Source organism: Oryzibacillus soli (assembly GCF_051594765.1).
Classification (GTDB): domain Bacteria; phylum Bacillota; class Bacilli; order Paenibacillales; family NBRC-103111; genus Paenibacillus_AR.
Window position 1 is genome coordinate 115,344 of record NZ_JBPPGJ010000015.1, and the last position, 56,510, is coordinate 171,853.

The 56,510-nt window shown below is 59.4% G+C and carries 53 protein-coding genes and 1 tRNA gene (2 of these 54 cut by a window edge); 14 read left to right on the forward strand and 40 right to left on the reverse strand.

Annotated features, from left to right (window positions below):
• Window positions 1-88: the 5' end (the start) of a VOC family protein gene (locus tag ACSEXW_RS20040; protein ID WP_438447952.1), read on the reverse strand. Its footprint begins 323 nt before the window's first position; the window shows 88 of its 411 coding nt (coding positions 1-88); the start codon lies at window positions 86-88; its stop codon lies beyond the left edge, outside the window.
• A gap of 158 nt (window positions 89-246) precedes the next feature.
• Here ACSEXW_RS20040 and ACSEXW_RS20045 point away from each other — a divergent pair, with 158 nt between their 5' ends.
• Window positions 247-1,134 carry an ATP-binding cassette domain-containing protein gene (locus ACSEXW_RS20045; RefSeq protein WP_438447953.1) on the forward strand — a complete coding sequence of 296 codons (888 nt, stop codon included), beginning with the start codon at window positions 247-249 and terminating at the stop codon, window positions 1,132-1,134.
• Window positions 1,131-1,916 carry an ABC transporter permease gene (locus tag ACSEXW_RS20050; protein WP_438447954.1) on the forward strand — a complete coding sequence of 262 codons (786 nt, stop codon included), beginning with the start codon at window positions 1,131-1,133 and terminating at the stop codon, window positions 1,914-1,916. The genes ACSEXW_RS20045 and ACSEXW_RS20050 overlap by 4 nt, the downstream gene beginning before the upstream one ends.
• Before the next feature lie 73 nt (window positions 1,917-1,989).
• On the opposite strand, the gene ACSEXW_RS20055 is transcribed toward ACSEXW_RS20050, so the two are convergent.
• The 6 genes from ACSEXW_RS20055 to ACSEXW_RS20080 all read right to left on the reverse strand — a co-directional run bounded on the left by ACSEXW_RS20055 (window position 1,990) and on the right by ACSEXW_RS20080 (window position 8,035).
• Window positions 1,990-2,784: a TetR/AcrR family transcriptional regulator gene (locus tag ACSEXW_RS20055; RefSeq protein ID WP_438447955.1), complete on the reverse strand. Its 795-nt coding sequence runs from the start codon at window positions 2,782-2,784 to the stop codon at window positions 1,990-1,992.
• A gap of 101 nt (window positions 2,785-2,885) precedes the next feature.
• Window positions 2,886-3,302, reverse strand: coding sequence for a pyridoxamine 5'-phosphate oxidase family protein (locus tag ACSEXW_RS20060; protein ID WP_438447956.1), 417 nt, complete (start codon window positions 3,300-3,302; stop codon window positions 2,886-2,888).
• A gap of 120 nt (window positions 3,303-3,422) precedes the next feature.
• Window positions 3,423-3,782, reverse strand: coding sequence for a winged helix-turn-helix transcriptional regulator (locus ACSEXW_RS20065; protein ID WP_438447957.1), 360 nt, complete (start codon window positions 3,780-3,782; stop codon window positions 3,423-3,425).
• 14 nt (window positions 3,783-3,796) lie between these two features.
• Window positions 3,797-4,705, reverse strand: a complete 909-nt coding sequence (locus ACSEXW_RS20070; protein ID WP_438447958.1) for an NAD(P)-dependent alcohol dehydrogenase — start codon at window positions 4,703-4,705, stop codon at window positions 3,797-3,799.
• Window positions 4,706-4,820: 115 nt separating this feature from the next.
• Complete coding sequence (locus ACSEXW_RS20075) at window positions 4,821-7,463, reverse strand: winged helix-turn-helix domain-containing protein (RefSeq protein WP_438447959.1); 2,643 nt, start codon at window positions 7,461-7,463, stop codon at window positions 4,821-4,823.
• On the reverse strand, window positions 7,460-8,035 hold the full coding sequence (locus ACSEXW_RS20080; RefSeq protein ID WP_438447960.1) for a TetR/AcrR family transcriptional regulator: 576 nt from the start codon (window positions 8,033-8,035) through the stop codon (window positions 7,460-7,462). Before ACSEXW_RS20080 ends, ACSEXW_RS20075 begins: the two co-directional genes overlap by 4 nt.
• A 176-nt stretch (window positions 8,036-8,211) precedes the next feature.
• Here ACSEXW_RS20080 and ACSEXW_RS20085 point away from each other — a divergent pair, with 176 nt between their 5' ends.
• Complete coding sequence (locus ACSEXW_RS20085; RefSeq protein WP_438447961.1) at window positions 8,212-9,387, forward strand: MFS transporter; 1,176 nt, start codon at window positions 8,212-8,214, stop codon at window positions 9,385-9,387.
• A gap of 55 nt (window positions 9,388-9,442) precedes the next feature.
• Here ACSEXW_RS20085 and ACSEXW_RS20090 read toward each other — a convergent pair whose 3' ends face one another.
• Window positions 9,443-10,258 carry an ABC transporter permease gene (locus tag ACSEXW_RS20090; protein WP_438447962.1) on the reverse strand — a complete coding sequence of 272 codons (816 nt, stop codon included), beginning with the start codon at window positions 10,256-10,258 and terminating at the stop codon, window positions 9,443-9,445.
• Window positions 10,255-11,271: an ATP-binding cassette domain-containing protein gene (locus tag ACSEXW_RS20095; RefSeq protein WP_438447963.1), complete on the reverse strand. Its 1,017-nt coding sequence runs from the start codon at window positions 11,269-11,271 to the stop codon at window positions 10,255-10,257. Before ACSEXW_RS20095 ends, ACSEXW_RS20090 begins: the two co-directional genes overlap by 4 nt.
• A 331-nt stretch (window positions 11,272-11,602) precedes the next feature.
• On the opposite strand from ACSEXW_RS20095, the gene ACSEXW_RS20100 reads away from it, so the two are divergent.
• On the forward strand, window positions 11,603-12,265 hold the full coding sequence (locus ACSEXW_RS20100) for a transcriptional regulator (RefSeq protein ID WP_438447964.1): 663 nt from the start codon (window positions 11,603-11,605) through the stop codon (window positions 12,263-12,265).
• Window positions 12,266-13,438: 1,173 nt separating this feature from the next.
• A complete protein-coding gene (locus ACSEXW_RS20105; RefSeq protein WP_438447965.1) occupies window positions 13,439-13,840 on the forward strand; it encodes a VOC family protein in 402 nt (133 codons plus the stop codon).
• Between the two features lie 80 nt (window positions 13,841-13,920).
• Here the strand turns inward: ACSEXW_RS20105 and ACSEXW_RS20110 are convergent.
• Both ACSEXW_RS20110 and nrdR read right to left on the reverse strand, forming a co-directional pair.
• Window positions 13,921-13,993, reverse strand: a tRNA-Ala gene (locus ACSEXW_RS20110).
• Window positions 13,994-14,075: 82 nt separating this feature from the next.
• Window positions 14,076-14,543 carry a transcriptional regulator NrdR gene (gene nrdR, locus ACSEXW_RS20115; RefSeq protein WP_438447966.1) on the reverse strand — a complete coding sequence of 156 codons (468 nt, stop codon included), beginning with the start codon at window positions 14,541-14,543 and terminating at the stop codon, window positions 14,076-14,078.
• 106 nt (window positions 14,544-14,649) lie between these two features.
• On the opposite strand from nrdR, the gene ACSEXW_RS20120 reads away from it, so the two are divergent.
• Window positions 14,650-14,874, forward strand: coding sequence for an alpha/beta-type small acid-soluble spore protein (locus ACSEXW_RS20120; RefSeq protein WP_438447967.1), 225 nt, complete (start codon window positions 14,650-14,652; stop codon window positions 14,872-14,874).
• 81 nt (window positions 14,875-14,955) lie between these two features.
• Here the strand turns inward: ACSEXW_RS20120 and ACSEXW_RS20125 are convergent, their stop codons facing one another.
• The 5 genes from ACSEXW_RS20125 to polA all read right to left on the reverse strand — a co-directional run bounded on the left by ACSEXW_RS20125 (window position 14,956) and on the right by polA (window position 20,565).
• Window positions 14,956-15,516, reverse strand: a complete 561-nt coding sequence (locus tag ACSEXW_RS20125) for a lytic transglycosylase domain-containing protein (RefSeq protein ID WP_438447968.1) — start codon at window positions 15,514-15,516, stop codon at window positions 14,956-14,958.
• Window positions 15,513-16,109, reverse strand: a complete 597-nt coding sequence (coaE, locus tag ACSEXW_RS20130) for a dephospho-CoA kinase (RefSeq protein ID WP_438447969.1) — start codon at window positions 16,107-16,109, stop codon at window positions 15,513-15,515. Before coaE ends, ACSEXW_RS20125 begins: the two co-directional genes overlap by 4 nt.
• A gap of 59 nt (window positions 16,110-16,168) precedes the next feature.
• Window positions 16,169-16,846: a sporulation membrane protein YtaF gene (gene ytaF, locus ACSEXW_RS20135; RefSeq protein WP_438447970.1), complete on the reverse strand. Its 678-nt coding sequence runs from the start codon at window positions 16,844-16,846 to the stop codon at window positions 16,169-16,171.
• A gap of 131 nt (window positions 16,847-16,977) precedes the next feature.
• Window positions 16,978-17,841: a DNA-formamidopyrimidine glycosylase gene (mutM, locus tag ACSEXW_RS20140; RefSeq protein ID WP_438447971.1), complete on the reverse strand. Its 864-nt coding sequence runs from the start codon at window positions 17,839-17,841 to the stop codon at window positions 16,978-16,980.
• A gap of 45 nt (window positions 17,842-17,886) precedes the next feature.
• A complete protein-coding gene (gene polA / locus ACSEXW_RS20145) occupies window positions 17,887-20,565 on the reverse strand; it encodes a DNA polymerase I (protein ID WP_438447972.1) in 2,679 nt (892 codons plus the stop codon).
• A gap of 177 nt (window positions 20,566-20,742) precedes the next feature.
• On the opposite strand from polA, the gene ACSEXW_RS20150 reads away from it, so the two are divergent.
• Entirely contained in the window at window positions 20,743-21,534 is a 792-nt protein-coding gene (locus ACSEXW_RS20150; protein ID WP_438447973.1) for an HAD family hydrolase, read from the forward strand.
• On the opposite strand, the gene ACSEXW_RS20155 is transcribed toward ACSEXW_RS20150, so the two are convergent.
• The 6 genes from ACSEXW_RS20155 to ACSEXW_RS20180 all read right to left on the reverse strand — a co-directional run bounded on the left by ACSEXW_RS20155 (window position 21,468) and on the right by ACSEXW_RS20180 (window position 28,228).
• Entirely contained in the window at window positions 21,468-23,726 is a 2,259-nt protein-coding gene (locus ACSEXW_RS20155; RefSeq protein WP_438447974.1) for a GGDEF domain-containing protein, read from the reverse strand. The two genes, ACSEXW_RS20150 and ACSEXW_RS20155, sit on opposite strands and share 67 nt — an antisense overlap.
• A gap of 126 nt (window positions 23,727-23,852) precedes the next feature.
• A complete protein-coding gene (gene phoU, locus ACSEXW_RS20160) occupies window positions 23,853-24,512 on the reverse strand; it encodes a phosphate signaling complex protein PhoU (RefSeq protein WP_438447975.1) in 660 nt (219 codons plus the stop codon).
• Between the two features lie 22 nt (window positions 24,513-24,534).
• Window positions 24,535-25,293, reverse strand: coding sequence for a phosphate ABC transporter ATP-binding protein PstB (gene pstB, locus ACSEXW_RS20165; protein WP_438447976.1), 759 nt, complete (start codon window positions 25,291-25,293; stop codon window positions 24,535-24,537).
• Window positions 25,294-26,169, reverse strand: a complete 876-nt coding sequence (gene pstA / locus ACSEXW_RS20170; protein WP_438448009.1) for a phosphate ABC transporter permease PstA — start codon at window positions 26,167-26,169, stop codon at window positions 25,294-25,296.
• Window positions 26,169-27,104 (reverse strand): phosphate ABC transporter permease subunit PstC, encoded by a 936-nt coding sequence (gene pstC, locus ACSEXW_RS20175; RefSeq protein WP_438448010.1) that lies wholly within the window; start codon window positions 27,102-27,104, stop codon window positions 26,169-26,171. The genes pstA and pstC overlap by 1 nt, the downstream gene beginning before the upstream one ends.
• Window positions 27,105-27,286: 182 nt before the next feature.
• Window positions 27,287-28,228: a phosphate ABC transporter substrate-binding protein gene (locus tag ACSEXW_RS20180; protein WP_438447977.1), complete on the reverse strand. Its 942-nt coding sequence runs from the start codon at window positions 28,226-28,228 to the stop codon at window positions 27,287-27,289.
• A gap of 256 nt (window positions 28,229-28,484) precedes the next feature.
• Here ACSEXW_RS20180 and ACSEXW_RS20185 point away from each other — a divergent pair, with 256 nt between their 5' ends.
• Complete coding sequence (locus tag ACSEXW_RS20185; protein ID WP_438447978.1) at window positions 28,485-30,263, forward strand: methyl-accepting chemotaxis protein; 1,779 nt, start codon at window positions 28,485-28,487, stop codon at window positions 30,261-30,263.
• Window positions 30,264-30,359: 96 nt separating this feature from the next.
• On the opposite strand, the gene ACSEXW_RS20190 is transcribed toward ACSEXW_RS20185, so the two are convergent.
• Together ACSEXW_RS20190 and ACSEXW_RS20195 are read right to left on the reverse strand one after the other, a co-directional pair.
• On the reverse strand, window positions 30,360-30,827 hold the full coding sequence (locus ACSEXW_RS20190) for a VOC family protein (protein WP_438447979.1): 468 nt from the start codon (window positions 30,825-30,827) through the stop codon (window positions 30,360-30,362).
• A gap of 26 nt (window positions 30,828-30,853) precedes the next feature.
• On the reverse strand, window positions 30,854-31,972 hold the full coding sequence (locus ACSEXW_RS20195) for a glycoside hydrolase family 88/105 protein (protein ID WP_438447980.1): 1,119 nt from the start codon (window positions 31,970-31,972) through the stop codon (window positions 30,854-30,856).
• A gap of 219 nt (window positions 31,973-32,191) precedes the next feature.
• Between ACSEXW_RS20195 and ACSEXW_RS20200 the strand changes: the two genes are divergently transcribed.
• Complete coding sequence (locus ACSEXW_RS20200) at window positions 32,192-33,358, forward strand: trans-sulfuration enzyme family protein (protein ID WP_438448011.1); 1,167 nt, start codon at window positions 32,192-32,194, stop codon at window positions 33,356-33,358.
• A 72-nt stretch (window positions 33,359-33,430) separates the two neighbouring features.
• Here the strand turns inward: ACSEXW_RS20200 and ACSEXW_RS20205 are convergent, their stop codons facing one another.
• Together ACSEXW_RS20205 and ACSEXW_RS20210 are read right to left on the reverse strand one after the other, a co-directional pair.
• The gene (locus tag ACSEXW_RS20205; RefSeq protein WP_438447981.1) at window positions 33,431-34,093 is read right to left on the reverse strand and encodes a class II aldolase/adducin family protein; all 663 of its coding nucleotides are present in this window, start codon (window positions 34,091-34,093) and stop codon (window positions 33,431-33,433) included.
• A gap of 28 nt (window positions 34,094-34,121) precedes the next feature.
• Window positions 34,122-35,909 carry an L-fucose isomerase gene (locus ACSEXW_RS20210; protein ID WP_438447982.1) on the reverse strand — a complete coding sequence of 596 codons (1,788 nt, stop codon included), beginning with the start codon at window positions 35,907-35,909 and terminating at the stop codon, window positions 34,122-34,124.
• A 121-nt stretch (window positions 35,910-36,030) separates the two neighbouring features.
• Here ACSEXW_RS20210 and ACSEXW_RS20215 point away from each other — a divergent pair, with 121 nt between their 5' ends.
• The 4 genes from ACSEXW_RS20215 to ACSEXW_RS20230 all read left to right on the forward strand — a co-directional run bounded on the left by ACSEXW_RS20215 (window position 36,031) and on the right by ACSEXW_RS20230 (window position 38,950).
• On the forward strand, window positions 36,031-37,065 hold the full coding sequence (locus tag ACSEXW_RS20215) for a LacI family DNA-binding transcriptional regulator (RefSeq protein ID WP_438447983.1): 1,035 nt from the start codon (window positions 36,031-36,033) through the stop codon (window positions 37,063-37,065).
• A gap of 73 nt (window positions 37,066-37,138) precedes the next feature.
• Entirely contained in the window at window positions 37,139-38,311 is a 1,173-nt protein-coding gene (locus tag ACSEXW_RS20220; RefSeq protein ID WP_438447984.1) for a MalY/PatB family protein, read from the forward strand.
• A gap of 78 nt (window positions 38,312-38,389) precedes the next feature.
• Window positions 38,390-38,590 (forward strand): heavy-metal-associated domain-containing protein, encoded by a 201-nt coding sequence (locus ACSEXW_RS20225; protein WP_438447985.1) that lies wholly within the window; start codon window positions 38,390-38,392, stop codon window positions 38,588-38,590.
• Between the two features lie 135 nt (window positions 38,591-38,725).
• Window positions 38,726-38,950: a helix-turn-helix domain-containing protein gene (locus ACSEXW_RS20230; RefSeq protein WP_438447986.1), complete on the forward strand. Its 225-nt coding sequence runs from the start codon at window positions 38,726-38,728 to the stop codon at window positions 38,948-38,950.
• A gap of 43 nt (window positions 38,951-38,993) precedes the next feature.
• On the opposite strand, the gene ACSEXW_RS20235 is transcribed toward ACSEXW_RS20230, so the two are convergent.
• A complete protein-coding gene (locus tag ACSEXW_RS20235; RefSeq protein WP_438447987.1) occupies window positions 38,994-40,007 on the reverse strand; it encodes a metallophosphoesterase family protein in 1,014 nt (337 codons plus the stop codon).
• Window positions 40,008-40,103: 96 nt separating this feature from the next.
• Window positions 40,104-41,063 (reverse strand): alpha/beta fold hydrolase, encoded by a 960-nt coding sequence (locus ACSEXW_RS20240; RefSeq protein ID WP_438447988.1) that lies wholly within the window; start codon window positions 41,061-41,063, stop codon window positions 40,104-40,106.
• A gap of 143 nt (window positions 41,064-41,206) precedes the next feature.
• Here ACSEXW_RS20240 and ACSEXW_RS20245 point away from each other — a divergent pair, with 143 nt between their 5' ends.
• Window positions 41,207-41,941: a ZIP family metal transporter gene (locus tag ACSEXW_RS20245; RefSeq protein ID WP_438447989.1), complete on the forward strand. Its 735-nt coding sequence runs from the start codon at window positions 41,207-41,209 to the stop codon at window positions 41,939-41,941.
• Window positions 41,942-41,945: 4 nt separating this feature from the next.
• Here the strand turns inward: ACSEXW_RS20245 and ACSEXW_RS20250 are convergent, their stop codons facing one another.
• The 12 genes from ACSEXW_RS20250 to ACSEXW_RS20305 form a co-directional block, all read right to left on the reverse strand.
• Complete coding sequence (locus ACSEXW_RS20250) at window positions 41,946-42,341, reverse strand: response regulator (RefSeq protein WP_438447990.1); 396 nt, start codon at window positions 42,339-42,341, stop codon at window positions 41,946-41,948.
• Complete coding sequence (locus tag ACSEXW_RS20255; RefSeq protein ID WP_438447991.1) at window positions 42,316-45,768, reverse strand: PAS domain S-box protein; 3,453 nt, start codon at window positions 45,766-45,768, stop codon at window positions 42,316-42,318. Before ACSEXW_RS20255 ends, ACSEXW_RS20250 begins: the two co-directional genes overlap by 26 nt.
• A gap of 17 nt (window positions 45,769-45,785) precedes the next feature.
• Window positions 45,786-46,259 (reverse strand): chemotaxis protein CheD, encoded by a 474-nt coding sequence (locus ACSEXW_RS20260; RefSeq protein WP_438447992.1) that lies wholly within the window; start codon window positions 46,257-46,259, stop codon window positions 45,786-45,788.
• A gap of 6 nt (window positions 46,260-46,265) precedes the next feature.
• Window positions 46,266-47,303 (reverse strand): protein-glutamate methylesterase/protein-glutamine glutaminase, encoded by a 1,038-nt coding sequence (locus ACSEXW_RS20265; protein ID WP_438447993.1) that lies wholly within the window; start codon window positions 47,301-47,303, stop codon window positions 46,266-46,268.
• 15 nt (window positions 47,304-47,318) lie between these two features.
• Window positions 47,319-48,134 (reverse strand): CheR family methyltransferase, encoded by an 816-nt coding sequence (locus tag ACSEXW_RS20270; protein WP_438447994.1) that lies wholly within the window; start codon window positions 48,132-48,134, stop codon window positions 47,319-47,321.
• Window positions 48,135-48,153: 19 nt separating this feature from the next.
• Window positions 48,154-49,887 carry a methyl-accepting chemotaxis protein gene (locus tag ACSEXW_RS20275; RefSeq protein WP_438447995.1) on the reverse strand — a complete coding sequence of 578 codons (1,734 nt, stop codon included), beginning with the start codon at window positions 49,885-49,887 and terminating at the stop codon, window positions 48,154-48,156.
• A gap of 22 nt (window positions 49,888-49,909) precedes the next feature.
• Window positions 49,910-50,410: a chemotaxis protein CheW gene (locus tag ACSEXW_RS20280; RefSeq protein ID WP_438447996.1), complete on the reverse strand. Its 501-nt coding sequence runs from the start codon at window positions 50,408-50,410 to the stop codon at window positions 49,910-49,912.
• A gap of 28 nt (window positions 50,411-50,438) precedes the next feature.
• Window positions 50,439-52,574 (reverse strand): chemotaxis protein CheW, encoded by a 2,136-nt coding sequence (locus ACSEXW_RS20285; RefSeq protein ID WP_438447997.1) that lies wholly within the window; start codon window positions 52,572-52,574, stop codon window positions 50,439-50,441.
• Between the two features lie 26 nt (window positions 52,575-52,600).
• Window positions 52,601-53,188: a TetR/AcrR family transcriptional regulator gene (locus ACSEXW_RS20290; RefSeq protein ID WP_438447998.1), complete on the reverse strand. Its 588-nt coding sequence runs from the start codon at window positions 53,186-53,188 to the stop codon at window positions 52,601-52,603.
• Window positions 53,189-53,396: 208 nt separating this feature from the next.
• Window positions 53,397-54,887, reverse strand: coding sequence for an L-arabinose isomerase (gene araA, locus ACSEXW_RS20295; RefSeq protein ID WP_438447999.1), 1,491 nt, complete (start codon window positions 54,885-54,887; stop codon window positions 53,397-53,399).
• Between the two features lie 72 nt (window positions 54,888-54,959).
• On the reverse strand, window positions 54,960-55,652 hold the full coding sequence (araD, locus tag ACSEXW_RS20300) for an L-ribulose-5-phosphate 4-epimerase (protein WP_438448000.1): 693 nt from the start codon (window positions 55,650-55,652) through the stop codon (window positions 54,960-54,962).
• 201 nt (window positions 55,653-55,853) lie between these two features.
• Window positions 55,854-56,510, reverse strand: partial view of a GntR family transcriptional regulator gene (locus tag ACSEXW_RS20305; RefSeq protein WP_438448001.1) — the 3' portion only. The gene runs 438 nt beyond the window's last position; only the last 657 of its 1,095 coding nucleotides appear in the window; its start codon lies off the right edge, out of view; its stop codon occupies window positions 55,854-55,856.

The following is a 56,510-nucleotide window of genomic DNA, read 5'->3' on the forward strand; positions in this document are numbered from 1 at the left end:
GGTGTATAAGGAAGCCTATCCCCTTGTAGAATGCCTTGGACCGGGCCATATCCTTCACAGGCAGATTAATCCATAACTCCTTGGACATCGTCCTCACGCTCCTTTTCCTCTATTATGGACCCATTTGGAGCACAAGATTTCTTTGGAATGACTGTTTCGTGGAAAAAAACCTCAAAATCAATCCTTGCCCCTATTCTGTATATGATATATACTGTTTACATATTAAGCAGTTTGGAGGCATTCGTCATGATCCCTGCTATTGAGTGTAATCGCTTGGGCAAGAGCTTCGGCAGCCAAACGGTTCTCGACGGAATCGACTTAACCGTTCCCCAAGGCACCGTCTATGCCCTGCTGGGTCCTAACGGGGCCGGCAAAACCACCCTGATCCATATTCTCTCCACCTTAATCCGGCCGGATCAAGGCACCGCCCGTATAGCTGGATATGATACGGTCGGCCGGAAGGAGGACGTCAAGCGCTCCATCAGCCTGACGGGACAATTCGCCGCCGTCGACGGTATTCTGACCGGCGAAGAGAATCTGCGCATGATCTGCCGGCTGTCCGGGCTGTCGGCCAAGGAGTCGCAGAAGCGCACCGCCGAGCTCTTGGAGCGCTTCGAGCTGCAGGCAGCCGCCCGCAAGCGGGTATCCGCCTATTCGGGCGGCATGCGCCGTCGGCTGGACCTGGCCATCAGTCTGGTGGTCCGGCGTCCCGTTCTGTTCCTCGACGAACCGACGACCGGACTGGACACCCAGAGCCGCAGAGCCCTCTGGGAGATTATTCTGGAGCTGGCCCAGGAGGGAAGCACCGTATTCCTGACCACCCAATATCTGGAGGAAGCGGACCGGCTTGCTGACCGGATCGCCGTCCTGGCCGGCGGGCGTATCGTCGCGGAAGGCACCGCCGATGAACTGAAGTCCCGCGTGGACGGTGTGGTGGTGAATCTGAACAACCGGCAGGGAGACGAGGCATTCCGCCCGATGCCCACGGACGGCACGCTCCGCTCGGTCTGCCGAGTTCTGCAGGAAGCCTCCGCCTATGCCGACCCGGACGCCCTAGTCAGCATCAACCGGCCCAGCATGGATGACGTGTTTATGGCCCTGACCGGCGGGAACGGAAAGGGAGGAAGCCTATGAAGATCCACACGACGCCCCAGCCCCCAACGTTCTGGACGACGAGCTCGGTCTTCATCGGACGCAGCCTTCGTCACAGCCTTCGTGACTCCGAAGCATTGGCCATGTCGATCATGCTGCCGGTGATGCTCATGCTCCTGTTCACCTATGTATTCGGAGGCGCCATCGATCCCTCCGGGCGCTATGTCCACTATGTCGTACCCGGCATCATCCTTCTCTGTGCAGGCTTCGGCTCCGCCAGCACGGCCGTCAGCGTATCCAACGATATGACGAACGGCATCATCGACCGGTTCCGGACCATGCCCGTGCACAGCATCGGGGTGGTGACGGGACATGTAGTCTCCAGTGTGATCCGGAATATGATCGCCACCGGTGTCGTCATCGGCGTGGCGGTGCTGCTCGGGTTCCGCTCCTCTGCGGGCCCTGCCGCATGGGCAGGCGCCATCGGCATGATCCTGCTCTTCATCCTCGCCATCACCTGGCTTTATGCCGCCATCGGCTTGGCTGCCGGAAGCTCGAACGCCGCCAACGGCTACGGCTTCATTCTGCTCTTCCTGCCCTACCTCTCCAGTGCCTTCGTGCCTACCAGCACCATGCCGGGTTGGCTGCAGGGCGCAGCCGAGCACCAGCCCATCACGCCGGCCATCGAAACCATACGCGGACTTCTGACCGGTACCCCGGTACACAACAGCGCCTGGCTGGCGGCAGGCTGGTGCAGCCTCATTCTGCTTATCGCCCTCCTGTGGAGCCTATGGCTCTTCCAACGGAAAGCCGGACGTCGTTAACCACGGCGCACACCAAACCCAAAACGGCCCGGAGTGTATACTCCGGGCCGTTTTGGGTTTGGTGCCTCTCCGGTTATCGCTTGCCCCTGTTGCAGATGTAATGCTCGATGCCGTCCAGAATCCGATCCAGACCGAAATCGAAATCGTCGCCCACTCCGTTCTCCTCCGCATCCTCTCCCGTATAGGCGCCCGATTGAATGAGCGGATACAGGTCCGGGTACTCCTCCGGTTTGACCAGCAGACGCAGGGCGTCATTGTAGCTGATCCCGCTGAAGGCTTCGGGGCTGGATCCGGACCGAAGGGCCAGCTCGAAGTCCCGTTGGATGATCCCGACCGAACGGGCATAGCTGCTGAGCAGGAGGAGCATGGACATCTTCTCGTAGGAGTTCAAGGGAAGCGGACGCATGATCCGGAGAGCCCAATCTACGATGCGCAGCTGATTGGGGGTCGTCGGCGCCCCGAACAAGGGAATATCTCCGAACCAGGGATGCTTCTTGAATACGCCTACTGTGTACGCCACATACTCGCGCATGCCCTGGCGCCACTCTTCTTCCTCCGTTCCCGCCGGGATATCCGAAGCGCTGACGGCATCCTGCATAAGCAGCAGCAGATCCTCCTTGCTGGGGATATACCGGTACAGCGACATGGCCGTGTAACCCAAGGCCGCTGCTACCCGACCCATCGACACCGCTGCCAATCCGTCCTGGTCGGCGATGGCGACTGCCGTGTCAATGATCTGTGGAATGCTGAGCTCCCGTTTCGGCCCCCGCTGCGGCTGTTTCCCCAAGCCCCAGCTTAAGGCGATGCCGGGCTTCAGCCGGGATAATGCTTCTGCTTCTTTCTTCTCATCCTCTAGCATGCTGTTCATGGCTCCCGGTATAGTGTATTTGATATACAGTATACCACAGCAGGAGACGGGACGCGTTTACTCCGGCATGCAGCAGCCGGCAACCACCGCTTCCGCCCCTCTTAGATGTCGAAGCTCTCGGAGGATAAGCTGCTGTAGAAGCGGCCCGACTCCGCCGTAAACTTCAGCACGCAATAGTCCGGATCCGTCACGCCAAGGGAGTAATACTGCGTATCGCCCTCCCTCCAGATCAGCTCCTTGGACGCCGCATCCTCCAGCACCTCCATGGTGCCGAGGAGCATGACGCCGATGAAGCGCTGCTGGTCGCAGAAGTAGACGCTGGCCCGGGGATTGACGCGGAATTGCTGCACCCGCATGGATGACGTATTAGTCGTAAAATAACAGGTTCGCAGCCCCTCGCGTACCCGGGGAGCCAAGACGGCTTTAATGTTCGGATACCCGGCCGAGTCCACAGAGCCGACAAAAGCCGTGCTCTGCACCCCGATCAGACGCTCCGCCCGTTCCTTCACATTAGACATGGGAATCACACCCCTTCCAGAATCTCTCAATCTGGAACAAGTATACCCAAGCCCGATCTGCCCGTACAGTACCCACTTTTTCGTGGGTATGGCGGGCTAGGAGCTGGGGAAGGGGTGCTGCTACCCGATAAACCCCTTGACCCGCAGGAAATCCTCCATGCCCTGCTCCCGCATCAGCTCTACCCCGATGCTCTGCATGATGGTGACCGCCTCCAGCAGCCGGCAGCCCCGCTCCGTCAGTCCGTATTCCACCTTCAAGGGATACCCCTCGGACGTGCTCTTCCATACCATGCCATATTCGCCCAGCTCCTTCAGCTGCTCCAGGAGCATCTTCTGGGAAATCCCCTCAATATCCCTCTCCAGCTGAGAAAGCGAGGCTGCTCCCTTGCCCAGCTGCCACAGAAGAATGGGCTTCCACTTGCCGCGGGTAATATCATGGGTAAGCTCCAGCGGACACGTATACGACTCCCTGATCTTCAACGAACGCACCTCATCTACACCGTAATGACCACATTGCCTCTCTTATGTCCTTCCTCTACATACCGGTGGGCCTCCGGAATCCGCTCCAGCGGATAGCTGCGTCCGATGACCGCCCTAAGCTTACCCGCCTCCATCAGCTCCCGGAGCTGCGTCAGATCCTCGGGCAGCACCTTGGCGATACCTTGGCCGACCACGGAGACATAAGTCCCGTTGGGTGCCAATGCCGGTTTACAGCGGGCTTTGGAGGTTTTGCCCACGGCATCGAAGATCAGATCGTAACGCTCTTGGCCCGAAGCGTAATCGCCCTTGGTATAATCCATCACCCGGTCTGCCCCCAGCGACTTCACGAAATCCTGGTTGGCCGGCCCGCAGACCGCGGTTACCTCCGCACCGAAGATCTTAGCCAGCTGAACCGCCGAGGTCCCAACCGCTCCGGACGCCCCGTAGACGAGCACCTTCTGCCCCTCCCTGAGCCTCCCTTTCCGGTAAAAATGCAGGGCCGTCGTCCCGCCGAACAGCACGGCCGCCGCTTCCTCATAAGTGGCTTGGGCCGGCATGGCGGCCACCAAGCCATTCTCAGGCAGGCAGACATATTCCGCATAGCCTCCAAAATTCATCCCGGTCATGGCATAGACCCGGTCCCCTGCGCGGAACCGCTTCACATTGCGGCCGACCGCTTCAACCACCCCGGCCAGCTCCACGCCGAGAATCGGCTTTCGGGGCCTCCGCAGCCCCAGTACCAAACGCATTGGAATCCACATCAAGAGCGGACTGTTGAAGCTGCGGACTCGGCAGTCCCCGGACGTCACAGTCGTCGCATGGATGCGCACCAGGATCTCATGATCCTTCGGTGCGGGCTTTGCCACCTCTTGAAGCTGAAGCACCTCGGGCGGTCCGTAATTCGTGCATACCATCGCTCTCATATGTGGCCTCCTTTATCCCTTGTTTACCATTCAGTGTATCCGCTCCCGGTCCGGGACGGTAGATACTAAAGTAGGGTTAGGAACCGGTTCTGATGCGGCTCTTCCGGGGATCGGGTTACGGCAGCAGCCCCAGCTCGCGGGCCCGGGCCACGGCTTCCGTCCGTCTCCCCGCCTGAAGCTTCCCGAAGATGTTGCGGTTATAGCCCTTGACCGAGCTCAAGGCCAGATGAAGCCGGTCGCAGATCTCCTGGTTCGAGAGGCCGTCGGCAATCAGCCGGAGAATTTCCAGCTCCCGGGGGCTGAGCGGCTCAACAAGGGACCGGGCCGAAGACACATCCTTGGCGGCCGATGAACTTTTCATAACCTGCAGCAGCCTGCCGGTATAAGCCGGCATGAAGCCGCCGGCAGCGGCGGCGGACAGCAGCTCCGCCATGGGCGGTCCCTCATCGGCGAACAGCCGGATGAAGCCGCCGGGCTCCGCCTTGGCCAGAGCCCTACGGAGCACCCGCACCGCGTCCGGGGTTGCTCCCTCCTGCAGCAGGGCCAGCGCCAGCAGAATCACGGCCTTCAGGACCTCATCCTCCCATTCTTTCGCCTCCGCGTGCTCCAGGTAGGGCCGCAAAATCGCCAGAGACGAGGACGTTTCCCCTAGGGCCAGCCGGACCCGGGCTGAGATCAGAGGCAGATCATGCCTCGCCGCCAGCCGTTCTGCATCCGTCCGATTGCCCTCATGAAGACACAGCTGCACCTGAGCGGCAGCGACAAGGGGGAGCTGGCGTTCCGCATACTGCCGGCGGGCAAGATGCTCCGCCTCCCCCAATAACGAGGCGGCGGCCGACGGCTCTCCGCCGGCCAGCTTCAACCGGGCCAAGATGAGGTCGCCTGCGACCACCCGGTCCGTCAGCTCCAGCTGCCGGGCCAGCCGGAGGCTCTCGAGCCCATGCTCCAGGGCGGACTCCGGCTCGTTCCACTCATAACGGATCCTTGCCAGCCCCAGATGGGCTTCGCAAGCCGCCGGCAGCGGCGGGTCGCCGGCCAGCTCCAGGACAGCCCGGTAGGTTTCGGCAGCGTGGTGGAGCTGGTTATCCCCCTCCTGAAGCATGGCGAGGCCCAGTGTCGCCATCACTTCGATGATCCGGTGACCGAGGGTCCTGCTGGAGGAGACGGCTTCCTTATACGCCTGAGCGGCCGCCGCACGATCCCCCAACAGCTGACGGGCATAACCCAAAGCCCAGGTGGTCGCCGTGCGCACCGGCACATTGTGGGGGTGAAGATAGGCCAAGGCCCGGTTCGCCTCCGCAAGGATCACGTTGGCATCGTGCCTGCTGACGGCAAGCGTGGCCCGGATGGAGGCGATATGCCCCAGAAGATCGCGCTCCGCCTCCTTGACCATGCTGTCCGCCTGCGCTTCAATGGCTCTCTCCGCCGCTTGAAGCTTCGACTCCACTCCTGAGGTCTGGCCGGCCAACAGCAGACCGGAGGCATAGATCACCCATAGGGAAGGTCTTGCATCCAGCTCCGGCACAGAGAGCGATTCCAGCCACTGCAGGACGGGCATAACCGCCCCCCGGAAAATCAAGGGCATTCCCTTTCCTTCCGCCAGGCTGGCGGCCCGCTCCGTGCTCTTGGCCGCAACTGCATGCTGGAATGCCTCCAGCTCCATACCGTTCCGCTCCAGCCACAGGCTGGCCCGAAGATGAAGCTCAGTCGGGTCGGACTGCTGCTGCAGCCGTGCCCTCAGCATATCGGCGAAGAGATGATGATAGCGGTACCAGCGCCGTTCCTGATCCAAGGGAATGACGAACAGGTTAGCTACCTCGAGGGCTTCCAGAATCATCTGTCCGCTTCGGCTGGAGGAGGATGGACTAACCTCCCAGCCAGGACCGTTCACAACGTCGCATAGCTCGCCGCACATCCGGTCGAGAATCGAAGTCTGCAGCAGGAAGGTTTGTATTTCGGGCGGCTGGTGCTGAAGCACCTCCTCGACCAGATAATCCAGCAGATAGACATGGCTGCCGCCGAAGGAATCGAGCAAGCCGGCTGCATCCGGATTCGACTGAAGAGAGAGGGCAGCCAGCTGCAGGCCCGCTGCCCATCCCTCCGTACGCGACCAGAGGGAACGGACCTGCTCTTGGGCCAGCTTCAGCCCCATCGTTCGGCGGAAGAACCCTTCGGCCTCGGAGAGCGAGAACCGAAGCTCCGGCACCCGGAGCTCTGCAAGCTGGTTGCGTACCCGAAGCCGGGCCAGAGGCAGAGGGGGATCCTCCCTCGTCACGAGGACCAGGCTCAGCTGAGGCGGCTGGTGCTCCATGAGATACGACATCGCTTGGTGAACCGCCTCAGAGCGGACCAGATGGTAATCGTCCAGCACGAGGATGAAGGGCTTCGCCAGCGAGACGGCTTCATTGATCCAGGCGGCCAGGACCGATTCCACCGAAGGCGGCTGAGGGGAAGAGAGCAGCGGCAGCAAGCCGTCCCTGCGGTTTTGCCTTAGGGATTGAAGGGCAGCGTGAAGATACGTCAGGAAGCGGTAGGGATCATTGTCCGCCGGATCGAGTGAGATCCAGGCGGCCTCCTTGCCGCACCCGGCCAGCCATTCGCTGACCAGCGTCGTCTTGCCGCTTCCGGCCGGCGCCGAGACCAGGGTTAGCTTCCGGCCGATCCCTTCGTTAAGCCGATCGCTTAACCGCTCGCGCGGCACCAGGCCGGACCGCAGCGCAGGGATGAACAATTTGGTCGCTACTAGAGGATCCATCATGTCCGTATGCCGTCAAAAGCCATATGGACCAGACGTTCCACATAGTCCCCATCGATCCTTGCGCCCGTGATCAGCAGCCGGTAGAAGATCGGCCCATAGATCAGATCGATGCAGGTATCCGCCTCGACGCCCGCTTTGAGCTGGCCCCGCTGGATGCCCCGCTCCAAGAGACGCCGCGCCTCCTGCCGCCTGGGCTGGAAGTACCGTTCCCGGTATGCCTCCGCCAAGCCGGAGTCAAACTGGCCTTCGCCCACCAGCTGCGCCAATATGCTTCCCTCCCGGCCGGTCAGGAAGCGGGCCAAATTCGAAGCGTGCTGGATGACATCGTCGTATACCGCCCCCGTATCCGGAACCGGGAGCCTTTCGGATGCCGCCGAGAGGTAGCCGTCCATTACGACGGCAGCCTTGTTAGGCCACCATTTATAGATCGTAGCCTTGCTTACTTTGGCGCGGTCTGCGATTTTCTCCACTGTCACTGCGCCGAAGCCGTGCTCCAGCAGCAGCTCGTAGGAAGCTTCAAGAATGGAACGCTGGGTTTGTTCGCTGCGCGGACGCCCTCTTTTGCCTTGCATGCTCATGCCCTCCTGCTGAAAAATCAATACGATACGTTCAGTATATCGAATAGAAGAAGGAAACAAAAGGGTTTTTGCCTATTTACAAAACCGAACGTTCAGTATATTATAAAGTCATTCATTTATTGAACGATACGTTCAGTATTTATTTTCAGTGAATCGGAGGATGATGTTGTATGAAAAGCTGGCTGATGCTCCTGTTGTCCGTCTCCTGCGGCCTTATCGTCGCCAATCTGTATTACGCCCAGCCTCTGGTCGGTCCGATCAGCGCCGATACCGGCCTTCCAGCAAGCGCCGCGGGACTGATCGTCACCTTGACCCAGATCGGATATGCCGGAGGCCTGCTGTTTATCGTTCCCTTAAGCGACAAGCTGGAAAACAGGCGGCTTATCTCGATCGTTCTGCTTGCAGCCGTCGCCGCTCTGCTGGCGGCTGCCTGGGCGCCGCGTGCGGTGTACGTGCTGGCCGCAGCCTTGCTTCTTGGCACCGGCTCGGTGGCAGCGCAGATTCTGGTACCCTACGCCACCCACCTGGCTTCCGAGGAGCAGCGAGGCCGTGTGGTGGGGAACGTCATGAGCGGCCTGCTGCTCGGCATCATGTTCGCCCGCCCGGTTGCCAGCTTTGTGGCGGATTCCTGGGGCTGGCGGAGCGTCTTCACAACATCGGCTGTGATTCTCACACTGTTGACCCTTCTTCTCTCCCGGGCGCTTCCCCCGCGCCGTCCTAAACCGCTGGTTCCTTACCGGAAGCTGCTGGGCTCCCTGCTGCCGCTGCTTCGGCACACTCCGGCTCTTCGCCGCCGCGCCATCTACCAAGCCTGCCTGTTCGGCGCCTTCAGCCTCTTCTGGACGGTGGTCCCTCTGCGGCTGACGGACGAATTCGGCCTGTCCCAGAGCGGCGTCGCCTGGTTCGCATTGGCCGGTGTCGGCGGCGCGGCGGCCGCTCCCATTGCGGGGAGGCTGGCGGACAAAGGCTGGAGCCGCATATTGACCGGCGCCGCCATGGGTACGGCAGTCCTGAGCTTAGCGGTCAGCCTCCTGATCCGGGGGCATTCCACTGCGGAGCTCCTTCTTCTTGCCGCTTCTGCCATTACTCTGGATATGGCGGTCTCCGGCAATCTGGTCCTGGGCCAACGTGTGATCTTCTCCCTGGGCAGTGAAACAAGAGGAAGATTGAACGGCCTCTTCATGTCTATCTTTTTCTTGGGCGGGGCTGCCGGCTCCTCACTTGGGGGATGGGCGTACGCAGCGGGCGGCTGGACGGCAGCTATGGGCGTTGGCGCCGTGCTCCCCTTAATCGCGCTGCTGTATTACTTCACCGAGCATACAAAGCCCCTAGAGCAGCCGGCGTGACAAAAGGACGCGGACTTTGAAGAGTCCGCGCCCTCTTTTATTATACGACTGAAGGTTAGGTCCGCCGCATATACGCCTGCACCGTCAGCGGTGCGAAGATGGCCACGATCACGGCCGCACCGATCAGGGAGATCACGGCATCCATCCCCATGGTTCCGGAATTGGCCAGCTCCCTTACGGCTGAGACCAAGTGGGAGATCGGGTTCAGCTTCACGAACCACTGGAGCCAGCCCGGCATGGTATCGACGGGGACGAAGGCGTTGGAGAGGAAGGTCAAGGGAAACAGCACAATCATGGAGATCCCTTGGACACTGGACGCCGTACGCGCAATTACCCCGAAGAAGGCAAAAATCCAACTGATGGCCCAAGAGCATCCGACTACCAGAACCCCGGCAATAACCACGTACCCTAAGCCTCCGTCTGGCCGGTAGCCCATGAGGTACCCCATGGCCAAGGTGAGGATCGTTGCGATGGCATACCGGATCGTATCTGCCAGCAGAGCTCCTGCCAGCGGTGCGATTCGTGCAATCGGAAGAGATTTGAACCGGTCGAAGACCCCCTTATCCATGTCCTCGCGGAGCTGGACCCCGGTTACGATGGACGTGGTGATGACGGTCTGGACCAGGATGCCCGGGATGATGACCGGCAGGTAGCTGGCTACGTCCCCGGATATGGCGCCGCCGAAGATATACGTGAACATCAAGGTGAAGAGGATCGGCTGCAGCGTAACATCGAAAAGCTGCTCGGGGGTGCGCCGGATTTTGAGAAGACCCCGGTAGGCCATGGTCAGAGAGTTTCGGACCGACTGGACGAAACTCGTATGGTTTTTGAGCGGACGGATGTGCGCTTGCTTAGCGGCTGCTTGGCTCATACGATCGCCTCCTTCGCGGCGGTGTCTGATGTTTCGTTCGAGGGGACGCCATGGCCCGTGATGGCCAGGAAGACTTCGTCCAGTGAGGGCTTCTGCACGCTGATCTCTGCCAGATGGATGCCTCCGGTACGGAGGGCCAGCAGCAGGTCGGTGACGCGGTCGGCGTCCGCCATCGGCGCTGTTAATTTGGCGGCTTCGGCCGATACGCTGGAGCGGACCTGAAGCACCTGCTCCACAATACGGCGGGCTTTATCGGTGTCTTGGGGATTCTGGACCCGAAGGTGGAGCGAGGAGGTTCCGACGGAAGCCTTCAGCTCATCCACGGTTCCCTCGGCCACGACGTGCCCGCGGTCGATCACCGCGATCCGGTCCGCCAGCTGATCCGCCTCGTCCAGGTATTGGGTGGTGAGCAGCACGGTGGAACCCGTCTTGACCAGACGCCGGATCGTGTCCCACATCTGGGAGCGGGTCCTCGGATCCAGACCCGTGGTCGGCTCGTCGAGGAAGATCAGAGGCGGCTGCGCGATCAGGCTGGCGGCCAGATCCAGCCGCCGGCGCATCCCGCCGGAGAAATCCTTCAGCGGCCTGCGTGCCGCTTCGGTCAGGCCGAATTCCTCCAGGAGCTCCGATGCCTTGCGGCGAGCCTCCGCCCGTCCCAGGCCCAGCAGCCTGGAGAAGATGATCAGGTTCTCCGTTGCGCTGAGCGACTCGTCAACCGACGCATACTGGCCGGTCACCCCGATTAATTGGCGCACGATCTGCGCCTCCTTCACCACATCATACCCGAAGATGCGCGCCTTCCCGGCATCCGGCCGGAGTAGCGTCGCCAGCATGCGGATGGTTGTGGTTTTCCCGGCGCCGTTCGGCCCCAGCACGCCATACACCGAACCGGTACGGACCTTCAGGTCCACGCCGTCCACCGCTTGGTTGTCCCCGAATCTTTTCTTCAGTCCGATCGCTTCTACCGCCCAATCTCCGCTGCGGGAGATGGCATCTCTTTGCATTTGATCCATTTTATTGCCCTCCTGTCCGTCTCTTACAACAACGATCATAACCCGTTTCCTTAAACGCAATATAAACCGGCCGCCGTTCCACATGCTCACTTTCATACTTTACATTCTATAGATTTTGGTGCGGCGCAAAACCTTCCGCAGAACGGTATTGCCCTCCGTCCTTAGGCTGAGCGCCTGGTACGTCTTCCGTCACCGCACGCATCTTGGCAAAGACGCGATCCTGTGATACTTTGAAGGTATTGTATCGGCTTGAAGCACATGCCGCTTTGATTCGGACCCGTCGGGTTCCGGAACGGAGCGGTTTTTTTGATTGAATTAGGAGGGGTTGAGCATGGGATTGTCGTTCGAGGAGGCTTACGAGCATTGGATGGAGCAGCAGAAGAAGGAGGAGAGAAACCCAAGAAGGCGGGAGCTGTTGAACAAGGGTTTGAGTTATGGCACAGTGGCTTTCTTACGCTCGGTCTGGTTTCCTGCAATCGGAAATTTGGATCACCTGCTGGCTGAATATGAAGTCCGCGATATGAACAACCGTTACCGCTATCTGGATCTGGCCTATATGCCCGGCAGTGCAAAAGGATGCATCGAGATCCAGGACTACAGCAGTCATGCACGGGACATTGACACGGGCCGATTCAAGGATCTGTGCCTGAAGCAAGCAATGCTCGCGTTGGACGATTGGCATTTCCTTCCCGTCGCATTCTTGTCCATCCGCGAAGATCCGGGTGTCTGCAAACAGATGATTCTTGCCTTTGTCGGCAAATTTCTGTCGGTGGACACCGGGTCATCCTGCTTAAATTGGGCGGAAGCTGAAGCGTTACGTTATGCCCGGCGCATGGTGCGCCCCATCGAACCGAAGGAACTGGCCGCGCACCTGATGTTGTCCGATAACCGGACAAGAGTGCTTCTTCGTTCGCTCGTCTCCCGGAAATTGCTGACGGTGGCAAGCGGATCCCAGCGCTATCGCACTTACCGGCTGGGAACCGACCTCCAGTAGATAGCGAGCGGGGCGGTTTGCGCGGGAGGTAGCGGCTTGCGCGGGAGTAGTAGTTAGAGGGAGTGGTTTGTTCAGAGGGAGTAGCTTGCAAGGAGGTCGTAGTTGGTACGGGAGGCAGCTGTTGTACGGGGAATGGTCCGCGCGGGGAATAGTCTGCGCCAGAGTAGTGGTTGGTTGGAGCTCTAACGGTTGCCACGAAGCTTATTCGCACTTCAGAAGGCGAGTTCCCCTTCTAACGGTTGTGATGGAGCTTATTGTTGCTAAACGCCCCACAAAATGCAGTAAAGCTGTAAAATAGCACACCTGACAACCGTTAGCACAAGAATCCACGGATTATCGCTCATATAGCTCCTGTGGCAACCGTTAGCGCTAGAAACCCGTAGAATATCGCACACATAGCTCTTGCAGCTACCGTTAGTGTTCGATTCCGCGGATTATTGCTCATATAGCTCCTGTTGCATCCGTTAGACGTGAGCCTCCCACCAAGGCAGGTGCAACCGCCGTAATGTACCTCTCCCAGCCCAAACTCCATATCGACGATCGCTGGGGATACGCTTCCTCACATACTCCATGAGTAGTTGGTACGGGGAATAGTCTGCGCCAGAGTAATGGTTGGTTGGAGTTCTAACGGTTGCCACGAAGCTTATTGGTACTTCAGAAGGCGAGTTCCTCTTCTAACGGTTGTGATGGAGCTTATTGTTGCTAATCTCCCCACAAAATGCAGAAAAGCTGCAAGATAGCACCCCTGACAACCGTTAGCGCTAGAATCCACGGATTATCGCTCATATAGCACCCCTGGCAACCGTTAGCGCTAGAATCCACGGATTATCGCTCATATAGCACCCCTGACAACCGTAAGCGCTAGAATCCACGGATTATCACACACATAGCTCCTGTGGCAACCGTTAGCGCTAGAATCCCGCGGAATATGTGCACATAGCTCTTGCAGCTACCGTTAGCGCTAGAATCCGCAAAATATCGCGCACTTAGCTCTTGTGGCAACCGTTAGACGTGAGCCGCCCCCACGGCAGGTGTCACCGCCGTAATGTTCCGCTCCCAGCCTAGACCCATAACGACGCTCCCTGCCTACGCTTCCTCGTGTACTCCGAGTCTAGCAAACTACCAACCGTTGGCAAAAATGTGTTAAACTCTACATTGGAGGTGCGGCCTATTATGAATATAGTCAAACTGGAAGGACTTACGCTGCTGGCGGACGATGTAGCTCGATTGGCGCGGTTTTACCAGGAGGTTCTGGGGTTTGCGATTGTCATCGAAGAGGAGCATTACGTAGAGTTCAGCAATTCGGGAGTGAGATTGGCCATCTGCTCCAAATCGCTTATGGCGGACAATACCAATGGCTATGCTTCTTTTCGGGAGAGCCGCAAAGGACAGGCCGTCGAGCTTAATTTTCAATGTGCTTCGCCGGAACAAGTATACGCGTTGTACGATGAATTCGTCTCCAAGGGGGCCATTGACATCACCGCACCCCAAGTCAAATCTTGGGGGCATACGACCGGTTTCTTCGGCGATCCCGAGGGAAATGTACATTCGATTTTTGCGGTGAATCCCACGTAAAATCTCCCCGCCCGTTTACCTCCACACCAACGAGGCAAAAAAAAGAAGCACCCGAAAGGGTGCTTCTTGCTTCTCTTATATGGAGCCTAGGGGGATCGAACCCCTGACCTCATCGCTGCCAGCGATGCGCTCTCCCAGCTGAGCTAAGGCCCCGAACGGTTCCGGCTGTAGTGCCGGACAAGTTCTAATTATACATACCGAGGCGGGGGAACGCAAGAGGGGTCCCCTGCCTTTTTTAGGAATCGGCCTGGTTCTTCATGAGGATCTGGGTGAGCTCTTTCATGAACATATTGATGTCCTTGAACTGGCGGTACACGGAGGCGAACCGCACGTATGCCACCTCGTCCACCGGATAGAGCTCCATCATGACGATCTCCCCGATCGCCCGGCTCTCCACCTCGGCCATGGCCGTGTTGCGGAGCTGCTTCTCCACCTCGGAGACCATCATCTCGAGGCGCTCGATGGAGACCGGCCGCTTCTCACACGCCCGGATAAGCCCACGCATCACCTTCTCGCGGCTGAATTCCTCGCGGCTGCCGTCCTTCTTGATGACCATGAGCGGAGTTTCTTCCACCATCTCGAAGGTAGTGAAACGCCGCGCACACTTCTCGCATTCTCTTCGCCGGCGGATGGATTTGTTCTCGTTGGCGGCCCGTGAATCCAGCACCTTCGTGCCGGGATGATCGCAATAGGGACACTTCATGGGGCGTCCTCCCTTCCGTTGATCGATATTACCAATGGTTACCTGACTGATCTCCCCGAATTCGGCACACAATACAACTACCAACCGACAAGGAGGTGAAAAACAAATGGGCGCAGGACAATCCCGTAACAGCAACGTTCTGGTTGTTCCCCAAGCAAACCAAGCTCTGGACCAACTGAAATATGAAGTGGCTCAAGAGCTGGGTATCGCTATCCCGCAAGACGGTTACTACGGTAACATGGCTACTCGCGACACTGGTGCCATCGGGGGTCACATTACCCGCCGCCTGGTGCAAATCGCTGAGCAGCAACTCGCTGGTCAATTCAAATAATTAACGGCATGATAACGTATTGCCCGGGAAGCATCGGATCAAGGCTCTTGAAGAAGAGCTGGTCCGGTGCTTCTTCGGGTGTTAGCTTCCATATAGATCTTGATATTTCTTGTAATAATACATGACCTTCGTTACATATTTTCTCGTTTCCCAGAAGGGAATCTGGTCGATACTCTCCAGACGGCCGTCCCATATCTCATTGTACAGCCACTTGTTGACGTTTCCTTGTCCCGCATTGTAGGACGCCACCGCCTTCACCTGATCCCGGCCGAATTGCTGCAGCAGAAACGCCAGGTAGGCGGTCCCCACTTGGATGTTCACCTGCGGAACCGTCAGATCCTCCAGCTTGTAGCCTCGGAACCCCTCCCGCTCGAAGATCCACTGCGCCGTATCCGGCATGACCTGCATCAGTCCGACCGCACCCTTATGGGACGCCAGCTCCGGCTTGTAGTTGCTCTCCACGCGGATCACCGCCGCCACCAGGTACGGATCGATACCAACATTCGCCGAAGCCGTAGCGATTTCCTGCTTATAGCGGATGGGATACATCAGCCTTCCCAACCAGTCGCTCCGGTAGAAGAGAATAAGGACCAGCATCATCAGGATTAGAGCGAACCACCGTTTCTTCCGGGGCTTCCTCATGCCAGCCCCTTGCGCTTCCAGAACCGGTCCACCTGCTCCTCGGTCTCTTCCGGCAGGCCGCTGTTGTCAATGACATGATCCGCCCATTCCTTCTTCCATTCGATCGGCATCTGGGCTTGAATCCGCTTCGATGCTTCCTCCTGGCTCAGCCCGTTGCGCTCCATCAGCCGTATCAATTGAAGCTCGGGAGGGACATAAACCACCAGCACCTCCTGAAAAAGCTCCTCCAGCTCCGACTCGTACAGGAGAGGCACATCCACCACCACAAGCTTGTCCGGCGCCGAGCGCTCATACTCCGCCATCCGCTCCAGCATCAGCTTCCGGATGGGGGGATGCAGGATGCCCTCCAGCTCCTTCCGCTTCTCCTCGCTGCCGAATACCAGCTTGCCGAGCTCCTGGCGGTTCAGAGTGCCATCCTCCATGAGCACGGCTTGTCCGAATACACGGACCACCTCGGCCAAGGCCGGGGCGCCCGGTTCCACCACTTCTCTTGCCAACCGGTCGGCATCTATCAGAATCGCCCCGCGGCGAACGAGCATCGAGGAGACGGTGCTTTTGCCGCAGGCGATACCTCCTGTTAATCCGATGTTCAAAAAGATTCACTCCCATAATTCCTTCATATCAGCCGTTACGGACGGCTTCCGTCCCCCGGTCACATCAGCTTCATTACTCCGATCAGGATCAGGATGAATCCCGGCAAGATCGACAACCGCTTCACCCACTTGGCGTTGGAGTACAGAAGCCCGACCCGCAGGCCTAAGGTAATGAACGTTCCGCACGATAAGGCGATGACGACAGATGTCAGCACCGGCGGATAGCCGATCAGGGCGGCACCGATGCCGGCCCCGAAGGCGTCCAGCGACAGCGCGATGCCCAGCCAGGCCGCTTCCCGGGATGAGATGGTTCCGGAACGGTCCAGGTCCGCGGCTGCAGGCGTCTTCAGGATCTGGATGACCAGCCCGAGCCGCTTCAACTGGATGGTCAAGACCCTCGGCTCTTCCGCAGGCACAGGAGCCTGCTCCTTCTCGGCCGCCGCCCGGTCTTCCTCATCCTGGCGCTTCTCCTGAGTAGCCACCTGATAGACGGCCCAACAGCCGATGGCCATCAGAATAACCGCCCCAATCATTGTAGCCAAGCCCGGTGAAAAAAATGCGGCGACATAACTCCCGATCCGCATGGAGCTGAAGAACACAAGACCCGACATCAACGCTATGATCAAGATGGACATGGCGGGAATACGAATCCGGCGGAGACCGTACATGGCGCCAACGCCAAAGCCGTCCAGACTTAAAGCGAGGGCCATGATGGACAGCGACAACAAATGCGGCACGAAGAACCCCTCCCTCTGATGGGACTGTTGCGAGGCCGTTACTGGGTACGGTCCGCAAGGTCTATCCCATCATATGGGCGTTCTCCGCGATGCGTGCATGAGAGACTGTCCCGTCCGCTCCGAAGTCCGCGTTACTTCTTGTCCCGCTTCCTGACCGGCCGCTTGCCCTTAAGCTTCTGGCAATGAGGGCAAAAATGGGTGCCTCTGCCCCCCAGCACGGTCTTCTCAATGGGACGTCCGCAGGTCCGGCAGGGTTCATTCTTCCGTCCGTACACCACGAGCTGGAATTGAAATTCGCCCCGCTCCCCCTGTCCGTTCACATAGGACTTCACCGAGGAGCCTCCCGCTTCCACCGATTCCTGCAGCGTGGACACGATGGCTTCATGAAGCTTCGCCAGCTCCTGTCTGGAGAGGCTGTCCGCCTCCCGGGCCGGATGGATCCCGGCCTTGTGCAGCGCTTCATCCACATAGATATTGCCGATGCCCGCCACCACCTCCTGGTTCAGGAGGAGCGGCTTGATCTTGGTGGATCGGCCCTCGATCCGCCTGCGGAAGGCCTCCGTGGTAAATTCCGGCTCCAGCGGCTCCAGCCCCAGCTTATGCAGCGGGGGAAGAGTCCATTCCTCTCCCTTCAGGAACACGTCCATGGTGCCGAACTGGCGGACATCCTTGTAGCGCAGATCGGTCCCGTCCGTGAAGTGGAACAACACATGGGTATGGAGCTCCGCCGGATCGTCCGACGGGTACACCCCGTAGCGTCCCTCCATCCGGAGATGGGAGACCAGCACGTAATCGTCCAGGAGGAAGCGGAGGAACTTGCCCCGGCGTTCCACCCCGTGTATGGTTTGGCCCTCCAGCAGCCGGGCGAACGCCTCCGGCTCCTCCGGCCTCCGAATGATCCGCGGCAGGCGGACGGTGACGGAGGCGATGGTCTTGCCTGCGACCAGTCCGTTCAGCGTTCTCTTGACCGTCTCGACCTCGGGCAATTCCGGCATCCGAGACCCTCCTCTCCGACCGGGTATCCCCGGCATGCATCATTTTTATTTCGATTCGTACCAGTTGGTGCCGGTGCTGACCTCGGCCTTCAGAGGCACCTTCAGCTCAAGTGCCTTCGACATGACCTCGGGCACCAGCTTCTGCATGATCTCGAATTCCTCCTCAGGCACTTCGAAGACCAATTCGTCATGGACCTGGAGCAGCATGCGGCTGGCCAGCTTCTCTTCCTTCAGCCGCTCCGCCATCCGGACCATGGCCAGCTTGATGATGTCCGCCGCGGTTCCCTGAATCGGCGTATTCATGGCTGTCCGCTCCGCGAAGGAGCGGAGGTTGAAGTTCGAGGCGTTGATCTCGGGAAGATAGCGGCGGCGGGCCAGCAGGGTGGTGACATAGCCGTCCCGCTTGGCATGCTTCACGATATCGTCCATATAGGCACGCACGCCTTGGAAGACGGCGAAATACTGCTCGATGAACCGGTCAGCCTCCAGCCGGCCGATGTCCAGGTTCTGGGACAGGCCGTAGGAGCTGATGCCGTATACGATACCGAAGTTGACGGCCTTGGCCTGGCGGCGCATATTGGCGTCCACCTGATCGGCGGACACGCCGAAGACGTCCATGGCGGTCTTGGTATGGATGTCCATATCCAGCTGGAAGGCTTCGATCAGCTTCTCGTCTCCCGAGATATGGGCCAGCACCCGCAGCTCGATCTGGGAATAGTCCGCCGCCACGATCCTCCAGCCCGGCTCCGAGGGGACAAAAGCCTTGCGGATCTTGCGTCCCTCCTCCAGCCGGATCGGGATGTTCTGCAGATTCGGATATTGGCTCGACAGCCTGCCTGTGGCCGCTATGGTCTGGCGGAAGTACGTGTGAATCTTGCCCGTCTCGGGCCGGATCTCCTTCAGCAGCCCTTCCACATAGGTGGACTGAAGCTTGGCCAGCGTCCGGTAGTCAAGGATGTAACGTACGATCTCGTGTTTGGAGGACAGCTTCTCCAGCACGTCCGCATCCGTGGAGTAGCCGGTCTTGTTCTTCTTGACGCCGGCGGTGGACAGGCCCAGGCGCTCGAACAGCACCTCGCCGAGCTGCTTCGGCGAATTGATATTGAATTCGCCGCCGCCATGCTCATAGATCTTGGCCATCAGCCCCTCCAGCTGAGCCCCGAACTCGGCCCCCAGCTGGTGCAGCACCTCCGCGTTGGTCTTGATGCCCGTCTTCTCCATATCCGCCAGCACGCCGGACAGCGGGAGCTCCAGCTCATGGTAGAGCTTATCCATGCCGAGCCTCTCCAGCTCCGCCTGCATGCGGACCGAGAGCTCGGCCACGGCGCGCACCTTGCGTCCCAGATGGGCGCCCAGCACGGCCTCCTCCGGCACCTGGTACTTGGCGCCCTTGCCGAATACGGCTTCATCGTCCTCTACGGACGGGGCCTTGTACTTCAACGCCAATGCGTGGAGCGACAAGGTCGTATCCGTCGGGTCCAGCAGATATCCTGCCAGGTGGACGTCGAAGGCGCAGCCCTTCAGAAGCATGCCCCTCCAATGAAGCGCCAGCTCCGCCCGGTGCTGGTCATAGATCCGCTTGGGCTTGTCCGCATCGGCCAGCCAGAGGCGAACCGGCTCGGCCTCGTCCGCATTCAGCACGTCGAAGGGCAGCACCACCGCTTCCCCATCCGCATAGAAAGCAACCCCAACCACCGTGGACAGATGGGGGTTCTCTCCGTACAACTCCACATGGACCGCTTCGATTCGGTCCAGCCCGTCCGCCGCAAAGTCCGCCACGTCCGCCGGCTTCAGCACCCGTACCGCCAGCTCCGCATTCCCGCCGGCTCCGGCCTCCGCCTCATCCGCCGCCAGGGAAGCCCCCGTCAAATCCAGCTTCTCCAAGAGGGACTTGAACTCCAGCTTGCGGAACATGCCCGCCAGAGATGCCGGGTCATAGCCTTGATACGCCATCCCGGTCCACTCCAGATCCATGGGCACCTCCCGGAAGATGGTGGCCAGCTCCTTGCTCATCCGGGCATCCTGCGCGTGCTCCTTCACCTTCTCCTTCATCTTGCCCGTCAGCTCGTCCGCATGCTCGAGGACGGCTTCGACGCTGCCGTATTGATGCAGCATTTTAAGGGCCGTCTTTTCTCCGACTCCGGGAATGCCCGGAATATTGTCGGAGGTATCGCCCATGAGCCCCTTCAGATCGATGATCTGCTGCGGGCTCAATCCGTATTTCTCCTGAATGGCGGCCGGATCGTACAGCTCCATCTCGCTGATGCCCTTGCGGGTCAGCGCAATCGTGACCTTATCGGAGGACAGCTGCAGCATGTCCTTGTCCCCGGTCACCACCAGAACCTCCATATCCTCCGCGGCGTCGGCCGCCTTGGTCAGCGTGCCGATGATATCGTCGGCCTCATAGCCCGCCAGCTCAAAGCGCCGGATGCCGAAGGACTCCAGCAGCTCCTTGATGAGCGGGAACTGCTCGGACAGCTCCGGAGGCGTCTTCAGCCGGCCGCCCTTGTATTCCCCGTATTCCTGATGCCGGAATACCACCTTGCCCGCGTCGAACGCAACGAGAAAGTGGGTCGGCTTCTGTTCTTCAATGAGCTTGAGCAGCATGGTCGTAAATCCATACACCGCATTGGTGTGGAGACCGCTGGAATTGCTTAACAGCGGCAGCGCGTAGAAGGCGCGGCTCGCAATACTGTTGCCGTCAATGACGATGACTTTGGACATAAGTTCGATCGCACCCCATTATTCCATACTATTGCCATCATAACACAGGAGACTCTCCTTATAAAATCCTCCGGCCGCGCATAAGGTGAATACATAGGCGCTGTGGATCCTTACGCCACCCGATCCTCCGGCGCCGGATTCGGCAATCGGAAATGACGAGGCAAGGACGGTGTTCCGATGGGTATAACCACCTTCAAACCGGACCGGATCAAAGTCGTGTTCTTCGACATCAACGAAACGCTGCTGGACCCGGAGAGCACGTTCCGTCAGGCTTTCATGCAGGTATGGAAAGATACGTCGGGCCGATGGGAGACGGACGTGGAACGGCCCTCCGGAGAGGAGGTGTGGGCCGCATACCGGAAGGAGGCGGCGCCCGGAAGAGCGTACGGCCGGATGAGCCTGCCGTACGCCGAGCAGCAGAAGCGCAATGCCGCTGCCTTTGCGGCAGCGCTCCGGCCATGGGGCATCCGATTGCCGGACCATGCCTTGAACGCCTTCTTCCATCGGGTCAGCGAGCAGCAGGAGCGGCGGCCCGTTCTCTATCCGGGCGCGGCGGAAGCGCTGTCCGCCCTCGCGAAGAGCTACAAGGTGGCGATCATCAGCAACGGCATGCAGGAGAAGCAGACCCGGAGGCTGCGTGCGGCAGGCCAGCTTCCGCCTCTACGGGAGGACCGGATGTTCTTCTCCGCCTCCGTGGGAGTACGCAAGCCTCATCCGGCCATCTTCCGCCACGCGCTGGAGCGGATCGGGTACCGTCCCGATCAGGCGGTTATGGTCGGCAACTCCTGGTCCAAGGATGTCCTGGGCGCGATCCAGGTGCATATAAACGCCGTCTGGTTCTGCCCCGGACGCAAACAAAAGCACTTCCGACGGAAGGTCGGAAGCGCCCGGATTCATGTGGTTCAAAGTATGGAGCAGCTGCTCTCCTTGTTCGAGCTCCCGTCCGGACCGCAGCAGCCGTCCAAATAAGCGGCGGTATAAACGCTGCCGTTCCGCGATTTGGACTTCTTCTTCAGGGCGGCTGCCGTCTGGGAGATCCGCTCCAGCGTCGCGGATCCGGCACACAGACAGATGACCAGGGACAGCGAGATGTGCACGCCGTCACTCTCCACCCGGTTCCCGCTCCGGTCAACGGCATAGCTCCATTCCTCTTCCTCGTAGAACAATCCCACCCCCTGCCTGAACCGCCGGATGATCTCCTCACACAGCACCGTCGATTCCTCTGCCTCCGTGATCACGATGAAGTCATCACCGCCGACATGTCCGACGAAATCATGTGGATGTCCGCAGGCCGATGCGGACTGCTGGAGCACATCCGCCGTGAATTGGATGAGCTGGTCCCCCTTCTGGAATCCGTACCGGTCGTTATACCATTTGAAATAGTCCAAGTCAGCGTAGATCACCGAGAAGGGCCTCCCGTCGAACAGCCTCCGGTTCAGCTCCCGGTTGATCTGGGTGTTCCCGGGTAAGCCGGTCAGCGGATTCGCCACCCGCGCCGTCTCCATGCGCAGATTGGTGATCGCCTCCAGCAGGGTCTGGACCGAGGCGATGCCCGACATTTTGTCCTTGGAGGTGATGACGATCCAGTCGTACAGCCGGTTTTTTTCCCGGGACATGGCCATCTGAGACACCTGCTCGATCGGAGAGGTCTCCTCGACGATCAGAGCCTGGCGGTCCATCAGCTGCTCGATGGGCCGGTTCCAATACAAGGAGATGCCGTATTGGCCCGCCAGCTGCTGGAACAGCTTGTCGCGCATGACCACCCCCACCGGCCTCTCCGCATCCACGATCACGGTGCCGCTGGCCTCCTCATGGCTCTTGAAGAAATTCGCCACCTCCGAGATCGGCGTCTTCGGGCCGAAGGTCCGGATGTGGACGGCCAGATGGCCCACGTGCACCAGGCTGTCGAACCCCTGAAGGCGGTTGATGCGCTCGATCTGCGCCGCAACCTCCTCCCGGAGCGGATCCATCTGCGGCACGGGCCGCCCGATGAGGAAGCCCTGGGCATAGTGCACGCCCATCTGCGACAGCTTCTTCAGCTCCTCCCAGCTCTCGATCCCCTCCGCAATCATGCGGATGCTCATCTTCCGGGCGAAGGAGACGAAGGTCTCCAGGATCGTTTCCTTCATCCGGTCTTGATGGATGTTCGTGATCAGCGAACGGTCCACCTTGATAAAATCCGGCTGCAGCTCCGCAATGGCCTGCAGAGAGGAATACCCGGCGCCCGCGTCGTCGATGGCGATCTGGTAGCCTTGGTTGCGGTAGTGCTGGAGAATCCGCTTGGCCGTAGCGAAGTCCTCGATGGAGGTGCGTTCCGTAATCTCGAACACCACATTCCGGGGCTCAATCCCGCACCGCTCCAGCATCTTCAGCGTGTGGCCCGATGCGAATTGGGGATCGTGAATCACGTGAGCGGGGATGTTGATGAACACCCGCTGCTCCCTGCCCAGCCCCAAGCAGCCCTCGATGGCCTTCTCCCGGGCCAGCCGGTCCAGCTCGTACAAGCCTCCCCGCTCCTCCGCATAGCCGAACAGCTCCAAGGGGGAGTGAAACTTGCTGCCCTGGGGGCCCCGGGACAGCGCCTCGTAGCCGAAGATCGAGGCGTCGCTCAAGGAGACGATCGGCTGGTACACGGACGAGATCCTCCGCTCCTCGAGAATGGAGCAGAATTCCTCCCAGACGCTATGATCCTCCTGCAGCGTTGCGGCCTGGTGAATGCTTCGGACCGAGCGCTTCATAGCCTGGTACAGCGCTTCCGCCATGCTTCCCTGCCGGTGCTCCAGGAGGGCGTGGCCCGAATACACTGTCACCGGCTCTCCGCCATTTGCATCCTGCAGACTCGTCTCCAGCCTCTTCTTCAGCTCTGCAGCCAGCCTCTCCAGCTTCCTCGCCGCCACGAACGGCTCCCGCTCCTCCAGCCCGACGAACAGGTACCAATCGTCCCCCATCCGCCGTCCCGCCACCCATTCGCGGCGTTCCTTCATGTATGTATTCAGCCAATCGCCGGTATGCCGGTTGATCCGGTCACAGAAGCTGCGACCCTCTTGAACCAGTCCTCCGTAATCCACCGTATCCAGATGGATAATGCCGATGTTCCCCCGGTCCTTCCTGGTGCTCTCCAGCACCGCGGCAAGCTCCGGATCCTTCGTCAGACTCAGCATGTTGCGATCCCCGCCATTCTACAGAAAAATCCTTCGTTCTCTACAATTGATTGTAAACTTCGACAATCATTGCAGCATTAACGAAGGATTAACTTCATGTAAAATATGAAATTTTGATTAAAAGTTCTATTGATTCAGATCGCTGCGCCGTCCGGTCACCATGAAGATGGTGCCTTCCGCGATGTTGGTCGTATGGTCCGCCACCCGCTCCAGGTAATGGCCCACCATCAAGAGATGGATGAGCTGCTTGTTGCGGATGGGATCAGTGGACATCAACCCGGTGATGTCATAGATGATCTTCGCATAGAGCCGGTCCACCTCGTCGTCCAGCTCAGCCAGAGATGCCGCGCGCTGCACGTTGCCGTCGGCATAAGCGGTGAGGCATTCCCTAAGCATCCGCACGCAATATTCGGCCATCCGCGGAATGTCCTCCAGCGGCTTCACCAGAGGCTCTCCGATCAGGCGCTTGGTGATCCGGGCGATATCTACCGCATGGTCCGCGATCCGCTCCAGATCCACCGCAATCTTGCTGGCCATGCTGATGGTCCGCAGATCTCCCGCCATCGGCTGCTGGAGCGCCACCAGACGGATGCATTGATCCTCAATGTCCAGCATCATATCGTCAATCCGGTCATCCTTCTCGATCAGCTCGATGGCCTTCTTCTCATCCTGCCGGCTCAAGGAATCCACCGCATTGCGGATCTGCTCCTCCACGACCGAGCCCATGTACATCAGCTCATCCTTCAGTTTCTTCAGAGCCAGATGGTAGCTGGAACGACTGTCCATATGTTGTCTCCTCTCACGCTTATCAGCCGAAGCGTCCTGTAATATAGTCTTCCGTGCGCTGGTCGCTCGGAGTGGTGAAGATCTTATCCGTCTTATCCGTTTCCACCAGGATGCCGTTCAGGAAGAAGGAGGTGTGGTCCGAGATCCGGGCCGCCTGCTGCATGTTGTGGGTGACGATAATGATGGTGTACCACTTCTTCAGGTCCTGGGACAGCTCCTCCACCTTCAAGGTGGAGATCGGATCCAGCGCGGAGGTCGGCTCATCCATCAAGAGAACATCGGGCTCCACGGCCAGGAGGCGGGCGATGCACAGCCGCTGCTGCTGTCCGCCGGACAAGCCCAGAGCGGATTTGTTGAGACGGTCCTTGACCTCCTCCCAGAGGGCGGCCTGCTTCAGACTCTTCTCGACGATCTCGTCGAGCACGCTTTTCTTCTTCGTGCCGTGGATCCGGGGGCCGTAGGCAATGTTGTCGTAGATGCTCATGGGGAACGGGTTGGGACGCTGGAAGACCATCCCTACCTTCTTCCGCAGGCTGACCACATCCGTATTCGAATCGTAAATATTATGGCCCTCCACGTTGACTTCGCCGGTAATCTTCACATTCTCGATCAGATCGTTCATCCGGTTCAGAGTCCGCAGGAAGGTGGATTTGCCGCACCCCGACGGACCGATCAGCGCGTTTATGGAATGGCTCTGGATGTTCAAATTTATGTCATGCAGGGCATGATTATCTCCGTAAAAGAGATTCAGATTGCGGACGTTAATTTTCGGCTCCGACATTTATTTCCCTCCTGTGAATCGTTTCGAGATGTAACGGCTTGGCAAGGCGATGAGCAGGTTGAAGGCCAGAACCACGAGCACCAGCAGCGCGGCGCTGCCTTGGGCGATCTGCTTGGCATCGGGCACCAGGGAAGAAGCCTGGACATACCACAGATGGACAGATAGGGTTTCACCCATGGACATGACGTTGAATTCCGGGAAGTTTCTCGCCACGGATACGCCTGCGGTATAGATCAGAATCGCCGATTCGCCCAGCGCACGGCCGGAGACGAGGGTGATGCCTGTGATCAAGGCCGGAAGGGCCGCGGGAATCAGGACCTTCCGGATCGCCTGCCAGCGGGTGGAGCCCAGCGCCAGGGAAGCCTCCCAATAGGACTCCGGCACGGCCCGGAGCGCCTCCTCCGTATTGCGCACCAAGACCGGAAGATTCAGAAGCGCCAGGGAGAGGGCACCGGCCAGGATGGAGAACTTGAAGCCCATCCAGTTCACGAACACCAGCGCCCCGAACAGACCGAATACGATGGAGGGAACCGAGGACAGAGCCTCCACGGAGATGCGCACCAGGTTGGTGAAGCGGTTCTGCTTCGCATACACCGCCAGATAGACGCCTGCGCCCAGTCCGATGGGCATGGCCACCACCATGGACAGGAACAAGACGTAGAACGAGTTGAACAGCATCGGTCCGACGCCTCCGCCCGCCCGGATCTCGCTGGGCTTGCCGAAGATGAACTTGGGGGTCAGGTAGCGGATGCCGGCACCAAGGATTTTGTACAGAAACCAGCCCAGGATCAGAATAATCAGAATCCCCACAACCCACAGCAGCACGGTGGCCGCCTTGTCGAACAGGAGATTGCGTCTTGTGCTCTTGCTCTGAATCACTTCACTTCACTCCTCTTCGACAGGATGCGGATGGCCAGAATGAGCCCGATGGAGATGATGAGCAGCACCAGCGACATGAGGTACAGGGAGTTGTTCCACGCCGTACCGTAGAAGGTCGAAGGCATATCCTTGACGATGGCCGTGGTCAGGACCGTGGTCGAGTCGATCAGGGACTTCGGCATCTGCGGCGCGTTGCCGATGACCATGAATACGGCCATCGTCTCGCCGATGGCCCGTCCCATACCCAGGATGACCGCGGTCAGTATGCCCGGTCTTGCCGCAGGAAGCAGCACCTTCCAGATGGTCTGCCAGCGGGTGGCGCCGAGAGCCAGAGACGCCTCCTCCAGCCGGCCCGGAAGGGAGCGGATCGCATCCTCCGAGATGGAGAGGATGGTCGGCATGATCATGACCGCCAGGATGATGGCGGCGGGCAGAATCCCGTACCCTACAGTGGACGGGAACATTTTGTGCAGCGCCGGGACGATGACCGTCATGCCGATCAAGCCGTAGACGACCGAGGGAATGCCGACGAAGAGGTCCGTGGCCGGGCGCAGAATTTCCCGCATCCACTTGGGGGCCACCTTCGCCATGAAGACGGCGCCGCCCAAGGCCAACGGCAGGGAGAGCAGGACGGACAGCAGCGTTAAGACGATGGTGCTGAACAGGAATGGAAAGGCCCCGAACTTGTTCTCGCTAGGGGTCCAATCCAGGGAGAAGAAGAACTCCGCCGGAGATACCTCCGTGAAGGTCTGCAGGCCCTGATACCCGACGAAGGCGATCAGTGTGAAGATGATGGCGGATACGACCACCGCGCTTCCGATGAAGACCCCTCTCATCATCACATCTTGTCCTAATTGAAATTTCAGCCAATTCCGGGATTGCTTCAGCTTCTTATCTTGCTTCTCGTTGGTTGTCGACAGACTCTCTGCCACGATGGACAACGAAATGACCTCCTTCAACGTTCCGCTTTCTTTGATTTCATTGTACAGGGCCAGTGTTTTTGGCATGTTAATCAATTGTAAAGACAATGTAAAGCTTTCGGATCCGACAAAAAAGCGCCGGTTCACAGATGAACCGGCGCTTTCGTAGGGTGCTCGCAGCTATCGCGTCCCTATTATTTTTTCAGCAGGCTGGCGGGCAGGAAGCCCAGCTCTTCCACCTTGGACTTGGTTTTGCCGGCAGCCGGCTTCTGGAAATCGTCGCTCATGATGTAATCGATGAAGGCCTTGACGGCGCCCTTCGGCTCGCCTTTGGTGTACATATGCTCTTGGCCGAACAGCGGGTACTTGCCGTCCTTGATGGAATCGGCGGAGAAGGCTACGCCTTCGAACTTCACGGCCTTCAGGGTGTTGTCGATGTACGGAGTGTCAATGTAACCGATCGCGCCGGAGGTGGTAGCAACGGAGGTCTTCATCGCACCGGACTCGGCTTGCTGGATACCGTCCTTAGTGAAGGACTTGTCGCCCATTACGATCTGCTGAACCAGCTTGCGGGAGCCGGAGGAATCCGGACGGTGCACGACAGTGATCTTCAGGTCCTTGCCGCCGACGTCCTTCCAGTTGGTGATCTTGCCGGAGAAGATGTCTTGGGCTTGGGCTTTGGTCAGGTTGTCGACGTTCACGTCGTTGTTCACGATGATCGCAAACGGAGCGACGGCCACGATATGATCCACCAGGCCTTTGTCCTTGTACTCGTCGCCAGCGGCTACGTCGGAGTTGCCGATGTCGGAGGTGCCGTCCGCTACGTTCTTCAGACCGGTGCCGGAGCCGCCGCCTGTTACGTTGATCGTTGCTTTCGGATTCTTAGCCATGAAGTCTTCAGCCGCAGCCTTCACCAGCGGAAGCAGGGCGCTGGAGCCGGATGCAGAGGCGGTGCCTTCTACTTGCGGTGCTGCCGGCTTGGCGGAAGCTGCCGCGGATGCTGCCGGGCTGGTTGCAGTTGTAGCAGCCGGGCTAGCGCTGCTGCCCGTCGTTTTCTCATCTTTATCGCCGCATGCAGCGAGAACCCCCATCATCATTACAGAAGCAAGTGCAAGGCTAACCATCTTTTTCGACATGTCAACATGTCCTCCCTCGTGTTTTTGTTTACGAAACCTATCGTAGCAATCATTTGTTAATGGAAAACACGTCTTTCGTAAACGCGATGTTAAAAAAATGGACGACTTCTGGAGGCATGAAATTGCGGAATTGTCGAAGTTTTGGGGTTTTACACGAAGTTTACAAACCTCTGCGTGACAGTTGATCTTGGGATTATATAGTAAGGGGGATGATGCTTAAGGACTAAAGGACTATATTGAAGGAGGACCTTCTCTCATGGCAAAGCTTCCGTTCCGATTCACGCTCAAAACGCGTCTGATCGCGAGCTTCACGCTCATCACCCTCGTCTTCGCCGGTGTCGCCCTCTATAACTCGACCCTCTTAGGCCGCATCCATAGCGCCTCGGAGGAGCAGCAGAGTAAGACGGAGCTTCAACTTAAGGCGCTTGAATTCAAGGGCACCGCCCAGGATATTAAGGATATCGCCTCGGGCCTCATGATCTCCCGGAAGCCGGAGTTCGTCGACAAATACAAGGCCAAGCGGCCGGTCTTCCAGCAAACGGTCAAAGATATTGCGGATACCGCCGTCACCGAGGAGCAGCTGAAATGGCGGAGCCAGCTCATCATGGCCTCCACGGATTACCTCAATATGTTCGACCAGGCGGTTTCCATCCTGTCTGACAAGAGCCTGAAGGAGATCGATGTCCAGAAGAACACAGAATACCTATATGAAGAGACCCAGAAGCAGCGGGACAAAATCTTCGAGCTGGTGGACAAGTTCTACCAGGATTACAGCAAGGACGCGGCGGAAGCCACGGGGGTGGCCAAGAAGAAGATCGATACGGCCCGTTCCGTCATGAACGCAGCCACTTGGTTCGTCCTCCTGCTATCCGGAGCTATCGCCGCGGTCATCATCCTGAGCTTCACCCGCAAGATCAACCGGCTGCAGGCCGCAGTGGCCACCATCGCCAAGGGAGATCTATCCCACACTATCGGGAGCGGCTCGGGAGACGACGATGAGCTGGGGCAGCTTAGCCGGGACTTCGACTCCATGGTGGAGAAGGTCCGGACCATGCTGTCGCACACCAAGAGCATCGCGGCGTCCTTGTCCGAACAGTCGGGCCGCTTCGAGCGCTTCTCCGGCGATACGGCAACGGCCAACTCCCATATTCTGACGGCCGTGCACGAGATCGCCCAGGGCGCCGACCAGCAGGCGAAGCACGCGGAGGACAGCTCCTCCATTATCGAGGAGCTGGACGCGGAGATGAGCGTGATCTGGGAAGCCGCCGAGGCCATGCGCCAGACGAATGCGACTGCGGAGGGCAACACCCGCATCGGCAAAAGCTCTATGGCGGACCTTCAGGCCGCCGCAGGCGAGACCGCCCGGACCATCGCTCAGGTCCGCAGCGCCATCTCTCACCTAGGCGCCAGCTCCAAGCAGATCGACCGGATCGTCAATTCGATTACGGAAATCTCGGCGCAGACCAATATCTTGGCCTTGAACGCCGCGATTGAGGCGGCCCGGGCCGGCGCCCAAGGCCGCGGCTTCTCCGTCATCGCCGAGGAGGTCCGGGTGCTGTCCCAAGAGGCGGGCGATTCATCCAAGAGCATCAGCCAAACCATCGGCAGCCTCCAGAAGCAGATCGCCGAATTGGAGCGCTCGATCCAGGAAGCGCAGGAGGTTCTGGAGAATCAGGACGGCCAGGTTATGCGCACCCTCCGGTCCTTCCAGGCTATTGAGGAGTCCATGCAGGAGGTTACCAGCCGGATCGACAGCATCTATGACAAGCTGGAGGGGGCCAAGGAACGGAACCGGATGCTGGTGGGCAAGGTCCAGCACGTGGCCGCCGTCGCGGAGGAAACCGCGGCCGGCGTTCAGGAGATGACCTCCACCTCCATCGAGCAGGATGCCAGCATCCGCCGCATTGCCGAGCAGGCCCAGGAGATCCGGGAGTATTCGGAGAGTCTGTTCCGGGAGATCAGCCAATTCCGGGTTGAGGCGGAGGAGGAGCGGCTGCGAGCGGCGGAGGAATCCAGGGCGGTGCTGATCGGGTGATTGAAGTTTCGTCCGAACTTGAAAAAAAGCGGCCGGTCAGGCATTCGCCTGAACCAACCGCTTGAGCTGGGCTGCCGAGGCAGCCCTTTTTGCCGCTTACTTGCCATCCTCCACGCGCTTGCGCCATTCGGAATAGTACAGAACGCCCGGCATCTGGACCGGCGCATCCGGCAGCATCGACAGGAACTCCAACAGATTCCCGTCCGGGTCCTCAAAATATACGGTCACCGCCGGCATCCACGGATGAACGATCGGCTCCTTGGGCTCCCGCCCGAACTGGGGCACCAGCGGAATTCCCCGCTCCGCCAGCCACTGCTCCGCCTGGAGCAGCTGCTCCAGCTCCACCTGGAAGGCGAAGTGCTGCTTCTTCAGCGTCTGCCCTTCGCCGGTGAGCCACAAGCCCAATAGCTGCTGTCCCGGCTCCGTAATCCAGAAAAAGGCGCCTTTGGCATGCTTCAGGCCCAAGGTCAGCCCCAGCTTCGAATAAAACTCTACCGACCGCTCCAGATCGGAAATCTCCAGGTGAGTCTCATACAAGCCGCCAATCATCTTCCCGGTTGTCATCCTGCTGTTCCCTCCCCATATGGAGCTTACAGGCTGGCCGCCTTCTCGATCTCGAGGCAGGCCATGATGAACGAGCCGTAGCCCTTCGGATCGTCCTGACGGATGATCTCGCCCACATAGTAGGCGTAGGAGCCGTCACGGTACGGCTTGTTGCCGAGGCCGGCCACGCCGCAGATGTGGTTCAGGTGCAGCTCGCCGTCTTCGGTCTTCTCGACACAGCGGTCCAAGAGACCCTGGAACCCTTTACGCGCAGATTCCAGCGCGTCCTGTCCCAGATAGCCCATGCGTGCGCCCTTGGCGAAGGCGCAGACGAACATGGAGGTGGCGGAGGCTTCGAGGTAGTTGCCTGCACGGGTGCCTTGATCCATCACCTGGTACCACATGCCGCTCTCCGGGTCCTGTACCTTCATGATCGCGTTGGCCAGACGGTGGAAGATGCCGACAATCTCGCCGCGCTTCGGATGGTTCAGCGGGAGGTCGTCCAGCACGTCCACCACTGCCATCATGAACCAGCCGACGGCACGTCCCCAGAAGTGCGGGGAGCAGCCGGTCACCTTGTCTGCCCATGCCTCTTCCTTGGATTCATCCCAGCCATGGTAGAGGAGTCCTGTGCGCGGATCCCGGGAAACCTTCTCCATCAGGAGAATCTCATGCGCAACGTCATCGAACCACTCCGGCTTATTGTACACCTTCCCGTACTTGGACAGCAGCGGGGAGGTCATATAAACTCCGTCCAGCCACATCTGGAACGGATAGATTTTCTTATGCCACAAGCCGCCCTCGCTGGTTCTCGGATGGCTCTCCATCTGGGTGATCAGGTGCTCCAGCGCCTTCTTGTATTTCTCCTCGCCGGTGGTCTCGATCAGCACGAACAAGCCCTTGCCTTGGTTCACCTGGTCTACATTGTATTCGTTCAGATCATAGGTATCGATGGAGCCGTCTTCTTTAATGAAGAGGTCCATGTTTTCTTTGATGTACGTATAGTAACGCTCGTCCCCGGTTTCCCGCCACAGGCGCTCCAGCGCGGTCATGATGACCCCGTTCTCGTAATTCCAATTTCTCTTCTTCTGAAAAGGCATATCCGATACGATCGGATAGCGCCGGATAAAGGAATCGGTCATCGCGACAGACCATCTTTGGTTCATCATTGCATCTCCTTCGGTTATATTCATGGAACAGGAACTTTCATCCATGCACCATTATATCGGGTTCCTGCATGGGAATACAGCTATTCTGCAAAAAATCCGATTTTCGTCAAGAAAATTGAAGATTTTTGTTCCAACTACGGAAATGCTATAGGATGCTGGGAAAGCGAATTCCCACGAGCCCGGCCCAGATGCGGAGGTGATGAAGGATTGGAACATATGCAGTCCGAATCGGATATCGAGATCTGCACCCGCTTGGAAGACGCATCCGGGGCGTTCTACGGTGCGGTGATTCCACCGCTGTACGGCAACAGCCTGTTTGTGTTTCCCACTGTAGAGGAATATATCCAGGCCCGCAAGGAGGAGCACCGGCATTATGTCTATTGGCGTGGAACCAACCCGACCGTCGAGATCGCAGAACGTAAGCTTGCCGCCTTGGAACGAGGGGAAAGCTGCAAGCTGTTTGCTTCCGGTATGGCCGCTCTCACTGCTGCGCTGCTCGGCTCACTCCGGGCAGGAGACCATGTGGTCTGTATCTGCCATGTCTATGAGGAAACGAAGAAGCTTCTTCACTATCTTAACAAGTTCGGGATCTCTTATACGATGACTTCTTCGGTTTCCCTGCCCGATATCGAGGCGGCCGCCCGTCCGGAAACCAAGCTGGTCCTGCTCGAGAGTCCCACCTCCTTCACTTTCCGGTTAGTGGATCTGGAAGGAGTCGTCCGGCTGGCCAAGGACCGGGGCTTCAAAACCATCATCGACAACACCTGGGCAACCCCTCTCTATCAAAAGCCTCTGCCGGCGGGCATCGACCTGGCTGTTCATTCCGTCTCCAAGTACTTGGGGGGCCATAGCGATCTGGTCGGGGGAGCGGTAATCGGCAGCAGCCGGGAGCTGGAGAGCCTCTTCTACCAGGAATATCTGCTATTGGGCGCCGCATTGGCTCCCTACGAGGCCGGACAGCTCCTAAAGGGACTGCGCACCCTTCCGCTCCGCATGGAAGCCCACCGCAGAAACGCCTTAGAGGTAGCGGAGTTTCTGGAACGCCATCCTGCCGTCGCCCGTGTGAACCACCCGGGACTTCCCAGCCATCCTGATTACAAGCTGGCCTTGAAGCAGATGAGCGGCACCACGGGACTATTCAGTTTCGAGCTGAACGAAGCTTCCTTCGAGACAGTAGCCCGGGTCATCAACCGGCTGCAGCGATTCCAGATCGGCGTATCCTGGGGCTCCTTCGAGAGCCTCGTCTTGTCGCCCAATGAAGGTACCAACGAAGAGCAGCTCCTTTCAGAAGGGATCAGCCCGGGGCTCATCCGGCTTTCCATCGGTCTGGAGGACACGGAAGCGCTGATCCGGGACCTGGACCAGGCTCTGTCCGGAGCATGAAGAAGCCCGCCCCGGCCGGAGTCTGGTTCCGGCAAGGACGGGCTGTTGGGGATAGGGGGCGATGGGGTCTTGTTACTTCTGCTGCTGCAAGAGCTTGATCCGGTACGCTTCGGTTTCCAGGGCGCGGATATCCTCCAGCTCCTGCTCGGTCAGCACTTTCGGCGTTCCGGCTGCCTTGGCCAAGAGGTAGATCCGGGCACTCTCCTCCACCACCTCGGTCCGGTAGTAGGCTTCCCGAAGGTTGCGGCCCACCGTGACGAGACCGTGGTTGCCGAGGAGCAGGGTGGTGTAGGTATTGATCTTCTCCTTCACTGCATGGGCCAGAAGCTCCGTCGTCGGGATGACATAAGGAATGAAGCCGGTTTTACCGGTCAGAGCCGCTTGGTCGGGGAACATAATCGGCAGATCCTCGCCGATCAGTCCGAAGGCGATGGAGTAGGCCGGATGCGTGTGCACCATGGCGCCGATGGAAGGATTCACCTGATAGCCGTACAGGTGCATCAGCACCTCGGAGGATGCCCGGAGACCTGGAGGCGCGTCGATGGTGCCGTCCTGGATGGACACGGCCACCCACTGCTCCGGCTCGATCTCCTCCAGCGCGAAGCCGCTGGGGGATACCAGCATGGTATCGCCGTCGCGTGCGCTGATGTTGCCGCCGGGGCCGACGACCATGCCCTTGGCCACGATTTTTCTCGCATACTTGCATAACTCTTCACGCACGTTGGTCGTTTGCATGGTTCTCCCTCCGTCTATGGACGATTTCTTATTTGTACAGCGGACCGAAGTTGGCGCAGGCTCTGTAGTCGGCACTTTCCGGATGGTCGGTGCCGTGCAAGCCCCATGCCTTGGGACGGAAGATCCGCTCTGCCGGCACGTTATGCATATTGACCGGAATCCGCAGCATGGCGGCCAGGGTGATCAGATCTCCACCAATATGGCCGTAGCTGATAGCTCCATGGTTGGCGCCCCAGTTGTCCATAACGTTGTAGACGGAAGTGAAGGCACCGCTGCCGGTCAGAATGGGAGCGAACCAAGTCGTCGGCCAGGTCGGGTCGGTGCGGCGGTCCAGCTTGTCGTGCACATCCTCAGGCAGGTCGACGGAGTAGCCCTCGGCGATCTGAAGGACCGGTCCCACACCCTTCAGCAGATTGATCCGGGCCATCGTGACCGGCATGCCGCCGCGGGTCAGGAAGTCCGAGGAATAGCCGCCTCCGCGGAAGTACTCGACAGACGCCGGTCGCCAGGAAGTCGCCTTCAGACACTTGTCGGCCTCCTCTTCCGTGATCTCCCAGTGCGGCTTCATGGCCGGTTGTCCGTCGCGGGACTGCTCTCCCGTTCCGTCCAAGGCAGCCGGGCCGGAGTTAATCAGGTGAAGGATGCCGCCCGCTGCGGCGCCCTGCAGCCGATGGCCCGTAACGCGCTCCACCGCTTCGGGGCTCCAGTAGGTCCGGACGTCCGCGAAGATCTGGGCGGTGTGGGTCATGAGGTAGCCGAATAGCATGGTGGCGCCGTTCAGAGCGTCATTCTCGGTCGCGACAATATAGGGGGAACGGATGCCGTTCCAATCGAAGGAGCTGTTCAGGATCGCTTCAAGGAAGTCGCCGTTCGGGAAGTGGTCCGTCCACTGGCGCTGCCCCTGGAAGCCGGAGACGATGGCGTTGTGACCGTTGGCCTCCTCCCCGAAGCCCAGCTCCGCAAGACGCGGGTTGCCGATCATCAGGTCCCGTGCGATGAGGGTCATCTTCACGACCGTTTCCCAGTCCTTATCCTTGCGTTCCCGGGAGGTCTGGATGTGAGGCGGATTGTTGTCCGGGCCTTCCACGCAGTGCTCCTTCACCCACGCGAGCGCTTTCTCGTACTCCGCTGTATCATAGATGCCTTCGTCCATCCTGCGGACGAATTCGGACATATCCACGTACTCATTGCGCATGCCCAGATACTCCTGGAAGAAGCGCTCATCGACGATGGAGCCGGCGATGCCCATGGAGACCGAGCCCATGGAGAGATATGATTTGCCCCGCATCAGGGCTACGGCCAAGCCGGCGCGTGCAAAGCCGATCAGCTTCCCTTTGACGTCATCCGGAATGGTCTTGTCGCCGATGTCCTGTACGTCCTTGCCATAGATGCCGAAGGCAGGGATGCCCTTCTGCGCATAACCGGCCAGCACGGCAGCCAGATAGACCGCACCGGGGCGCTCTGTGCCGTTGAAGCCCCATACGGCTTGGGGAATGGAAGCGTCCATGTCCATGGTTTCCGAGCCGTAGCACCAGCAGGGAGTGACAGTTATCGATAACCCTACACCTGCGGCTGCGAACTTCTTGGCAGCTGCCGAAGCCTCCGCCACGCCGCCGATACAAGTGTCGGCCACCACGCATTCCACCGGGCTGCCGTCCGGGTAACGCAGCTCCGAGGACAGGAATTGGGCTACGCTCAGGGCCATGCCCATCGTCGTATCCTCCAGGGATTCCCGAACGCCGTTGCGCCTTCCGTCAATCGTGGGACGAATGCCGATCTTCGGAAATCCGCCCTGCCATCTGTATTGCTCCATCATGAATGATCCCTCCGCAAGAAAATGTGTTATCGGTAACCCTAAATTAGCAGTTTCCCCCCTTGCTGTCAATCCTAATCTTCTGTAAGATGAAACTATCATTTGTCGAAAAGGTGCTCACCCTATGGTAACCATATACGATATCGCCAAGAGAGCCAACGTATCCGCCATGACCGTCTCGCGGGTCATCAACAACAAGGGCCGCATCAGCGACAAGACCCGGGCCAAGGTCAAGCGGATCATGGAGGAATTGAACTACGTCCCCAATGAGATGGCCCGAAGCCTGGTCCTCCGGGAGACACAGGTGCTGTTCCTGCTGATTACGGATATTACGAATCCCTTCTTCACCACCCTGGCCCGCGGCGCCGAGGATGCCGCCAATAAGATGGGCTACCGGGTGCTCTTCGGCAACAGCGACGAGAGCTTGGATAAGGAACGCGAATATGTGGACACGATCCTGAAATCCCGGGTTGACGGCGTCCTGCTGGCGCCCGCAGGAGACCGTTCCCTGCCCCAGCTGGAGATACTCCGCTCCCGCAACGTTCCCTTCGTCCTGCTGGACCGGGAGGTGCCCGGCATCCAGAGCGACGTGGTGCTGGGTGACAGCAAGGAGGGAACCCGAATGCTCATGGAGCATATTCTCGGAAGAGGCCATCGCCGGATCGCCCTCGTGAACGGTTCCCATGAGGTGTCCAGCGCCCGGCTCCGGCACGCCGGCTACCGGGAAGCGCTGAAGCTGGCGGACCTGCCTTACGCCGAGGAGCAGGTGCTGGAGCTGGATTACGCTCCCCGCAGCAGCCGCAAGCGGATCGCAGAGTGGCTCACCGCCCTGGACCCCAAGCCGACCGCCATTCTCTGCGGCAATAACATGCTGGCTGTCCAGACGGTACAGGCCATCCGCGATTGCGGCTTGGAGGTGCCCGGCGACATCTCCATCGCCTGCTTCGACGATCTGGGCCCCGTAGGCGAGATCGATCCGTTCCTGACGGTGGCTGCCCAGCAGGCTTACCAATTCGGCTATGCCGGCATGCAGCTGCTCATCGAGCGCATCGCCAGCCGGGAGGAGCTGGAGCCTGCCTGGAAGAAGATCATCCTGCCTGCAGAGATTCTCGTCCGCAAATCCGTATCCATCCTCCACCACTCCGATCTTCATACTTGAAAATACCGCGGTTTTCCGCCATGATGGAAGCATGTCTTGTTGATGTTTCCAGATGGAGGAGGCCGTTTTTTTGATGACCAGCCAATTTGACCGCATTCCGAACCGCAAGAATACCCATTCCTACAAGTGGGACCAGTCCGAGAAGCTCTTCGGCAACCCGGACCTGCTCCCGCTGTGGGTCGCCGATATGGACTTCGAGAGCCCTCCGGCCGTGAAGGCTGCCATGGAACGCCGGGCGGCCCAGGGCATCTACGGGTATACCGTCATGCCCGACGAAGGCTGGAACGCCATTATCCGGTGGTATGAGCGGCGCCACGATTGGACCTTGAAGAAGGAGTGGCTCGCCTCCGTCACCGGCATCGTCACGGCGCTGAGCCTGGGCGTGGAGCTTTTTTCCGAGCCGGGCGGCGCGGTGATCATACAGTCTCCCGTCTATTATCCGTTCTACGACGTCATTAAGATGAACGGCCGTCAGGTAGCGGCCAATCCGCTTATCCTGAAAGACGGACGCTACGAGATGGACTACGGACACTTGGAAGGGCTGATGAAGGATGGAGCCAAGCTGCTGCTCCTGTGCAGTCCCCATAATCCGGGCGGCCGGGTCTGGGAGAAGGAGGAGCTGCAGCGCCTGGGCGACCTGTGCCTGAAGTACGGCGTCACCATCGTTTCCGACGAGATTCATGCCGATCTGGCCTTCCCGGGACATAAGCACATCCCGATCGCTTCTCTCTCCGAGGAGCTTGCCGACATCACCATAACCGCCATCGCCCCGACGAAAACCTTCAACCTGCCGGGCGTGCCCGCCGCCTACATCGCCGCCTCCAACAAGGAGCTGAAGCGCAAGCTGGACCACCGGATCAAGGCCTTGTCTCTCCATATGACCGGCTTCTTCACCCCGGACCTGCTGACCGCCGCCTACGATGAGAGCGAGGGCTGGCTGGAGGAGCTGATGGACTACCTGAAGCGCAATATGGATTATGCCATCGGCTACCTGGCCGAGCATCTGCCGAAGGTGAAGCCCATGAAGCCGGACAGCACCTATCTCCTGTGGCTGGACTGCCGGGATCTGGGGCTCGACACCTCCGGCTTGAAGGAGCTCATGTACCGGCATGCCGGTGTGGCCTTCAACGAAGGCTCAGTCTATGGGGAAGAGGGCCGCGGCTTCCTCCGCATCAATGTTGCCTGCCCGCGCGCCACGCTGAGCGCCGCATTGGAGCGCTTCGTGGAAGCGGCCCGCTCCCTCTGACCGGAACCGATGAATGAGCTTCGCCCGAACAAGCTACACTACAGACTGGTGGGTAATAAGCTTGAAGGAGCGAAGCATATGAGCCAGGCAGTCTTGAAGATCGCAGGCATGACCTGCGACAAGTGCGCGGATTCCGTGCAGGGTGCCCTGCAGAACATCGGTGCCGTCGGGAAGGTGAACCTCGAGAACGAATCCGTTACCGTCCAATACGACGAGCGTCAGGTGACCATGAACAACATCAAGGACGCCATCGAAGGCAAGGGCTACAAGGTCCTCTGACCTCCGGGGTACAGCAAGAACCCTCCGTCTCATACAGTCGGAGGGTTCTGTTATGGATGCCGGTGCATGCGACACGTCCTTCGCGGCCATCCTGAATGGTGAATGCCTAGACATGACAGAAACGGAGGAGATCAAATGCAGGTCGAATTAGGCCGTTGCCTGCTGCAGGAGCGGTTGAACGAATCGGATATGACTGTGGAGGACCTCTCCCGGAAGCTGCGAACGAAGCCGGAGCGTCTAATGGATTACATGGAGGACAAGCGGGTCATGCCGCTGAAGACCGCCATCTCCATCGCCGCAACAGTCGGCTGCAGCGTACAGGACCTGTATGAGCTCCAGCTTGCGCCTTGGGAGAAGTAATGGGCCGCAGTCCTTCCTCACTTTCCCGGGAAATGATGGACCTCTACTTCAACGGAATCCTGTACTCTGCCGCATCCACCCATACCCGCTGGGCGAAGTTACGGCCCCGGATCCGGACCTCCTTCGGATAAACCTCCACCGTCAGTCCTTCGCTCATCCGGTCCCCTTCCTCATAAGGGAGATCCTCCTCCGTATAGGGCTCGTAAACGGAAGAGGTATTCACCATCGTGAAGCCGCTCCCATCCTGTACCGCATTCTCCTTGGAGGAGAGCTCCCAATGGGTGTGACCGGTGAAGAGCACCGCTTGGTGATGCTTCGATAGAATGGCTTTCAGCCGCTCATGCTGCACAACTGCCCGGTTATTGACGGGAGTCCGGCTGCCGGCCACCGTCCCGGGCAAGGGCTGGTGAAGGAAGACGAAGATAGGCTTGCCGGCCTCTTCTCCTTTCCCGATGGTCTTCTCCAGCCACTGCAGCTGCTCCTCGGACATCCAGGCGTCCTCCCCATTGGACGGATCCGACTGCCGATATGCCTCCGATCCGAGGAAGAGGAAATGGTAGCCTTCCACCCAGGCGTCATGGTACACCTTCGGATAACCCGTAAAAGCCAGGAAGCGGCCGACGGACGCCTCCTCCGTTTCCCCGTTCGGGAATGCTGCCGCATTCCACTTGCCCAACGAATCGAACCAAGCTTGATAAAATTCATGATTGCCGATGGTGTAATAGACCTGCTCCGGATGCGGAAGAGCACGCATAAGCTTCTCCAGCGCCGCGTAGTCTGCAGGCAGGCCGTTGCCCAGATCCCCGTTGATCACCAGCGCGTCCGCTGCGGGAGCCGCCGCGGACAGGTCCTCCAGAGCCGCCTGAAGCTTCAGGTGGGACAGCACCTTCCAATGCTGGACGTGGATGTCGCTGATGACCGCGAATTGAAGCTCCGGCATCCGTTCCTTCCGGGCTTGCTCCTCCGCCGTTTGGACGGTCTCGGCCTTGGCCCAGGAAGCGCCGAGCAGCCCCGCCGCCAAGGTCATCACACCAATGAGAGACCAACCGTGTCTCAAAAACAAACGCCTCCTTCTTACTGGTATCGTTAACCACAATACCCGTAAAAATTCAGCGCCGTGTAAGAGGGATATGAAGAATGCTACTGGATTAAATCAGAGGGACTTTAAGAATTGGTAAATCTTATCGTTCATCCCGGGCAGCCCTTCATGGCCGAAGTCCGGGTAGATCTCCAGCTGGACCGGCGCCGTCATCTTATTGATGGCGGCAAATTGGGTGGACGGGGGGCAGATGGAATCCATCAGGCCAACGCCGATCAAGACCTCCGCCCGGATCCGCGGAGCCAGGTTCTGGATATCGATATAGCCCAGCCGGGTGAAGATCTCTTGCTCGTTCTCATGTTGGGGATCGAAGTGCCGGAAGAACGTCCGAAGCTCAGCGTAGGCATCCTTCGCCAGATCCATATCCCAGACCCGCTTGTAATCGCTTAAGAATGGATACACAGGAGCGACCTTCTTGATCCGGGGCTCCAGCGCCGCGCAAGCGATCGCCAAGGCGCCTCCCTGGGATCCGCCCATGGCGCCGACGCGGTCCGCGTCCACTTCGTCGAAGCTCATGACGATGCGGGCCAGCTGCGCTGTATCGAGGAAGATGTGGCGGAAGAGCAACTGGTCCGGATGGTCATTCAACCCCCGGATGAAGTGGCCGTTCATGGTCGTCCCCTTCACACCGCCGGTGTCCTCGGACAGGCCGCCCTGCCCCCGTGCATCCAAGGCCGCTACAGAGAAGCCCAAGGCGGCGTACTGGAGCTTATTCTCCCAATCGCCCGCATTCCCCGTATAGCCGTGGAACTGAATAATGGCGGGGTGGGGGGCCGAGGTATGCTTCGGCCGCACGTATTTGGCGTGGACCCGCGCTCCTCTTACACCGGTGAAGTAGAGGTCGAAGCAGTCTGCGAACGGCGTGGTGAATTCCGATGGAATCAGCTCCACCTGGGGATCCGTCTGGCGCATCTCCTCCAGAGCTCTCTCCCAATACTCGTCATAATCGCTTGGCTTAGGCGTGCAGCCCCGGTATTCCTTCAGCTGCGCCAATGGCATGTCCAACATGGGCACGGGAATCATCCTTTTTTTGGTTAATGGAAATTCCCTTCTACTTTACAACCCATTCTCTATATAATGCAACTGTAGAAATATTTAGACGAACACTTGGGGTTCACCCAGTTTACCAGCCACTTCAAGTGACGGAGGTTCAACCTATGCCCGATATCTGGATCGGCGCCTCGGCGTCGTTCGTGTGCACCACCCTGGGCGCCGTGCCGGCGCTGATGCTGAAGAACGTATCCCACCGGGGGAAGGACGTGCTGTTGGCCTATACGGCCGGGATCATGGTGGCGGCTTCGACGTATGGCTTAATCCCGTCCTCCCTGAAGCTCTCCAACCTGTGGGTCCTGACCGCCGGCATTCTCGCCGGCACCTTGATCCTGACCCTGATCGAGATGTTCCTGCCCCACACCGATCTGGACAACACCACCGAGAACCACAACCGGCTGGACAGCGGGCTCCTGCTCTTCTTGACGGCCATGAGCATCCATAATATTCCGGAGGGGCTCTCCGTCGGCTTGAGCTATGCCAGCGACCAAGGCGAGCTCGGACACCTGGTGGCGCTGGCCATCGGATTGCAGAACGTGCCGGAGGGGTTCCTCGTCGCCGTATATCTCCTGACCCAAGGTGTTCACCGGTTCAAGTCGTTCCTGTTCGCGGGGCTGACCGGCCTCTTCGAGATGCTGGCTTATTTCATCGGGTATCAGTTCTCCTCCGAATGGGAGCCGGTCATTCCCTTCGGGCTGGCCTTTGCTGCCGGCGCCATGCTCTTCGTTGTCTACAAGGAGCTGATCCCCGAAAGCCACGGCGACGGTCACGAGCGAACCGCCACCTTTTCCTTCATCCTGGGGCTCCTTACAATGATTGTTCTGTCCGAAATCTTCGGTTGATCCGTTAAGGGATCAGCTCCAGCTTCCGGAGCACCTCCACCAGCTTTTCCGTATCGATGGGCTTGGAGGCATAGGCCTGGCAGCCCAGCTCGAAGGAATGCTGGACATAGGGCGTTTCCGCCAGGGCCGTCGTCATGATGACCTTCACCCGCTTCTCCGGGAGGAGTCCCCGCTGGGACTCGTAATCGCGGATGGCCTTCAGCACCTTCACTCCGTCCACCTTGGGCATCATGATGTCCAAGCAGATCAGATCATACGGGGCGTTTTCCTTCAACGACAGGAGATAAGCGTCCAAGGCCTCCATCCCGTCGACGACCATGTCGCATTCCCCGTAGCGCGACATCAGCTTGTACAGAAACTTGCGGCTTGCCAGATCATCTTCGGCTATCAATATCTTCATCGTACCCTCCGCCTTTCCTGCTCCTAAGGTAAGGTTCCAACTCCTGCTCCAGCAGGTCCTGAAGCATCCGCAGTCCCTCTATGTCCTCTCGCCGGGCAGCCAGCTCCGCCTTGAACGACGCTGCCCGAAGCTCTTCCTTCTCCGCCTCCGAGGCCAGCCGCTTCAGGCGTCCCGCCCAAACCTCGGCATCCTCGGCACTCTCCTCCCTGATGGCCCGGAGCAGCATGTCCCCGGCTGCCGGCAGCTCCTCCGCCAACCCGCTGGTGTGCCGGCGGGTTGGCGTTCCGTCCACCAGTTGGCCTTCCGCCGTAATGCGGACAGCCGTCCCTCCTGCGGTCCGGTACCGCAGCATGCCGTCGATGCAGGCGTAAAGCTGCGGGAGCATCACCGGCTTCGCCAGGAAGCCGTCCATGCCGGCCCCGAGACACTTGTCCCGGTCCTCCGCCATGGCGTGGGCGGTAACCGCCACAATAGGAGTTCGCCTGTCCGAGCCTTGCTCCCGCAGGCGGATCCGCCGTGCCGCCTCCAGACCGTCCATAACCGGCATCTGAATGTCCATCAGAATCAAATCATACGCCCCAGTGTGGGCCCGGTCTGCCGCCTCCAGACCGTTAACCGCCGTCTCGACCGTATACCCCCGCCGCTTCAGCATCTGCTCCAGAACGATTCGGTTCACCTTGTCGTCCTCGACAACCAGGATCCGAACCGTCTCCCAGGGTCCTCCCGGGTCTGCCAAGCCGGCCGGTGCTCCGGCATATCCGTCCGCAACGGGCAGCACGGCCGTAAAGGTAAAGCAGCTGCCATGCCCCGGCTCGCTCTCCGCCCAGATTCGCCCGCCCATGCGCTCCACGAACTGCTTGGAGATGGCGAGTCCCAATCCGGTGCCGCCGAAGTTCCTCGTGAAGGATGCATCCACCTGGCTGAACGGCTGGAACAGCTTGGGCATGTCCCGGGCCGCGATGCCGATACCCGTATCCCGAACCGTGAACCGGAGCTCCGTCTGCCGGTCCTCCATCGGCTTCGCCGAGATGGACAGCCGGACACTTCCGACTTCTGTGAACTTCACCGCGTTGTGCAGCAGGTTGTTCAACACCTGCCCCAGCCGGCTGGCGTCCCCGATCACCGCCTCGGGCACCTCCGGCCCTGCCTCCCAGCGCAGCTCCAGCCTCTTGGCCCCTGCGGCGGGCTGCAGCGCCTTGACCGTATCCTCCGCCACCTGCCGGACGGAATATCCGGTCTGCTCCATGGACAGCTTGCCTGCCTCCAGCTTGGAGAAGTCCAGGATGTCCTCCACGATGCGCATCAGAGATTTGGCGCAGGACCGGGCGGTTTCCAAGAAGTCGCGGGTTTCGGCGTCCACCGGGTTCAGCAGGCTCAGATCGAGCATGCCGACGATTCCGTTGATGGGGGTCCGGATTTCATGGCTCATGTTGGCCAGGAATCCGCTTTTGGCTTTATTGGCCACCTCTGCCTCTTCCTTGGAACGGAGCAGCTCCTGCTCTGCTGCCTTGCGCCCCGTAATATCCGTCAGCACTACGGCCGCATACCCCGGCTCCGGACAGAAGGCGCTCACCTCGAACCAATTCCCCGTCTCCAGGGTACGGTATTCGAAGTCCACCTTCCCGCTGCCGAGGCGTTCCAAATCCCCCTTCTCTCTCAAAGAGCCAAGAAGTGAAGCGAACCCCGCCGGGAACACCTCGGAGAACCGCCGTCCCACCAGCATGTCCCTCGACTTTCCGAACCATATCTCGAAGGCGCCGTTGACCTCCGTAATCTCGAAGTCCTCCGGAAGGCCGTCCGCTCCGGGCAGCAGCCGGGTGTACACGAAGCCGCTGCACATGTTCATGAAGAGGGAGCGGAAGCGGGCTTCGCTCTCCCGAAGCTTTTCCTCCGCCCGCTTCCGCTCCGTCAGATCCCGGGCCACCGTCAGGATGACATTCCTTCCGTTCAACCGGAAGGTGTGGCAGCTAGCCTCCACGGGAATCCGGTCGCCTGCTTTGGTGAGATGCTCCGTGTTCGCAACAATCTGGCCCTCTGAAAGGAGCTGATTAAGACTTCGAGTCAAAGCCGACTTGTTTTCGGGCACGCTGAAGTCGAAGGGAGACTTCCCGATCAGCTCCCCCCGGGTATAGCCCAGCCGCTCGCACAGCACATCGTTGACCTCCAGGAAGCGGGTATCCTTGCCATCCGGCGCAACCTCGAGCAGATAAATCGCATCGTTGGCCCGGTTGAACAGGAGCCGGTACTTCTCCTCGCTCTCCCGGAGCTTCTGCTCCGCCCGCTTCCGCTCCGTCAGATCCCGGGCCAGACTGAAGATGCAGTCCTTGCCGTCCATCTTGATGGAGTGGGCATTGACCTCCACGGGGATGCTTCTGCCATTCTTGGTCTGGTGTACATTTTCATAGGTATAATGCCCGTTCCTAATCACCCGGTCGAAGCACTCCCGAAGATAGGACGGGTCCTTCCGCTCGTTCAGCTTCAGAATGGAATGGCCCACCAGCTCCTCCCGGGTGTAGCCCAGCCGGGTACAGGTGATGTCGTTGACCTCCAGGATCGTACTCAGCACCTGCCCCGAATCGTCCAACTGGTGAACGTAGATGGCATCCGTCGCCGCTTGGAACAAGGCCTGGTATTTCTCCTCCGCCGCTACCCGCTCCGTCCGGTCGAATACGGTACCCAGCAATCCCAAAAAGGTGCCTTCCATGTCCCGATGCGGTGTGCCCACCGTCAAGCACCACCGGATCCTGCCCCGGGCGTCGATCATCCGATGCCCGATCTCGAAGGGCTTCTGCTCTTCATATGCCCGTGCGAAATCCTCCACATACCGGTCCGCGTCGTCCGGATACAGCGCCCGCATCCATCCGAATCCTAAGGCCTTGCTTCGGCTCATCCCCGTGAATCGGACCCAGCCCGCGTTGACGTAATCGTATGTCTGGTTCAGGCCGGAGCGCCACACCGGAGTCGGGAAGTGGTCCATCATCTGAATGAACATATCTCTCGTCTCCACCAGCTGACGCTCGTAGCGCACGGTTCGGGTGGCGTCCTCGACCGTAACCAGGAGCTTGTGTTCCTCCTCCTGCCGGATGGGGATGAAGCTCATCTTGTAGTAACGCTGCTCCGGCACCCCGCTGCGGATGTCCTCGTGCCGGTGCAGAATGTTCTGAACCGACTTCCCCGTTTGGAACGCTTCCCCCGCGATGGATCGTACGTGGCATTCCATGCAGGATATCTCCGTTCCGCAGCCCGAGGCGGCCGCGTTCACGCAGAAGTGGCTCTCCCCGAATTTCTTGCCGACAAAATCGGAGCGGGTGCTATCCGCCAAAGCCAGCATGGCCGGATTGGCCGCCGTAACGACCAGCTCCCGGTCCAGGATCAACATCCCCATCGGCGCGCTTTCGAAGACTATGCTGAAGTTCCCTGTCTCCATCGTGACCGTCCTCCTCTCTAGATACGGATCGGCTGCGTCCGGACGCTTACGGCTCCGGTGCCCACCTCCATCACCAGACTTCTGCTGATGCGGCCGCCCAGCTCCTGGACACCGGCCCACAGCCCGTAAGGCTGCAGGGCCCTGCGGACCGCCTCGATATTCCGCTGCCCGATGCGGAACCAATCCTTCTCCCGAACGGATTCGGCACCGCCGTACAGACCCAGCGCCAGCTCCCGGGGGCTGCAGCCGGCAAGCCCGCAGATCCGGTCGATCAGGAAAGGAACGCCGGTTTCGGCAAAATAAGCGGGCCGCTCGTCAGCATCCTCCGGCACTAAAGGCGACGGAAGCGCCAGATGGACCATTCCGGCCCAACCCCGGTCCGGCAGATAGGCCGTAACAGCAATGCAGGATGCCAGCGCATAGGTCGATATTCGGTCGCCTGGGCGGCTTGAGACCGCCCAACCCCCTATGCCGACCACATGATTCGTCATGGAACATCACCTACCGTTCAAGAGCTGAACCAGATGGCGGGCCATCCGTTCCAAGGGAATCTGTTTCTCTACGGCTCCGATCTCGTAAGCCGCCTTCGGCATCCCGTACACAACACTGCTAGCTTCATCCTGTCCGACCGTTCGGGCCCCTTTGCGCCGCATGGCCATCAGACCCTTGGCTCCGTCGTAGCCCATACCCGTCAGAATGACGCCGACCGCATGGCTGCCGGCTTCACGGGCAACCGACTCGAACAGCAGGTCCACGGAAGGCTTGTGTCCGTTAACCCGCTCCCCGTCGTGCAGCTCCACGCCGAACCCGCCGCCCGGAAGCCGCTTCACCCGCATATGCCGGTCCCCGGGAGCCAGCAGCACGACGCCCGGCAGAAGCTTGTCCCCATCTGCCGCCTCCTTCACCCGGAGGGCGGATATCCGGTCCAGTCTCTCGGCGAACAGCTCCGAGAAGAGGGGAGGGATATGCTGGACGATGGCGATCGGCGGCATGCCCGGCGGCAGCTCCTGCATGATCCGTGCCAGTCCCTCCGTGCCTCCAGTGGAGGCGCCGATGGCGATGAGGGTGCCTGGTTCATATCCGGCAGGCTTCATCGCCGATGGTACCGGCTCCATCTCCTTCGCTGCCCCGGGCAGAACCACGCGGGTGGCTGCCGCCGTTTTCACCTTGGCGATCAGCTCCATCAGGAAGGGCTCCACTTGGGAGACGGTGTTCCAGCCGGGCTTAGCCAGGAAGTCCACCGCTCCCGCGTGCATCGCATCGAAGACGCCTGCCTGGGCGGAGCTGACGATCACGGCGGGCACCGGGTATTGGGGCAGCAGCCGCCGCAGGAACTCAATGCCGTTCATCCTCGGCATCTCCACATCGCAGACCAGCACATCGGGGGCATTCTCCTCGATCCGGTCTCTCGCCTCGAAGGGGTCGCCGGCCGTCACCACCAAGAGCCCTGGGTCCGACGAAAGGGCCCGTGCCATGATTTCCCGGAACACCATGGAGTCGTCCACCACCAGGACCTTGATCCGTTTTCCTGCCACGGTCGTCCCTCCTTCCTAACCCTTCCGGTAGACGGCGGGCATCACGTACCGATAGCCGGTTTCCATCCCCTGCAGAGATTCGGATTGCCCGATGAAGAGATACCCTCCGTCCTCCGTCCAGTCGTAAAATTTCCTTACCAGCTGCGCTTTCGTCGCCGCGTCGAAATAGATCATCACGTTGCGGCAGAAGATAATATGAAACTTCCGCTTGAAGGGAAATACCGGCTCCATCAGATTGAACCTGCGGAAGATGATCTCCGCCTTGATTCGGTCCTGGATGGCGACCAGATCCTCGCCGGTCCTGCGGAAGTAGCCCGTCTTCCAACGGGAGGGCAAAGCCGCGATCCGTTCGGCCTCATAGACGCCCTTGGAGGCGGCATCCAATACCCGGTCCGAAATGTCGGTGGCCAGCACCTTCGCATCCCAGAGGACCTTCTCCTTGCCGAAGTATTCGTCCAGCAGCATGGCCAAGGTATACGGCTCCTCCCCCGTGGAGCAGCCCGCGCTCCAGATCCGGAGATCCTTATCCCGGATCCGTGCCGTCACCTCGGGCAATGCCGTCTGCTGGAGGAACCGGAAGTGCTCCGCCTCCCGCATGAAAAACGTATGGTTGGTGGTGACCTTCTCCACCAGCAGGGCAACCGCTTCCCCGGTCCTGTCCCGGGTCAGGTATTCGAAGAATTCCTCGAAGGAGCCCATTCCCTTCCGGGCCAATACCAGCTGAAGCCGTCCCTCCAGCAGGGACAGCTTCTCCTCCTTCAAGTGGATGCCGTAATGGGTATGGATGAAGTCCGACAAGGCGCGGAACTCCTTCTTGCTGATCCGGGTCATGCCGGTCCCCTCCCACCTATCAATATTTACCGAACTCCCGGTCGCTTAAGGAAATCTTTACCTTTTTGCCTCCGGCTGCAGCCGCTTCGTCGCGGTAGGAGGAAGCGAGACTTCTTCCTGCCGCCGGTCTGGCCGGCTGGCTCATCCGGTCGATCATGCGCATCACATCGGGATTGAACTCCTGATAATCCCGGTAGCCGTTCCCCCCCTGCCGCAGCCGGAACCGGCCGACCTGCTCCTTCAGGAGCTCGGCTTGGCTGGCCAGCTCCTCGCTGGCTGCCGCACTTTCCTCGGAGGTGGCAGAGTTGTTCTGCACCACATGGGACACTTGAATCAGCCCCTGGTTAATCTGGGAGATGCCCGCCGCCTGCTCGTTGGAGGCCGAAGCAATGTCCCCTACCAGCGTCGCCACCTGCGCAATGCCCCCGACGATGCTGTTCAGGGCCTGTGCCGTATCATTGGCAATCCGCGTGCCGCCCTCTACCTTCTTGATGGTTCCTTCGATCAGGGTCGTGGTCTCCTTGGCCGCATTGGCCGATCGGGCCGCTAGGTTCCGGACCTCCTCCGCCACTACGGCGAAGCCTTTGCCGTGCTGTCCCGCCCGCGCGGCCTCTACCGCCGCATTCAGGGCCAGAATATTGGTCTGGAAGGCGATCTCGTCAATCACCTTGATGATTTTGGAGATGTTGCCCGAGGCTTCGTTGATCTCGTCCATGGCCTTCAGCATCTCGCCCATCTGGTGGTTCCCCATGCCCGCATTCGCCTTTGCCGCGTCCGCCAGGGCGTTAGCCTTGTCGGCGTTGGTTGCGTTCTGCGTCGTCTGGTTGGCGATCTCCTCCAGGGAAGCCGTCAGCTCCTCCACGGAGCTGGCCTGCTCGGTCGCTCCCTGAGACAGCGCCATGCTGGAATCGGACACCTGCTTCGCTCCGGATGCCACCTGATCCGCAGCTGAGCTGATCTGAAGCAGCGCCTCGTTCATGTTCCTGGACATCTTGCCGAATGCGTCGCCTAGGATGCCCACTTCATCAGAAGAGGAGACCTCCACCTCCGCGGTCAGGTCGCCCTCGGACATTCTGTGGGCGGCATCCACCAGGCGGTTCAGCGGCTTACCGATCAGATGGGCCAGGTACAGCCCCAGTGCGACGGACAGCAGGACGGCCGCTGCGATGATCACGATCATGAATACGGTCTGACTCTCATAGGTGGACGTGTTCGACTTCATCTTATCCGAGGCGTATTTGTTGTTCAGCTCGATCAGGTTCTGCACTTCATCGTCCAGCTTGGCACGGGAGCTGCCCAGCTCGGCATAACGAGCCTCCGCCTCTTTGAAATCCCTTTTTTCCAGAAGCTTGATGCTGGCATCACGAAGCTCCCTATAGGTCTTCATGCTGTTCATGACTGTGGTATAGGCTTGGCGTTCTTCATCCGATGCGATGGTCTTGGCATAGGTCGCCAGAGCCTCGGTATTCTCGTCCGTCAGCTTATTGATGGTATTGTTCTGTGCTGCGAATTTGGACGCGTCCCGCTCATACATCATGAGGAGAAATTCCGACCGGATGGCCATCAGATTCTTCTGCACCTTTGCCATGTCGACCGAGGGCAGGTAGTTTTCTTCGTATAAGAGCTCCGTGCTCCGGTTGATCGTCCGCATATCCAGAATGCCGAAGGTGCCCACCACGGCGGTCATTACGGCCAGGATCAGGAAGCTGATCAGCAGCTTGGATTTGATTTTCATATTGGCAAAAGTTTTCATCGGGAGTCCTCCTGGGATGTAATTAGGAATGTACGATGCCTTCGAGGCTGTCCAGCTCGTCCTCATGAATCAGCTTGCCGCAATCCAGCAGAAGCTTGACCTCCTTGCCGGTCTTGCCGATGCCCTTGATGAAGCGGTTGCCGTTCCGGTGAAGATCCGGGGGCGGCACGATGTCCTGGGACGGAATGTCCAGCACCTCGGAAACGCTGTCCACGATCAGCCCAATGGAGATGTCACCGATGTCGATGACGATGACGCAGGTCCGGTCATTATATTCCCGGAACGGCTTCCGGAACCGGAGCCGGACGTCCATGACCGGAATGATTTTGCCCCGCAAATTCATGATGCCCTTGATATAGTCCGGCAGCTCCGGAACCTCGGTAATAGGCTGGAGGCCGATGATTTCGGTGACGTACCGGATTTCCATGCCGTACGCCTCATCGCCCAGGCAGAACGACAGATATTTATCCTTCTGTCCGTCCCCTTCTCCGCCTCCATGCTCCTGGTATTCTTCTTGCGCCATTCGGCCGCACTCCTTCCATGTCCTTCGTTTAGCTTGCCGTATCCTTCCAGGCTTGAAGCAATCCGGGCACATCCAGGATCAGATTGATGCTGCCGTCCCCCAGCAGGGTGCAGCCTGCCAGGCCCCCAATCCTGCGCTTCAGCCGGATATAGGCGGGAAGCGCCTTGACGATGACCTGCTGCTGTCCGAGCAGCTCGTCCGCCAAGAGGCATACCTGGTACCCGTCATGCTCGATCATGATCAGGATGCCTTCCGAAGGGGACGTGATTCGGGTGTCCGCCTTGAAGAACTCGTGCAGGCGCAGCACCGGATAGCATTGGCCCCGGACCATGATCATCTCACTGCCTTCGGGATCCCGGAAGACCTCACCCTCCCGGGGCCGGAAGGACTCCCGGATAGACGCGGTGGGAATCGTGTAGCGGGACAGGCCCACCCCGATGTTCATCCCCTCGATGATGGCCAGCGTCAGAGGGATCTTCAGGGTGATGCAGGATCCCTTCCCCGGCACACTGTCTACCTGGATGCTGCCTCCGACCGCCTCCAGGTTGCGGGCCACCACGTCCATGCCCACGCCCCGGCCGGAGAACTCCGTCACCGCTTCCTTCGTCGAGAATCCGGGCAGGAAGATCATGCCGTAGATTTCCTTGTCGGAGCATTCCGATTCCGGCTTCGAGAGCAGACCGTTCTCCTTGGCACGACGCAGGATCCTTTCCCGGTCGAGACCTCTGCCGTCATCGCGGATCAGCACGTGTACTTCGCTTCCCCGGTTGGCGGCCTCCAGCGTGACCGTACCCAAGGCCGGCTTCCCGGCAGACCGCCGGTCCTCCGGCATCTCGATGCCATGGTCGATGGAATTGCGGATCAGGTGCATCAAGGGGTCGGACAGATGCTCGATGATGTTCTTGTCCACTTCCGTCTCTTCCCCGATCAGCTTCAGCGCCACATCCTTGCCGAGCTTCTTGCTCATATCACGGACAATGCGGTTCATCTTGTGGAACGTCGTCGCCAGGGGCACCATCCGGATGGACATGACCTGGTCCTGCAGCTCGCCGGAGATCTTGCGGAGCTGCCGGGAAGCCTTCGTGAAGTTCGGCAGAGTCAAATCCTTCAGATCCGGATTCTCCACCACCATCGCCTCCGCGATGATCATCTCCCCAACCAGATCCAGCAGCCGGTCCAGCTTCTCCACGCTGACGCTGATCAAGCCGCCCTTCGATGAAGCCCCACCGGAGGCTGAGACCGGGGCTGCCCCTTCCGTCTCTGGACGTCCTCCGGAGGGATTCGGCACATGGGGCACGATCGGCTTCGGCGTGCCATCCCCCGGTATAGTCGGATCCGCTGTTGCCAGCTCCGCAGAGCCAACGGCTTCCATTCTGGCTTCCGTTTCGCCGCCGGTGCATTCCGGAGCCTCTTCCACGCTAAGCTCCTTCAGGAAGAGCGTCGGTTCCAGCAGCAGCCTTAGCTCCTCCAGATTCTTGCCGGTCCGGATCCACAGCTGGAAGCCTGATTCCCGAATCACTGCTGCAGACCCGTCGCTGTCCAGAATGTCGGAAGGCTCGAACCGGATCACCTGGCCGCTGTCCTTCAGATGATGAACCACCGCGTAAGCCCGAACATTTTCCATCTCCGCTCCTTCTTCGAAGGAGAGACGGACCATGTAGGTTCGGTCCGAAGCGTTTTTGTCCGGCAGGATGTAGAACTGCTGAGGCTGTGACGGCTTCTGTGCCGCGGCTGGCTCCTTGCCGGTTGAAAAACGGGTTTTGAGCCCGTCCAGATAGATCCCGATATTTCGGACCAGATCGTCCGTTTGCCCGTCCGGTTCGTCGCCGTTCCGAATTTTGGTATACTCCAGCTTGATGAAGTCGATGCCGCACAAGAGGAGCTCGGACAGCTCTCCCCAATCATCCAGCCGGGGCTCCGTCTCCCGGAGGAAGAAGAACAGGTCCTCCATGGAGTGGCATAGCGTAGCAATATGATTGAACAGCATCATCGCGGAGGAGCCTTTGATGGTATGCATACATCGGAAGATGTCTTGAATTTGGGAGCTGCTGTAGGAGGCCGTCTTCTCGCAATCCAGCACGGTTTGCTCCAGCTGCTCCAGAAGATGCCCGCATTCGTACAGATACATTTCGAGCATGGGCTCTGGCTGGTAAGGACTAGACATGGGATACTCCTTCCGGTTTGCGTCGCTTATGTATACGCTTTCTTTATGGTATTCAAGGCTGCCAGAATCGCATCCCGGAGCGGAAATGCGCAGCCTACCCGCCTCCATCGCAGGATGATGGCGCGCATGGCGCCGAAGATCAGATCCGCCGCTTCCTCTCGGTCTGCATCGCCCCGCAGGGCGCCTTCTTCGACGGCCTTCCCGATCAGGAAGATCAGGAATGCCCGCCTGGAGAGATGCAGCCGGTTCATCCGGTCGGACAGACCGGAGTCCAAGGCAAGAGTCTCCTCTGCCAGCAGAAGGGACGTAACCGCTGGGTAATTGCCGTAATACTCGGCATAGGCATTCAGGTAGAATCCGATAGAGTCCAACGGCGGCAGCTTGCGGAGCAGGACGGTCCGGGTGATGTCTTCGTCATATTGGGCATAATGGTCGATCAGCGCCAAGAACAGGTCGGTCTTGGTTCGGAAGTGCTTGAATATCGTGCCCTCCGATACACCCAGCCTCGACGCGAGCACTTTGGTGGAGAAACCCTGGACACCGGTCCGGTCGAACAATTGCACTGCTTCCACTAGAATGTGCTCTCTTCGATGCAGCAATAGAGGTTCTTCCATTATTTAACACCCCCTTGAGTGCTCACTCACCACTGTCGAATAATGTCATTATAGTTGATTATAGGTCTTTTGTCTCTAAGAATTTTGTCAATTTTCCTCGTTTTTCCTAGTAAAAAATACCCGTATTTCGCGTGTAAATGTGTCCAAAATATAAAACAAGCTCCCTCCGGTTCTTACCGGGGGGAGCTTGTTTCTGGCATCAGGATGATTATTTCAGCTTCCAGGCAATATCATTCCAGCGCAGTTCATTGCGGAAGGTGCGAAGGTCCGTATCCTTGTCGATGATGACGCATTCGATGCCGGTCATATCCGCGAAGTCAGCCAACTGTTCGGTTGTCGTCACATAGGAGAATCCGGTATGGTGGGCGCCGCCCGCATAGATCCAGGCCTCGGTGGCCACTTGGAGCGACGGCTCGGTCTTCCACAGTACGCGGGCTACGGGCAGCTTCGGCATCGGCTTCTCTACGGCCACGGCCTGTACTTCGTTGATGATCATCCGGAAGCGGGTGCCCATATCCACGATGGTGGCGTTCAAGGCAGGACCGGCTTGGCCGTCGAATACCATCCGGGCAGGATCGGCCTTGCCGCCGATGCCGAGCGGATGGACCTCCAGGCGCACCTTGCTGGCTGCGATGGTGGGGCAGATCTCCAGCATGTGGGAGCCCAGCACCAGCTCGTTGCCATTCTCCATATGATAGGTGTAATCCTCCATGAAGGAGGTCCCCACGTTGCCGGACATGATCTTCATAAGACGCACCAGCGCCGCGGTCTTCCAGTCGCCTTCGCCGGCGAAGCCGTAGCCGGATTCCATCAGGCGCTGTACGGCCAGACCCGGAAGCTGCTCCATACCGTGCAGATCCTCAAAGGTGGTGGTGAATGCGGTGAAGCCGCCCTCCTCCAGGAAGGCTCTCATCGCGATCTCGATGCGGGCCTGGTACTTGATGGAATTCTGATAGGCTCCGGGCTGCTGGGCCTCCGCCGGAAGCTCGTACTGCTCCTTGTACAGGGTGAAGAGTGCCTCCACTTCAGCCTCCGACACCTCGTTCATGCGCTGAACCAGGTCGCCGATGCCGTAGCCGTTAACGGACCAGCCGAACTTGATCTCCGCTTCCACCTTGTCTCCTTCGGTGACGGCCACTTGGCGCATGTTATCGCCGAAGCGGGCCACCTTCAGGCGGCGGCTCTCGATGACGGCAACAGCCGTCCGCATCCAGCTGCCGATGCGCTCTTGGACGCCGGCATTTTCCCAATAGCCGTTGACTACCTTGCGGGAAACCCCCATGCGAGTGCCGATGAAGCCATATTCCCGGTCGCCGTGGGCGGCCTGGTTCAGATTCATAAAGTCCATATCGATGGTATCCCACGGGATATCCTGATTGAACTGGGTATGCAGGTGAAGGAGCGGCTTGTTCAGGATAGACAGGCCTCCGATCCACATCTTGGCCGGGGAGAAGGTGTGCATCCAGGTAATCAGGCCCGCGCAATTCGGGTCATTGTTGGCCTGAGCCAGCAGGCTCTTGATCTCTTCCGGCGTCTTAACGACGGGCTTGAAGACCACCTTGCCCGGGATGGTGGCGGCTTGGTCCAGACTCTCGGCGATGATCCGGGAATGACGGGCCACTTCCTCCAAGGTTTCGGGACCGTAGAGGTGCTGGCTGCCTGTAACGAACCAGAATTCATAAGCTTTGAAATTCAACATCGATCGTTTCCTCCTTATGGTAGGCGGCATGGGTGAGCCGCGCGTTAGTACCTTCGGTGGCTCATAAGCCGATTACTGGCCGTAGTACGCATTGGCCCCGTGCTTGCGAAGAAAATGCCGGTCCAGCAGCACCTGCTGCATCGGCTCCACGCCCGGATTCAACGTGAAGGTATGGAATGCCATCTTGGCCACTTCCTCCAGCACCACCGCGTTGTGGACGGCATTGTGCGCATCCTTGCCCCAGGCGAACGGCGCGTGGCAGTTGACGAGAACCCCGGGCACCATTGCCGGGTCGATCTTCTGGCTCTCGAACGTTTCCACGATGACGTTGCCGGTCTCCAGCTCGTACGCGCCCTTGATCTCCGCTTCCGTCATCAGCCGGGTACAGGGCACTTTCCCGTAAAAATAATCCGCATGTGTGGTTCCTAATGCGGGAATGCCGCGGCCGGCCTGAGCCCAAGCGGTAGCCCACGGGGAATGGGTGTGGACGATTCCGCCGATAGCCGGAAACGCCTTATACAGCACCACGTGGGTAGCCGTATCCGACGAGGGCTTGCAGCGGCCCTCCACCACCCGTCCGTCCAGATCCACAACGACCATATGCTCAGCCGTCATCTCTTCATAGGGGACGCCGCTCGGCTTGATCACCACGAGCCCGCTCTCCCGGTCGATACCGCTTACATTCCCCCACGTGAACGTGACGAGTCCATGCTTCGGAAGGTCCAGGTTCGCCTCCAGCACTTCCTGCTTCAGCTTCTCCAACAAGTCCGATCCACTTCCTTTTTCCGCAATATTGTCGGACGCCGGGAGGCGGCGGTTCCTGCGCGGACACGCGCCTCCCATTCGCCGCATCGATCAGCAAAGTCTGCTTGCATCCTTCTTGCGCCAAGAAGACCCGGATGGGCAGACTCTCTTCGCTTTCTGGCTTCATTATACACTTGTACGTACAACTTGACTAGGAGGTTTTTAGGTTTTTTTTGTTGAAGTACGTACAACCAGCTCCGGCTCATACAGCTTGCCTACGGGCTTGCGGCGCTTGCCCTCGATCATGGCCAAGAGCAGCTCCACGGCGTCTCTGCCCATGTCCGTCTTGGGATGGGTCAAGGTCGTCAGCTTGGTCTCCGTTGCCGTTGCCAGGGAGGAATCGTCGAAGCCGACGATGGAGATGCCGTCGGGTACGCTGAGCCCCGCCTGACGGACCGCCTCCAGCATCTGGACGGCCAGCTCGTCGTTGTAGCAGACGAAGGCCGTCGGCCGGTCCGCTTCGTCCTGTCCCAGCATCCGGAGCGCAGCCTCCAGCGGCTTCGCCCTTTTTTCCTCCGTGACGTAGTGCACCACCAGCTCCGGCTGGATCGGCACGCCTGACTCCCTGTGGGCCTGCATGAAGCCCTTCAAGCGGTTGACGCCCTGAAGATCGTCCATCTTGAAGAAGCCGGCAATCCGCTCATGTCCCAGCTCCAGCAGATGCTTCGCCGCCAGGTAGCCACCCTTAAGGTCGTCCGACTTCAGACACGGCGCGTCCAGCTCCGGGTACCGCTCGTTGATCATGACATAAGGAATGCCGCGGTACTCCAATGAGAGATAATAACTGAGATTGGGATTGCCCTCGGCGCTCCGGGTGGG

What these genes read in the sequence shown, in the direction of transcription:
- ACSEXW_RS20045 (WP_438447953.1), top strand. Translation starts at nt 247, where the DNA reads ATGATCCCTGCTATTGAGTGTAATCGCTTGGGCAAGAGCTTCGGCAGC.
- ACSEXW_RS20050 (WP_438447954.1), top strand. Translation starts at nt 1,131, where the DNA reads ATGAAGATCCACACGACGCCCCAGCCCCCAACGTTCTGGACGACGAGC.
- ACSEXW_RS20055 (WP_438447955.1), bottom strand. Translation starts at nt 2,784, where the DNA reads ATGAACAGCATGCTAGAGGATGAGAAGAAAGAAGCAGAAGCATTATCC.
- ACSEXW_RS20060 (WP_438447956.1), bottom strand. Translation starts at nt 3,302, where the DNA reads ATGTCTAATGTGAAGGAACGGGCGGAGCGTCTGATCGGGGTGCAGAGC.
- ACSEXW_RS20070 (WP_438447958.1), bottom strand. Translation starts at nt 4,705, where the DNA reads ATGAGAGCGATGGTATGCACGAATTACGGACCGCCCGAGGTGCTTCAG.
- ACSEXW_RS20075 (WP_438447959.1), bottom strand. Translation starts at nt 7,463, where the DNA reads ATGATGGATCCTCTAGTAGCGACCAAATTGTTCATCCCTGCGCTGCGG.
- ACSEXW_RS20080 (WP_438447960.1), bottom strand. Translation starts at nt 8,035, where the DNA reads ATGCAAGGCAAAAGAGGGCGTCCGCGCAGCGAACAAACCCAGCGTTCC.
- ACSEXW_RS20085 (WP_438447961.1), top strand. Translation starts at nt 8,212, where the DNA reads ATGAAAAGCTGGCTGATGCTCCTGTTGTCCGTCTCCTGCGGCCTTATC.
- ACSEXW_RS20090 (WP_438447962.1), bottom strand. Translation starts at nt 10,258, where the DNA reads ATGAGCCAAGCAGCCGCTAAGCAAGCGCACATCCGTCCGCTCAAAAAC.
- ACSEXW_RS20095 (WP_438447963.1), bottom strand. Translation starts at nt 11,271, where the DNA reads ATGGATCAAATGCAAAGAGATGCCATCTCCCGCAGCGGAGATTGGGCG.
- ACSEXW_RS20100 (WP_438447964.1), top strand. Translation starts at nt 11,603, where the DNA reads ATGGGATTGTCGTTCGAGGAGGCTTACGAGCATTGGATGGAGCAGCAG.
- ACSEXW_RS20105 (WP_438447965.1), top strand. Translation starts at nt 13,439, where the DNA reads ATGAATATAGTCAAACTGGAAGGACTTACGCTGCTGGCGGACGATGTA.
- nrdR (WP_438447966.1), bottom strand. Translation starts at nt 14,543, where the DNA reads ATGAAGTGTCCCTATTGCGATCATCCCGGCACGAAGGTGCTGGATTCA.
- ACSEXW_RS20120 (WP_438447967.1), top strand. Translation starts at nt 14,650, where the DNA reads ATGGGCGCAGGACAATCCCGTAACAGCAACGTTCTGGTTGTTCCCCAA.
- ACSEXW_RS20125 (WP_438447968.1), bottom strand. Translation starts at nt 15,516, where the DNA reads ATGAGGAAGCCCCGGAAGAAACGGTGGTTCGCTCTAATCCTGATGATG.
- mutM (WP_438447971.1), bottom strand. Translation starts at nt 17,841, where the DNA reads ATGCCGGAATTGCCCGAGGTCGAGACGGTCAAGAGAACGCTGAACGGA.
- polA (WP_438447972.1), bottom strand. Translation starts at nt 20,565, where the DNA reads ATGTCCAAAGTCATCGTCATTGACGGCAACAGTATTGCGAGCCGCGCC.
- ACSEXW_RS20150 (WP_438447973.1), top strand. Translation starts at nt 20,743, where the DNA reads ATGGGTATAACCACCTTCAAACCGGACCGGATCAAAGTCGTGTTCTTC.
- ACSEXW_RS20155 (WP_438447974.1), bottom strand. Translation starts at nt 23,726, where the DNA reads ATGCTGAGTCTGACGAAGGATCCGGAGCTTGCCGCGGTGCTGGAGAGC.
- phoU (WP_438447975.1), bottom strand. Translation starts at nt 24,512, where the DNA reads ATGGACAGTCGTTCCAGCTACCATCTGGCTCTGAAGAAACTGAAGGAT.
- pstB (WP_438447976.1), bottom strand. Translation starts at nt 25,293, where the DNA reads ATGTCGGAGCCGAAAATTAACGTCCGCAATCTGAATCTCTTTTACGGA.
- ACSEXW_RS20180 (WP_438447977.1), bottom strand. Translation starts at nt 28,228, where the DNA reads ATGTCGAAAAAGATGGTTAGCCTTGCACTTGCTTCTGTAATGATGATG.
- ACSEXW_RS20185 (WP_438447978.1), top strand. Translation starts at nt 28,485, where the DNA reads ATGGCAAAGCTTCCGTTCCGATTCACGCTCAAAACGCGTCTGATCGCG.
- ACSEXW_RS20190 (WP_438447979.1), bottom strand. Translation starts at nt 30,827, where the DNA reads ATGACAACCGGGAAGATGATTGGCGGCTTGTATGAGACTCACCTGGAG.
- ACSEXW_RS20195 (WP_438447980.1), bottom strand. Translation starts at nt 31,972, where the DNA reads ATGAACCAAAGATGGTCTGTCGCGATGACCGATTCCTTTATCCGGCGC.
- ACSEXW_RS20200 (WP_438448011.1), top strand. Translation starts at nt 32,192, where the DNA reads ATGCAGTCCGAATCGGATATCGAGATCTGCACCCGCTTGGAAGACGCA.
- ACSEXW_RS20205 (WP_438447981.1), bottom strand. Translation starts at nt 34,093, where the DNA reads ATGCAAACGACCAACGTGCGTGAAGAGTTATGCAAGTATGCGAGAAAA.
- ACSEXW_RS20210 (WP_438447982.1), bottom strand. Translation starts at nt 35,909, where the DNA reads ATGATGGAGCAATACAGATGGCAGGGCGGATTTCCGAAGATCGGCATT.
- ACSEXW_RS20215 (WP_438447983.1), top strand. Translation starts at nt 36,031, where the DNA reads ATGGTAACCATATACGATATCGCCAAGAGAGCCAACGTATCCGCCATG.
- ACSEXW_RS20220 (WP_438447984.1), top strand. Translation starts at nt 37,139, where the DNA reads ATGACCAGCCAATTTGACCGCATTCCGAACCGCAAGAATACCCATTCC.
- ACSEXW_RS20225 (WP_438447985.1), top strand. Translation starts at nt 38,390, where the DNA reads ATGAGCCAGGCAGTCTTGAAGATCGCAGGCATGACCTGCGACAAGTGC.
- ACSEXW_RS20230 (WP_438447986.1), top strand. Translation starts at nt 38,726, where the DNA reads ATGCAGGTCGAATTAGGCCGTTGCCTGCTGCAGGAGCGGTTGAACGAA.
- ACSEXW_RS20245 (WP_438447989.1), top strand. Translation starts at nt 41,207, where the DNA reads ATGCCCGATATCTGGATCGGCGCCTCGGCGTCGTTCGTGTGCACCACC.
- ACSEXW_RS20250 (WP_438447990.1), bottom strand. Translation starts at nt 42,341, where the DNA reads ATGAAGATATTGATAGCCGAAGATGATCTGGCAAGCCGCAAGTTTCTG.
- ACSEXW_RS20255 (WP_438447991.1), bottom strand. Translation starts at nt 45,768, where the DNA reads ATGGAGACAGGGAACTTCAGCATAGTCTTCGAAAGCGCGCCGATGGGG.
- ACSEXW_RS20260 (WP_438447992.1), bottom strand. Translation starts at nt 46,259, where the DNA reads ATGACGAATCATGTGGTCGGCATAGGGGGTTGGGCGGTCTCAAGCCGC.
- ACSEXW_RS20270 (WP_438447994.1), bottom strand. Translation starts at nt 48,134, where the DNA reads ATGACCCGGATCAGCAAGAAGGAGTTCCGCGCCTTGTCGGACTTCATC.
- ACSEXW_RS20275 (WP_438447995.1), bottom strand. Translation starts at nt 49,887, where the DNA reads ATGAAAACTTTTGCCAATATGAAAATCAAATCCAAGCTGCTGATCAGC.
- ACSEXW_RS20280 (WP_438447996.1), bottom strand. Translation starts at nt 50,410, where the DNA reads ATGGCGCAAGAAGAATACCAGGAGCATGGAGGCGGAGAAGGGGACGGA.
- ACSEXW_RS20285 (WP_438447997.1), bottom strand. Translation starts at nt 52,574, where the DNA reads ATGTCTAGTCCTTACCAGCCAGAGCCCATGCTCGAAATGTATCTGTAC.
- ACSEXW_RS20290 (WP_438447998.1), bottom strand. Translation starts at nt 53,188, where the DNA reads ATGGAAGAACCTCTATTGCTGCATCGAAGAGAGCACATTCTAGTGGAA.
- araA (WP_438447999.1), bottom strand. Translation starts at nt 54,887, where the DNA reads ATGTTGAATTTCAAAGCTTATGAATTCTGGTTCGTTACAGGCAGCCAG.